This is a genomic window from Shinella zoogloeoides, assembly GCF_003574625.1.
GTDB lineage: Bacteria > Pseudomonadota > Alphaproteobacteria > Rhizobiales > Rhizobiaceae > Shinella > Shinella zoogloeoides_A.
Window position 1 is genome coordinate 337927 of record NZ_QNUJ01000002.1, and the last position, 55094, is coordinate 393020.

Consider the following 55094-nt stretch of genomic DNA (forward strand, 5'->3'; position numbering starts at 1 on the left):
GCAGGGCTTCGCCGTCGGCGGTGAGACGGACGGCATGGGTGTCGCGGTCGATCAGCCGCCGGTCGAGCCCGCGCTCCAGCCGTTGCAGGTGCTGGCTGACCGTCGACTGGCCGAGGCCCAGCCGCTCGGCGGAGAGCGTGAAGCTGCGCGTCTGGGCCACCATGACGAAGCTGCGGAGCTGCACGAGATCAAGCATATCACGAACCTCGATAAGCGTTATCGATTGCATCGCAAAACAGGATAGCTAAACTGGAAGGCCTGTCGAGACCAACATTGCCGAAAGACATGAAGCGCCTTCTTCCCGATACGTTCACCTGGCTCCTGATCGGGGCCGTCGTCCTCGCTTCGCTCCTGCCGATCTCCGGCGTGCCGGCGGAATGGTTCTCCGTCGCCACGAATGTGGCGATCGCGCTCCTGTTCTTCCTGCACGGCGCGCGCCTTTCGACGGATGTGGTGATCGCCGGCTTCCTGCACTGGCGCCTCCAGCTCTTCATCCTCGTCATGACCTTCGCGGTCTTCCCGCTGCTCGGGCTCGGGCTCGGACTGTTCTCGCCCTGGCTGATCGACGAGCCGATCTATCTCGGCATCCTCTTCCTGTGCGTGCTGCCCTCCACGGTGCAGTCCTCCATCGCCTTCACCTCGATTGCCGGCGGCAACGTGCCGGCCGCGATCTGCGCCGCCTCGACCTCCAACATCCTCGGCATCTTCCTGACGCCGGCCCTCGTCGCCCTGCTCTTCTCGGCGGGCGGGCATGTCGGCGTCTCCTTCGACATGGTCTGGAAGATCATGCTGCAGCTCTTCCTGCCCTTCGTCGCCGGCCAGCTTTTGCAGCCCTTCATCGGCAACTGGGTGCGCTCGAAGAAGTCGCTGCTCACCCCCTTTGACCGCGGCTCGATCCTGATGGTCGTCTATCTCGCCTTCTCCGAGGCGGTGACGGAGGGCATCTGGCACCGGCTGGCGGCGCAGGACCTCGCGCTCCTCATCCTCGTCGACTGCCTGCTGCTCGCCGCCGTGCTCGTCATCACCAGCATCGGCGGGAAGCTGCTCGGCTTCCGCCGCGAGGATGGCATCACCGCCGTCTTCTGCGGTTCCAAGAAGAGCCTTGCCAGCGGCGTGCCGATGGCGAGCGTCATCTTCGCCGGCCAGTCCATCGGCGCCATCGTCCTGCCGCTGATGCTGTTCCACCAGATCCAGCTCATGGTCTGCGCCTGGCTCGCTCGCCTCTATGCCGACCGGCGCAAGGCCGCCGAGGCCGGCGCGGCCACCGCCTGACCGAAACGATGCATGACGACCAGCTCCAGATAGACGCCACCGTCGCAGGCGCGATGATCCGGGCGCAGTTCCCGCGCTACCGCGACGCGCCGGTGATCCCGCTCGCCGCCACCGGCACGGTGAACGCCATTTTCCGGGTCGGGGCGCATGCGGCTGCGCGGTTCCCGCTGCGCGCCGCCGAGCCGGTGGCCTGCGAGGCGATGCTGCGCCGCGAGGCGGAAGCCATGGCCGCCTTCGCCGCGCATTCGCCCTTTCCTGCGCCGCGCCCGCTCGGCATCGGCGCGCCGGGGCCGCAATACCCGTTGCCCTGGTCGCTGCAGAGCTGGCTGGAGGGCGATGTTGCGACGCCCGACGGGCTTGCCGCCTCCGCCGCCTTCGCCGGAGACATCGCCACCCTGATCGCACGCCTTCGCCGCGTGGACACGCAAGGCCGGCGCTTTGCCGGTCCGGGACGCGGCGGCCATCTGCCCGACCACGATGGCTGGATGGAAACGTGCTTCAAGAAAAGCGAGGGGCTTCTCGACGTGCCGCGCCTTCGCGCCCTGTGGCACCGGCTGCGCCTCCTGCCCGCCGCAGGCCCTGACTGCATGACGCATGGCGACCTCATTCCCGCCAACCTCCTGGTGCGCGGCGAGGCTCTTGCCGGCGTGCTCGACACCGGCGGCTTCGGGCCGGCCGATCCCGCGCTCGACCTCGTCGCGGCCTGGCATCTCTTCGACCGGGAATGCCGCGGGCTGATCCGCGTCCGCCTCGGCTCCGGTAACGTCGAATGGAAGCGCGGTGCGGCTTGGGCCTTCCAGCAGGCCATGGGGCTCGTGTGGTATTACCGCCTCAGCCATCCGGCGATGGCCGCGCTCGGCCGGAGCACGCTTGCCCGCCTGCTCGACGACGCCGACCTTTGAGGCTTTCTAGGGTCAGGACGATCCGGCTTGCGCGCTGCGGCCGGCACGGCGCTGGCCGATCCACGGATAGGCGCTGACGATCATGATGCCGACGAGCACGCCCGCCGTGCCGATGGAAAATTCCGGCGTCAGCGGCTCGCCGAGCAAAAGGATGCCGAGGACGACGCCGAAGACCGGCGTCATGAAGGAGAAGACGCCGAGCTGCGAGGCGCGGTATTTCGTCAGCAGCCAGAACCAGGTCAGGAAGCTGAGGAAGGACACCGCAAGCGCCTGGAAGGCGATGTTGAGCAGCAGCGGCCGCGTAGGAACGAAGGCCGCCTCGCCGCCGGCCACGGCCGCGCCCGTCAGGATGACGAAAGCGGTCGCGAGCTGGTAGAACAGCACATGGGTCGCGGGGATTGCGCTCAGCCGCGTCGTGCGGATGAGGACGGTCGTCAGGCCCCAGGCCGCGCCGCCCAGAAGCGCCAGACCGTCGCCCCACAGCATGGCGCCGAGGCCGCCGGCCGCTTCCCCGCCGCCCTGCGGCGCGAGGAAGGCGAAGGCGATGCCCGCCGCCGCAACCGCGATGCCGCCCCATTGCACCGCCGCAAGCCGCTCGGACGGCAGCTTCCAGTGCAGGCCGAGGGCCGCGAAGATCGGGGCCGTATAGAGGAAGACGACGACATGGGAGGCGGAGGTATGCTTCAGGGCCTCGCCGACCATGAAGAACTCCATGGCGAAAAGCAGCCCTGCGAGTGCCCCGAGCCCGGCCGTCCCGCCGAAGAACTCCATCCTCTGCCCCTTGAGCTTCACGATGGCGAGGACGCACAGGGCCGCGATGCCGGAGCGAAGGCCGATCTGCAGCACGGGCGCGGCGAAGACGGCGGTCGATTTCAGGCCGATCGGCTGCAGGGCCCAGATGAGACAGATGCCGACCATGAGGCCGACGGCCGTGATGTCGATGGATTTGCGGCTGTCCAAGATCGTCACTCCGATTGTCCGCGCCGCATAGCATCTGGCAGGAATGAATGATATAACGATCTCATGACAGTCGGTATCGGAATCCTGACAGGCGGCAAGACGGACGGCATCGCGCATTTCCGCGACGTGCCCTTCCGCGATGCGCTTCCCCACCCGCTTTACTTCCGCTCGGCGCAGATGCCGGACAATGCGACCTATCCACGGCACAGCCACCCATGGGGCGAGTTCGTCTATTCCTATAGTGGCATGATGGAGGTGAGCCTCAACGACGCGCATTACCTCGCCCCGCCGCAATATGCCGTGTGGCTGCCGCCCGATGTCGAGCATCGCGGCCTCAACCGGCACGCTGCCGTGCATTGCTCGCTCTATGTCGCACCGGCCCTATGCGCCGCTCTGCCGCGGGAAACCACGGCACTGGAGGTCAGCCCCCTGCTGCGCGCGATGCTGGAACACCTGCGCGAAGAGGACGACGCGGACCACGGCTCCCCCGCGCATCTGCGCTTCCTGGAAGTGGTCGTCGATCTGGTGGCCGCCGCGCCGAAGGTCGGCACCTATCTGCCCTGGTCCACCGACCCGGTCCTCGAGCGGGTGCTCGCCCATCTCCAGAAGGACCCGGCCGACAACCGCTCCCTCGCCGAACATGCACGGCTGGCCGGCGCCGCCGAGCGGACGCTGATCCGCCGCTGCCTGCGCGACCTCGGCATGCCGTTTGCCGAATGGAAGCAGCGGCTGCGCGTCGTCAAGGCCATGCCGATGCTGGAGGCGGGCGAGACGGTGGAGCGCATTTCCGCGGCGCTGGGCTACAGCAACGCCTCCTCCTTCATCGCCATGTTCAAGCGGATGACGGGGATGACGCCGGACGATTACCGGGCCTCTGCCCGCTGAACGGCCGCCTGCCTCAAAGCCCGTCACGAACCGCCTGTTTTTTGTGCAAACCGCTTCTTCCATGCGCGTCCTCGCGCCGTTGCGGCTTCGCGTGGGCGGAAAGAAGCGCTTTTTCCGGGCCCTCCATCACCAAATTTCGAACTGGCACGCTTCCTGCTTTCTCATTGGCATCGGCTGCCGGGCCGATCCCAAGGCCCGGCGTCCCGGCAAACCAGCGTGACGTGAGAGAACGAAATGACCAAGTACAAGCTCGAATATATCTGGCTCGATGGCTACAAGCCCACGCCGAACCTGCGCGGCAAGACCCTCGTCAAGGCGTTCGACGCCTTCCCGACGCTGGAAGAGCTTCCGCTCTGGGGCTTCGACGGTTCCTCGACGATGCAGGCCGAAGGCAACAGCTCCGATTGCGTGCTCAAGCCCGTCGCCGTCTATCCCGACCCGGAGCGCAAGAATGGCGTGCTCGTTCTCTGCGAAGTCATGATGCCGGACGGCAAGACGCCGCATCCGTCCAACACCCGCGCGCCGATCCTCGACGACGAAAGCGCCTGGTTCGGTTTCGAGCAGGAATATTTCTTCTTCAAGAACGGCCGCCCGCTCGGCTTCCCGGACGCCGGCTTCCCCGCGCCGCAGGGCCCCTATTATACCGGTGTCGGCTACAGCAATGTCGGCGACATCGCCCGCAAGATCGTCGAGGAGCATCTCGACATCTGCCTTGCCGCCGGCATCAACCATGAAGGCATCAATGCCGAGGTCGCCAAGGGCCAGTGGGAATTCCAGGTCTTCGGCAAGGGCTCCCGCAAGGCCGCCGACGAGATCTGGCTCGCCCGCTACCTGCTCCAGCGCCTGACCGAGAAATACGGCATCGACGTTGAATATCACTGCAAGCCGCTCGGCGACACCGACTGGAACGGCTCGGGCATGCACGCCAACTTCTCCACCAGCTACATGCGCGAGATCGGCGGCAAGGCCTATTTCGAGGACCTGATGGCGGCCTTCGCCGAAGCGCGCGCCGACCACATCGCCGTCTACGGCCCGGACAACCACATGCGCCTGACCGGCAAACACGAGACGGCCTCGATCCACCAGTTCAGCTACGGCATTGCCGACCGCGGCGCCTCGATCCGCGTGCCTCACAGCTTCGTCAACAACGGCTATCGCGGCTATCTGGAAGACCGCCGCCCGAACTCGCAGGGCGACCCCTACCAGATCGCCTCGCAGATCCTGAAGACCATCTCCACCGTCCCGACGGACGTGGAAAGCCGCGAAGCGGCCTGATCCTTCCGGCTTGCGCTTCCCGTGGCCGCCCCGTCTCCGGACGTGGCGGCCTTTTTTCAATCAGGCCTGATCCAGGGCCAGGGTCAGGTCGGCGATCAGGTCGTCGGGATGCTCGATGCCGATGGACAGGCGAATGGTCGATTCGAGCACGCCGATGCGTTCGCGCACGTCGGCGGGAATGCCCGAATGGGTCATCGTCGCGGGATGGGAGGCCAGCGATTCCGTCCCGCCGAGGCTGACGGCGAGCTTGAAGATCTTCAGCGCGTTGAGGAAGCGGAACGAGGCCGGCTGGCCGCCCTTGATGTCGAAGGAAAAGGTCGAGCCAGCGCCGCTGCACTGGGCGGCGAAGACGCGGGCCGTCGCCGAGCCCGGATCGTTGAAGGGCAGGTAATGGATGCCCTCGACCTTTGGATGGCCGCGCAGGAACTCCGCGACGGCGGCCGCATTGCCGTTCGCCCTCTCCATGCGGATCTGCAGCGTTTCCAGCGAGCGCCCGAGCATCCAGCAGGAATGCGGGTCGAGCTGCGTGCCGATGGCCCCGCGCAGTGCCTTGACCGGCTTCATGACCGCCTTGCCCCCGAGCGCCGCGCCGGCGATGAGGTCCGAATGGCCGCCGACATATTTCGTCAGCGAATAGAGCGAGATATCCGCGCCATGCTCGATGGGCCGCTGGTAGACCGGGCCGAGCAGCGTGTTGTCGCAGGCGACGACGGGCCGGTGGCCCTGCCGCTCGCCGATCGTCTCGGCAATGCGCCGGATCATCGGGATGTCGACGAGGCTGTTGGTGGGGTTGGCCGGCGTCTCGACGAGGATGACGGAAACGCGGCCCTTCTGCATGGCCGCCTCGGCGGCGGCCGTCACCGACGCCTCGCTGACGCCGTCGGCAAAGCCCACCGCCGTAACGCCGAGATCGCGGAAGGTCCGGCCGAGCAGCGTCTCACTGCCGCCATAGAGCGGCTGCGAATGCAGCACCGCATCGCCCGGCCGCACGAAGGCGAGCAGCGTCGTCGCGATGGCCGACATGCCCGAGGAGAACAGCGCGCAGCTTTCCGTGCGCTCGTAGACGGCAAGGCGGTCCTCGACGATCTCGCTGTTGGGATGGTTGAAGCGGGAATAGACGAGGCCGGCGCCCCTGCCCTCCGGCGGCTCCTTGCGGCCGGAAACGTAGTCGAAGAAATCGCGGCCGTCCTCGGCCGTGCGGAAGACGAAGGTGGAGGTCAGGAACACCGGCGGCTTGACCGCGCCCTCGGAAAGCTCGGGGTCGTAGCCGTAGTTCAGCATCTGCGTCTCGGGATGCAGGGCGTGGTTGCCGATATGGGTTCGGGGCGGATGCGGCGCGGTCATGGAACTCTCCCTTGGCGGTGAAGGTCTTGACGGCAAATTATATCAAATCCCGTGGCGCATTCTTGCTATTTCCGGCGCCTTGCTGTTTCTGAAAGCAATATCCTGCGGAGATTTCGGGAATATGTCGCAGAAAATTGCCGACGGCATCGACCGCCGCATCCTCAGGGAACTGGCGGCCGACGCCCGCGTCGCCAACAACGAGCTGGCCGAGCGGGTCGGCCTTTCCGCCTCGGCCTGCCTGCGCCGGCTGCGGCGGCTGGAGGAGACCGGCATCATCCGCGGCTATGCCGCCATCGTCGATCCCGCAGTCGAGGGCTGGACGATGACCGCCATCGCCTCGATACGCCTCAGCCGCCAGCACGAGGACGAGATCCGCATGTTCGAGGAGGCCGTGAAGGGCTGGGACGAGGTGATCGAATGCCAACTCGTTACCGGCGCGCGCGACTATGTGCTGACCGTCATGAGCGCCGGCCTCGACCATTACGAGCGCTTCATCAAGGACAAGATTGCCAAGCTGAAATGCGTCGACACCATCGAGACCAGCTTCGTGATGAACACGATCAAGGCGCGACGGTTCCAGGGCGGCTGACAGTAGGCAACAGATTTAAAAAGGGGCGCCTCGGAGCGCCCCTTGCCATTACATCGCCTTCTCAAGCTCCGGGAGGATTTCGAAGAGGTCACCGACGAGGCCGTAGTCTGCGACCTGGAAGATCGGCGCCTCCTCGTCCTTGTTGATGGCGACGATGACCTTGCTGTCCTTCATGCCGGCAAGGTGCTGGATGGCGCCCGAGATGCCGCAGGCGATGTAGAGCTGCGGGGCAACCACCTTGCCCGTCTGCCCGACCTGCCAGTCGTTCGGCGCATAGCCGGCATCGACGGCCGCGCGCGACGCACCGACGGCGGCACCCAGCTTGTCGGCGACAGGCAGGATCACTTCCTGGAATTTTTCAGACGAGCCGAGCGCACGGCCGCCCGAGATGATGATCGGCGCGCCGTGCTCTGCTGCACATAATTGATCATGGTGATGAAGTCGAAGACCGGCCGGCCGGTCGCCGCCTGGACCGCATGGGCATAGGGCGGCAGGTCGCTGCATTCGAGCAGGATCGACCGCACATCGGGATTCTCCTCGACGAGCCGCCGGGCGACCTCCGTCACCTCGCGCTCGATGGCCGCCGAATCCAGCGTGCCGCGCTCTTCGAGGATCGCCTCGCGGAACTCCGTCTGCTCCTCCATGCCGGCAATGGCGAGCGGCACGTGATCACCCACATTGCAGGCGGAAAAGTGTCGGCGGGTCAGCCGGGAGGCATTGGCGGTGATGACGCCGACGCGCCCGCCGCAGAGCGCATGCATGAAGGGGATCTGCATGAGGCTGGAGAGGAAGACGGGAATGTCGACGGCCGCCGCCACTTCCTCCTGGAAATAGGCCATGAAGCCACAGGCCCCGGTGATCGCCTTGACGCCGCGGTTCTGCAGTTCGACCGCCGCCTCCACGAAGACCTCCTTGAGGGCCGGGTCGCGCTGGTTCAGCAGCCGGTCGATCGAGGCGCCGCGCACCTCCTGGAACCGCACCGGATAATCATAGGTGGTCGCATTGCCGACATTTCCCGGCACGCAAGGATAGGCCGCGTCGAGGATGAGGATGCCGATCTGCTCGCCGTACCACGACTGCGTCCGCCGCGTGACCGTGTAGACAGTCATCGTTGGTATCTCCAGATAATCATGTCAGGAAGGACGGGGGAGCCGCGCTCCCCCGCTTTATGGCCTACTCGACGAGGCGCGGCGCGCCGGTCTCGGCGGCGGTGCCGTCAAGGCCGTAGGACTTGAGGATGGTCACGATCGTGCCGTCCGCATGCATGTCGGTGATCGCGGCGTCGAGGGCGACACCGAATTCCTTGGCGCTCAACGCATAGGGGAAGGCCGCCTGCGCGGCTTCCTTGGTCGCCTTCACGCGGTCGTCCGGCGCGGCGACATTGACCTTGACGTCACCCAGCGCGCCCTTCTGCGCCGCGACGACGCCGGTCGAATAGCCGTCCACCGCCACATCGATGCGGCCGGAGGACAGGTCCTGCTGCATGTTGACCGAGTTCGGGTAGAGCTTCAGCGAGCCGCCCAGCATGGCCTTGAGGTCGGCGACCCAGAGATAGCCCTGAACCGTGCCGACCTGCTTGCCTTCGAGGTCGGAGACGTTCTTGAAGCCTTCCTTGGAATAGATGCCCATCTGGTCGGTATAGAGCGGGGCGGAAAGGCTCATGACCTTGGCGCGCTCGGCCGTGCGGTACCAGTCGCCGGTAGTGATGTCGGCCTGACCGGAGAGCACGTACTGGATGGCCGCGGCCGGATCGACCGCGATGGCCTTGACCTTCAGGCATTCGCGCTTGGCGAATTCGGCGGCGATATCGCCATCGATGCCCTTCATGGTGCCGCTGTCATCGACGAAGGAATGGGGAACGAAGGTGGTGACGGCGACCGTCAGCGTGCCGGCCTCGATGGTGGAGAACTGGTGCTTCGGCGTGCAATCCTCGGCAGAGGCGATCCCGGCCGAAAGGGCCAGGCCGGCGATGCCGGCAAGAAGGAACTGCGTGGTGGTCGTGATTTTCGGCATGCAGGTGTCCTTTCAGCTTGGTTTCAACGTTGCGCGTAGAGGCCGGCGCGCCTTTCGACGTGATTGACGAGAAGAGCGGCGGGAATGGAAATGGCGGCATAGAGCACGCCCGCGGCGAGAAGCGCCGGGAAGTAGCGGAAGGTGGTCGAGCCGATCTCATAGGCCCGGCTCACCAGCTCCGGCAAAGCGATGGTGAAGCAGAGCGAGGTGCCTTGGAAGATGAGGATCGAGAAGCCGAGCAGCGCCGGCAGCGCAACCCGAAGTCCCTGCGGCAGCAGCACGTAGCGCAGCTCGTCGAACCGGTTGAGGCCGAGCGCTTCGGCCGCCTCCCGCTGGCCATGTGCGACGGATTGCAGGCTGGCGCGGATGATCTCGCTGGTATAGGCGCCGGTATTCCAGGCAAGCGCGATCACCGCGGCCGAGAAGGAGCCAAGTGTGAGCCCGGTCGTCGGCAGGCCGAAATAGATGAACTGCAGCAGCACCAGCGCGGGCGCGCCGCGGCCGACCTCGACCAGGAAGAGGCTGAGCCCCTTCAGGAAGCGGCTCTTTGCCAGCACCCCGAGCGCCAGCACGAGGCCGAAGGGAATGCCGATAGCGAGGCTGAGCGCCGTCACCTGGAGGCTGATGGAAAGGCCGCCCAGAAGGTCCGGCAGCCAGGCGGCGATTTCGTCTTGGGTCGGAAACATCAGCGTGCCACCTTTGCCCGGAGATAACCATCGGCGACGCGCGAGAGCCAGGCGATGGGCAGGCTCAGCAGCACGTAGAACAGGCCGACCAGCGCGAAGACCTCAAGCCCCCGGAAGGTGAGCTGCGAGAGCTGGTTGCCCTGATAGGCAAGCTCGGCCACGCCGATGGTCGAGGCAACCGCGGTCTCCTTCATGAGGCCGATGAGGTAGCTTGCCGCGGAGGGCAGCGCGACGCGGAAGGCCTGCGGCGCGACGATGTCGCGGAAGGTCGACCAGCGGCCGAGATCGAGCGCGGCGGAGGCTTCCCACTGGCCGTGATGGATGGAGGCGACGGCGCCGCGGTAGATTTCCGCCATGTTCGCGGCCGCGATCAGGCCGAGGCCCATCAGCGCGGCATTGAAGGGATTGATCGGCATGACGCTCATGCCGAGGCCGAAGAAGATGATGAAGAGCCAGAGGATCGGCGGGATGGCGCGCACGATCTGGATGACGGTCATGGCGAGGAAGCGGACCGGCCAGAGCCGGCTCTGCCGCGCGGCGAGCAGGGGAACGCCGAGCACGGCGCCGATGAGGAACGCCCCGCCGGTGAGCGCGACGGTCCAGACGAGGCCCCGCAGCAGCGGGACGAAGTCCGCCGCGTTCATCGGTCGTGCACCGCGCGCAGGAAGCGCTTCGTGCGCTCCTCCCGCGGATTGCGCATGACGTCCTTGGACGGCCCCTTCTCGATGATGTTGCCGTCGGCCATGATCATGACCGTGTCGGAGACATTCTCGGCAAAGCCCATCTCGTGGGTGACGACGATCATCGTCATGCCGCTTTCGGCAAGTTCCCGCATGACGGCGAGCACTTCGAGGCCGAGTTCCGGGTCGAGCGCCGAGGTCGGTTCGTCGAACAGCATGATCTCCGGATCGAGGGCGAGCGCGCGGGCAATCGCGATGCGCTGCTGCTGGCCGCCGGAACACCGCACGGGAAACTGCCCCGCCTTGTCGGCAAGGCCGACGCGCTTGAGGAGCTGCATGGAGCGCTCGTCGGCCTCTGCCCGGCTGCGGCCGAGCGTTCGCTCCTGCGCGAGGCTGACATTGCGCAGCACCGACATGTGCGGGAAGAGGTTGAAGGACTGGAACACCATGCCGACGCGGCGGCGAAGGCCCGACAGCTCCGGCCGCCCCACCGGCCGCGCGGCGTCGATCGTCATGGAGCCGATGGAGATGGTGCCGCCGTCCGGCGGCTCGAGATAGTTGATGCAGCGCAGGAGCGTGCTCTTGCCCGACCCGCTCGGCCCGATGATGGCGAGCACTTCGCCGGAGCGCACCTCGAGATCGATGCCGTCGAGAACCGTATGGCTGCCGTAATGCTTGCTGAGGGATGTGAGGCGAATGAGCACGTTGTCGGAGGCTGGCATCATTTCAGGTTATGCCCCGCTCCGTCCGCAACGCGGCCGACCTTCGCTTCGAAGATAAAGGATGGCTTCAAGCAGACCATCATGTCCCCCCATAAAGCGGCCTCTGCGCGCCAGCCTGACGGGCTGGTCGCCTCCGAACCGCTCTTTCGTGCAAATGGCCGCCGGATGATCCGTTTCGGCCGTGTTCCCTTGTTATTTCAACGGATGTTAACACTCTGACACATGCTGAGCAGGCAGAAAAAATTGCACACTCGCCAAACCTGAAGTTATGCCGCTGGTCATGGGGAATGGCGCCGGCAAAGCACGGCGTCAGGCAGCGGAACGCCGGAAGCCTCCGGCCTCCGGCACCGCGAATGGCAGGTTTCAGTTGATCGAGACGAAATTGCCGCCCTTGTCGAACCAGCAATTGAAGAAAGCCGTGCCCTTGCCGTCGGGATAATTGCCCTGCACGACATAGCCCCGGCCGCTCATGAAGGGCCGGTTCGTCGTGATGCGCGATGGCCTGACGCGGAACTGCGCGGAGACTTCGCCGCGGCAATAGGCCGGCATCATACCGAGCGCGACGCCATCGGAGCGCCGGCGTGGCCGGCTTTCCCCATAACCGCCGCCGTCCTCGTCCTGCATCTGCGCGGCGCGGTCGCCCTTGACGCGGCACACGCCGTTGGCCCCGCCCGGCCCCGTATAGGAGACATCGGGGCTGCCGTCGCGATTGACGGAGACGGAAATGGTCAGCCGGCCGAGGCGGGCCTCGTAGTAATTGTTGTTGAAGCGCTTCAGCCGGGCCTCCCGGCCGTTGATGAAGACCGGCCCGCCTTCATCGGCATGCACGCTCACCCGGCCCGGACACGCGGCGTTGAAGAAAGGAACCTTTGCCTCCGCGGCAGAGGCGAACAACGCTCCCGCGGCCACGAGAACGGCAGTAAGAATCGGCTTGTGCATGGAGAACTCCCTCCGGGTTTCGCCCGGATACTTTGCCGCCTTCAAGACCGATTGCAAGAGGCGGCGCATGGATGACTCTTTCGCGTCAAGAAGGGCTGCGCGCCGCGTGAAATCCACTATTTTGATCCGGTCTGATTCGGCCATGGCGGGAGAAAAGCAATGCGCGCAACACTGAACGACCTTGCGAGGGACCTTGCGGCGGGCAAGGTCACGGCCGCGCAGCTCATCGAGGAGTCGCTGGCGCGCATCGCCGAACCGGCGGGAGAAGGCGCACGCGCCTTCGTGAAGGTCCATGCCGAAAAGGCCCGCGTCGCGGCGAAGGCCGCCGACGAACTGCGCAGGGCCGGCCTCGCCCCCTCGCGCTTCGCCGGCATTCCCATCGCCGTGAAGGACCTTTTCGACCTTGCCGGCGAGCCGACTCCGGCAGGTTCCACGGTGCTGGCCGATGCCGCGCCTGCGACGAGCGATGCGCCCGCCATCGCCCGCCTCAAGGCCGCCGGCTTCATCGTCGTCGGCCGCAACAACATGACCGAATTCGCCTTTTCCGGCGTCGGCATCAACCCGCATTACGGCACGCCCGCCAATCCCTACGACCGGGCAACCGGCCGCATTCCGGGCGGCTCCTCCTCCGGTGCCGCCGTCAGCGTGGCGGACGGCATGGCGGCGGCCGCCATCGGCTCGGATACCGGCGGCTCCTGCCGCATCCCCGCCGCGCTCTGCGGCATCGTCGGCTACAAGCCGACCGCCAGCACAGTGCCGCTTGCCGGTGCGCTTCCGCTCTCCTTCACGCTCGATTCCATCGGCCCGCTGGCAAACAGCGTCGATTGCTGCGCCAGCCTCCACGAGATCCTGAGCGGCACCTCGCTTGATCAGGAAAGCCAGCGCGGCGTCGCGGGCCTGCGCATCGTCGTGCCGCAATCCGTCGTCTTCGACGGCATCGAGCCGCATGTGGCGAGAACCTTCGAGGCAACCCTCAAGCGCCTTGCCGAAGCCGGTGCGGTGGTGAGCGAGATCGCGCTGAAGGAATTCGAGATGGTCGGCCAGATCAACGTCAGGGGTGGCTTCCCGGCCCCGGAGGCGCTCGCCTGGCACCGCGACCTCCTCGAGGAACACGGCGAGGCCTACGACCAGCGCGTGCGGGCCCGCATCCTGCGCGCCCGCGAACAGACGGCTGCGGACTATATCGATATGCTGCACCTGCGCCGCGCCTATATCGAGGCGACGAACCGTGCGATCTCGGCCTATGACGTCCTCGCCATGCCGACCGTGCCGATGGTCGCCCCGGCCATCGGCGCGCTGGAAGCCGACAACGATCTCTTCGTGAAGACCAACCTCACGCTGCTGCGCAACCCGGCGCTGATCAACATGCTGGACGGCTGCGCCATCTCGCTGCCGGCCCATGCCGAGGGGGAGGCCCCCGTCGGCCTCATGCTCGCCGCCGCCGGCGGCAGGGACGCCGCGCTCCTTGCCAATGCGCGGGCGGTGGAGGCGGCATTGCGGCGCTAGAGCCGCGGCCCATCCCCCTGATGCGCGATCTGCTTGAGGCCGCGCAGCGCATCCTCCACGTCCCGCCGCCCCGCCGCCGCTTCCGGATAGACGGCATAGGCGGGATAGGTGAATTCGGGCGCGCCCTCGACGCGTTCGATCTCGCCGGACGCAAGATGGCGCGCCACCGTTCCCTTGCGGAAATAGCCCATGCCGCCGGCGCGCAGGATGTAATGAAGGGCGAGCGGCCCGAAGCCCACCTGCAACGCCGGCTCGGCAAAGCCGGCAAGCCCATAGCCGCCCTGCCCGGCGAACTGCGATCCCCAGTCGACATGCACATAGTCCGGCTCGCCCTCCTCCCCGGCCTTGCGCACGAGGATGAGCTGTTCCTCCTCGATCAGCTCCACCTTGAAGCCCGGCATCAGCTTGGGCGCATAGAGCACGGCGATGTCGAGCACGCCGGTACGCAGCTGTTCCAACAGCTGGTCTGGAACGCCGACCGCCGCGTGAATGGCGATCTCGGGGCAGTTCCCCTTCATCCAGACCAGCCAGTCGAGCAAGAGCGGGTTCCACAGGCTGACCTCGCCGCCGACCGCGACGACGGACGTGCGGCCGGGCGGAACGGTGAGCTGCTGGCGCGCCCGCTCCCACACCTGCACGAAGGACTGCGCGAAGCGCTCGAATTCCCGCCCCGCCGGCGTCAGCGCGGCACCGTTGCGGGTGCGGATGAAGAGCTTGCGCCCGAGCGCCTCCTCCAGCGTGCGGATACGCGCGCTCACCGTAGTCTGGGTGATGTGCAGCCGCTCCGAGGCCTTGAGGAAACTGCCCGTATGGACGATCTCAAGAAAGGTTCGTGCCCGGTCTATATCCATGGAAAGCCCCGCTCGATGCAATTTTCTTGCAGCTATAGCGCACTCGACGCGGCAGGGCTTGCCCTTTAATCCTTCGGCCGCTGCATTTCCCGCCGCAGCTCGGCAAGCGCCCGGCGCATGCCGTGCAGCTGGTCCATCAGATGCAGAATGACGTCGATGCCGGCCTCGTTCGCCCCGATGCCGGATTGCAGTTCACCGATCAGCCGCGCCCGGGCGACATCGATTTCCGAAAAGCTCAGGCCCGACGGCGTCCTTTCCGGCAGAAGCCATTCCTGCTCGATCCACAGTTCCAGCACCGTCACTTTCAGGCCGGAAGTTTTGAGGAACTCGTCCTTGCTCATCGCCATGATCAGGCCTCCTCACGCGGATTGAACGCCTGCCCCTTCGCCCAGCCGGCCACGAAAGCCTCGAGCTCGGCATCGGGCGGGCTCGGCAGCACCACCTTCAGCTTGACGAACTGGTCGCCGAAGCCGCCGCCGCGCTTCGGCGCGCCCTTGCCCTTCAGCCGCAGCGTCGTGCCGGTGTTGGAGCCCTTCGGCACCGTCATCGTCACCGCACCGGTCGCCGTGGGAACATGGACACGCCCGCCGAGCACCGCCTCGTTCAGGGAAACGGGCAGTTCGATGGTAATGTCGTCGCCCTCGCGGGAAAAGCGCGGATCGGGCAGCACCTCCACCTCGATCAAGGCATCGCCCGGCCCGCCCGTGCCGAGACCCGGCGCCCCCTTGCCCTTGAGGCGGATCGTCTGGCCGCTGACGAGGCCCGGCGGGATCTTCACGTCCAGCGTGCCGCCATCCGGCAGGGTGATGCGTCTCGTCGCCCCGGCGATGGAATCGGCAAAGCCGATCTCCAGGTGGTAATGCCGATCCTCGCCGCGACGGTTCGCCCGCGCCTTCTGGCCGCGGCGCAGGAGATCGGCGAAGATGTCGTCGCCGTCCATGAAGTCGGCAAAGCCCGAGGCATCCGCATAGGGATGCTCAGCCTGCCCGCCGGCATAGTTGCGGTAATAGTCCTGGCGCGGCGGGCGCTCGGCGCCGGACGCGTCGATCTCGCCGGCGTCGAAGCGCTTGCGCTTGTCGGCGTCGCCCAGCAGGTCATAGGCGGCGGCGACCTCCTTGAACTTCTCCTCCGCCGCCTTGTCGCCCGGATTGAGGTCCGGGTGCAGCTTCTTGGCGAGCTTGCGATAGGCGCTCTGTATCTCGGCCGCCGTCGCCGTGGACGGCACGCCGAGAACCTCATAGGGATTTCTCACGACGGGCTCCGGAATGGATTGAACTTGCTCTCTATATTAGGCTGCAATGCGCGCTCGGCAACGCATCGCGCCCGCCTCCTGGCCTTTTTCTCGCTACCCCCGGCCGCAACCATTGCCCGAAGGCTTGCCACCCGCCAGGCAAGGTGAAAGAAAAGGCCGGCGAACCGGATCGGTCCGCATCGCCCGCCGCAGCAGAGAAGCCCATGATCCTGCGCTCGAAGCCGAGCTTCAAAGACATTCTCTTCACCATCAACGGCTCGATCCTGCCGCGGATCGCCTGGCATCTCGTTGCCGTCGCGGTGCTGAGCATCATTGCCGTCTTCGCTGCCCAGCACCATCCAGGCATCTTCGTCAAGATCAGCGCCATTCCCTTCACGCTGACGGGCATCGCGCTCTCCGTCTTCATGAGCTTCCGCAACAATGCCTGCTATGCCCGCTGGTGGGAGGGCCGCATGCTCTGGGGCGACCTGATCATCGCCGCCCGTTCCTTCGCCCGGCAGACCGCGCTTCTCAATGAGGACGACCGGCGTTTTCTGCTCACCCATGTCTGCGCCTTCGCCGCCGGCCTTGCCGCCCGGCTGCGCAACGAGGACGAAGCCGCCGCGATCGCCCGCTGGTCCGACACGGCCCCGCGCGAAAACAGCCCCAACCCGACGAACGAGGTGCTCGACCGCATCGGCCGGCACTGCATCACGCTGATGCAGACGCACCGCATCGACGCGATCCACTATTCGGTGCTGGAGACCCAGCTTGCGGCGCTCGCCCGGGTGCAGGGCGGCTGCGAGCGGATCGCGATGACGCCGGTGCCCTTCGCCTATTCGCTGCTGCTGCACCGCACGGCGCTGATCTTCTGCATCACCCTGCCCTTCGCGCTGGCCGGCTCGCTGGACTGGTGGACGCTGCTGCCCGTGCTGCTCGTCGCCTATACCTTCTTCGGCCTCGAAGCGCTCGGCCACCAGCTCGAGGACCCGTTCGGCCTCGAGCCGAACGCCCTGCCGCTCGGTGCAATGCTGCGCACGGTGGAGCGCGACATGCTTTCCCTGCTCGGCGAAGCGGAGCTGCCCGAGCCCGTCCAGCCGCGGAACCATGTGCTGGACTGAGCCGGAAAAGCGTAAAATCCCAATCGCTTAACCCGGAGGGACGGCACTCCTGCAACGAGCCGCCTGACTACGCGCCTGTATTATACATCCGTATAACAATTCTCTTGCCTGTCCCGGCATTCCCGATATGGTGGCCTCATCCGCGTGGCGCGCGGAGCAAATCGCTTCAGGATGGCATGACATGTCGCGAGACCCCCGCTTCGATATTCTCTTCGAACCCGTCAGGATCGGCCCGGTCACGGCGCGCAACCGTTTCTACCAGGTGCCGCACTGTTCCGGCATGGGCTACCGCTATCCCAATGCGGAAGCCGAGTTGCGCGGCATGAAGGCCGAGGGCGGCTGGGCGGTCGTCTCCACGCAGGAGGCGGAGATTCACCCGACTTCCGACCTGACGCCAGCCAACGAGGCGCGGCTGTGGGACGAGGGCGACCTGCCGGCGCTTGCCGCCGTCACCGACAGCATCCACGCCCATGGCAGCCTCGCCGCCATCCAGCTCGTGCACAACGGCCTGCATGTCGCCAACCGCTTCAGCCGGATGATCCCGCTCGCCCCCTCCCATGTCATCAGCGACTGTCTCGATCCCGTGCAGGCGCGCGCCATGGACAAGACCGACATCGCCGACATGCGCCGCTGGTACCGCAACGCGGCGCTGCGCGCGAAACAGGCCGGTTTCGACATCGTCTATCTCTATGCCGGCCACGACATGAGCGTGCTGCAGCATTTCCTGTCGCGCCGCCACAACGACCGCACGGACGAATATGGCGGCTCCTTCGAGAACCGGCTCCGGCTCTTCCGCGAAATCATCGACGACACGCGCGAGGCCGTCGGCGACAGTTGCGCGCTCGCCATCCGCCTTGCCGTCGACGAGCTGCTCGGCCCTTCGGGCATCACCTGCGAAGGCGAGGGCAAGGATATCGTCACGGCGCTCGCCGAGCTTCCCGACCTCTGGGACGTCAACCTCTCCGGATGGTCGAACGACAGCCAGACGGCCCGCTTCTCCGAGGAAGGTTTCCAGGAGCCCTATATCCGCTTCGTCAAGTCCGTCACCACCAAGCCGGTGGTCGGCGTCGGGCGCTATACCTCGCCGGACAGCATGGTACGGGCGATCCGCCAGGGCATCCTCGATTTCATCGGCGCCGCCCGCCCCTCCATCGCCGATCCCTACCTGCCCAGGAAGATCGAGGAGGGGCGTATCGACGACATCCGCGAATGCATCGGCTGCAATATCTGCACCTCGGGCGACAATACCAACGTGCCGATGCGCTGCACGCAGAACCCGACCATCGGCGAGGAATGGCGCAAGGGCTGGCATCCTGAGATCATCCCTACGGCGGCAACGCCCGAGCCCGCCCTCGTCATCGGCGGCGGGCCGGCGGGGCTGGAGGCGGCGCGGGCGCTCGCCCAGCGCGGCGTCGATGTGCTGCTGGCCGAAGGCGGCGGCGAATGGGGCGGCCGGGTGGCGCGCGAATGCCGCCTGCCGGGCCTTGCCACCTGGGGCCGCGTGCGCGACTGGCGCGTCGGCCAGCTCAACGTCCGCCCCAATGCGGAACTCTACCTGCACAGCCCACTTTCCGCCGAGGACGTGCTGCAATACGGCATCCCCCATGTCGCCATCGCCACCGGCGCGCGCTGGCGCACCGACGGCGCGGGCCGCACCCATCGCCGGCCCCCCGCCTTCCTTGCGGAAGGCGCCGTCGTCTCACCCGACGCCATCCTCTCGGCGGGCGCTGAGGCCGTATCCGCCGATGGCCCGGTGGTGGTCTTCGACGACGACTGTTTCTACATGGCCAGCGTGCTGGCGGAACTGCTCGCCAGGGCCGGCCGCACGGTGACGTTCGTCACGCCCGAATCCCAGGTCTCCCCCTGGAGCCAGCACACGCTGGAACAGGGCCGGGTGCAGAAGCGCCTCATCGAGGTGGGCGTCAATATCGTCACGGCAAAGGCGCTCGCCGGCCGCACGAAGGACCGGCTGGACCTTGCCTGCATCTACAGCGACCGGATCGAGACTATCGACTGCGCGACGCTCGTGCCCGTCACCGCCCGCCTGCCGGACGAAACGCTCTGGCTGGAATTGAAGGCCCGCGAGGCCGAATGGGCCGATGCCGGCATCCGCAGCGTCACCCGCCTCGGCGACTGCCTCGCCCCCGGCCTCATCGCCGCCGCCGTCTATTCCGGCCACCAATATGCCCGCAGCTACCAGACGGAGCCCGACCGCGACGCGGTCCCGTTCCGGCGCGAGGACATCGCACGGCTCTAAGAACGCCACGCATCGTAGGCGTTAGGCGAAATCCACGGGTGTGCTGCTTCGACGTCGCCGCTCTTCCCTTTTCCCCTCGGGGAGAAGGGGTTGAGGCAACGGCTTCCCTTCAGATGCCATAGCCCTGCTCCGGAAGGAGCCGCCACGCGCGAACACGAAGACGCGGCGCACCGCCCCCATGCCGGCACCGTGTTGCCACTGCGGTCGCAAACCGTGAACGCACCGTTCTCTCCATCGCTCTTTTCAACCGTGGCACGATCACCCATCTTGCGGGACAACGTTTCCTCCCAACGGACGCTTCGCGTCGAGGCAGATATCCATGAAGAAAATCGGTTTCCTTTCCTTCGGCCACTGGACCCCCTCCCCCCAGTCCGAAACCCGCTCGGCCGGCGATACGCTGCTGCAGTCGATCGACCTTGCCGTGGCGGCCGAGGAGCTCGGCGCGGACGGCGCCTATTTCCGGGTGCATCATTTCGCACGCCAGCTCGCCTCGCCCTTCCCGCTTCTCGCCGCCGTCGGCGCGCGCACGAAGAAGATCGAGATCGGCACGGCCGTCATCGACATGCGCTATGAGAACCCGCTCTATATGGCCGAGGACGCCGGCGCGGCCGATCTCATCGCGCAGGGCCGCCTGCAGCTTGGCATCAGCCGCGGCTCGCCCGAACAGGTCATCGACGGCTGGCGCTACTTCGGCTACGAGCCGCAGGAAGGCATGGGCGACGCCGATATGGGTCGCCGCCATGCGGAAGTCTTCCTCGACGTGCTGAAGGGCGAAGGCTTTGCCCAGCCGAACCCGCGGCCGATGTTTCCCAACCCGCCGGGGCTGCTGCGGCTCGAGCCGCATTCCGAGGGGCTGCGCGAGCGCATCTGGTGGGGCGCCGGCTCCAACGCCACCGCCGCCTGGGCCGCCAAGCTCGGCATGAACCTGCAAAGCTCCACGCTGAAGGACGACGAGACGGGCGAACCCTTCCACGTCCAGCAGGCCGCGCAGATCCGCGCCTATCGCGAGGCCTGGAAGGAAGCCGGCCATACGCGCAGCCCGCGCGTCTCGGTCAGCCGCAGCATCTTCGCCCTCGTCGACGACCGGGACCGGGCCTATTTCGGCCGCGGCGGCAAGGAGCAGGATTCCATCGGCTTCATCGACGACAAGACGCGGGCGATCTTCGGCCGTTCCTATGCCGACGAGCCGGACCGGCTGATCGAGCAGCTTGCCGCCGACGAGGCGATCAGCGAGGCCGACACGCTGCTCCTCACCGTGCCGAACCAGCTCGGCGTCGAATACAACGCGCATGTCATCGAGGCCATCCTGAAGCACGTCGCCCCGGCCCTCGGCTGGCGTTAACCCGCGCAAACGAAATGGCATCGCCCCCTTGAACGGGGCGATGCCTCGGTAATTCAGGATTCAGCGCGTTCTAATTCCAACCGGCCTCAGAACTCTTCCCAGTCGTCCTGCCTGTTGGCCGTCGCCTGTCCGCCGAAGGTGGACATCAGCTTGTTCACCATGCGCCGGGCCGGCGAGGGCGCGGGACGCGCGGAAGCGGCCACCGGTACGGGACGGGCGGCCAACGGCGCAGCGTCCCGTGTGTCGCCGAGCTGAAAGCGGGCGATCAGGTGGCGAAGGCGGTCGGCTTCCGTCGCCAGCGAGCTGCTGGCGGCATTGGCTTCCTCCACCATGGCCGCATTCTGCTGCGTGACCTGGTCCATCTGGTTGACCGCCACATTGACCTGAGAGAGGCCGACCGACTGCTCCCTGGCGGAGGTGGCGATGGCGTCGAGCTGGCTGTTGATAGCGGCGACACGCTCCTCGATACCGGCAAGCGCCTCGCCCGTGGCGCTGACGAGCCGCACGCCGCTCTGCACCTCTTCCTCCGAATGACGGATGAGGTCCTTGATCTCCTTCGCCGCCTTGGCCGAGCGCTGCGCCAGCTCGCGCACCTCCTGCGCGACGACGGCAAAGCCCTTGCCGGCTTCCCCGGCACGCGCCGCCTCGACGCCCGCGTTGAGGGCGAGAAGATTGGTCTGGAAGGCGATATCGTCGATGACGCCGATGATGTTGGAAATCTGCGAGGAGGATTCCTCGATCCGCTGCATGGCGTCGACCGCCTTGGTCATCACCCCTGCCGACTGGCGGGCGGATTCGTTCGCGGCCACCGCCATGGCGCGGGCTTCCTCCGTGCGGCTGGAGGAGCTGGAGACGTTGACGGTGATCTGGTCGAGCGCGGCGGCGGTCTCCTCCAGCGAGGCGGCCTGCTGCTCAGTGCGCTTGGAAAGGTCGTCGGCGCTGCCGGAAAGTTCGCGCGAGCCGGAATCGATGGCGGCGGTCGCGGCGGCAACGGCGCCGAGCGTCTCGCGAAGCTGCGTGACGGCCGCGTTGAAATCGCGGCGCAGACCTTCGAATTCCTCGGCGAAGGGATTGGCGAGCGCCACCGTCAGGTCGCCGGACGAAAGACGTGTCAGGCCGGAGGCAAGACCCGCGGTCGCCGCCGCCATGGCCTCGGCACGCTGGCGGTCGATCTCGGCGGTGCGCAGGCGGTCGGCCTCGCGCGCCTCGCGGGCGGCATCCGCATCGCGGGAAAGCTGGCGCGCCCGCAGCCCCTCGTCCTTGAAGACCTGGACGGCCTTGGCCATGGCGCCGACCTCGTCCCCGCGGTCGCTGCCTTCGATGGCAACCGTGAGATCGCCGCCGGCCAGAACCGTCATCGTGGCTTCCAACTTGCGGATCGGCAGCACCAGCCAGCCGCGGATCGCGACATAGCCGAGGCCGATGACGGCGAAGAGGCCGATGAAGACCGAGGCGAGCATGGTCTTCACCGTCGAGGCGGTCATGATTTCGAGGTCGAGGCTCTTGCGGTCCGCCTCGTCGACGACGAGGTTGGTTTCCTCCGTGAAGCGATCCGCCAGGGCCCCGAACTGCGGCTGGCAATCCGCCGTGAAGACGTCCTGCGACTTGACTATATCCGCGCTGACGGTCGCCGCGCCGGCAAGCGCGATGGCGGGGCCGCAGATATCGTTGAGGAGGCGTGTGCCTTCGTCCCTGAGGCGGCCCAGCGCGGCATTTCCGGGCATGGCGGCCATCGCCTTGCCCATGAATTCCTCGAATTTGGCCTTGTCGCCCTGCAATTCGGCGAGGGCGGCGGCGTTGCGTTCCGGATTGCGGGCGATCATCAGGTCGCCAATGGAGCCGCGTGCAGCCTGCAACGCGCGGTTGGCGCGCGCCATCATCAGCGCCGCCTTGGATTCATTGTCGAGCAGAGCGGTATTCGCGTCGTCGATATGCTTGACCTGGAGACTGCCATAAATGGCGACGGCGAGCGAAAAGGCGCCGAAAATCGCCATGATGACGATGAATTTGCCAATGATCGGGATATTTTTCATGGAACTGCTCGTAGTAGAGTGGCACGTACCACTCTTTTTCCGGGTAGTTCCTAAAAAAGTAATTAAATCGGCGATTGTTTTTCAGCAAACTTTCAATCAACCGCCAATGCAGCCTCCCCGCCTTGGCAGGGCAAGCCGCAGGTTGTGCTGCGCGCCCGCCTTGGAGCGCGCAGCACGGCCGCTCAAAACAGGCCGGCGGCGGTCATCAGTTCGACGACCTTCTTGTTGTCGAGCGTCGAGGCCTCGACCTTGGGGGCGTCGAGGTCCTTCAGCGGCACCAGCTTGGGATTGGACTCGCCGGCGATCGCATATTCATAGGATGTGCCGTCACGCAGGATGGCCTGGCCGCCCTTGCCGGTAATCCACTTGAGGAAGGCCTGTGCTTCCTTCTGGTGCTTGCCGGACTTCAGCACGCCGCCGCCCGAAATGCTGACGAAGGCGCCCGGATCCTGGTTCTTGAAGTAATGCAGCGCGACATTGTTGCTGTTCTCGCCGGTCTTCGCCTGATCGCCGAACCAGTAATAGTGATAGATGACCGCGCCCTCGATCTCGCCGGCATTGACAGCCTTCATGGCGACACTGTTGCCCTTGTAGGGCGTGGCGTTTTCCTTCATGGCCTTGAGCCAGCCGGCCGTCGCCTCCTCGCCCTTCAATTGCAGGAGCGCGCCGACGATCGCCTGGAAGTCCGCGCCGGCCGGAGAAGCGCCCCAGCGGCCCTTCCAGGCGGGATCGGCAAGGTCCATCATGGATTTCGGCAGCTTGTCCTCGGTCAGCTTGGTCTTGTCATAGGCGAAGACCGTCGAGCGGGCGGCGATACCCGTCCACATGCCGTCCGCTGGGCGGTATTCCGTCGGCACCTGGTCGAGCGTTTCCTTGTCGACCGGCGCGAAGCGGCCGGATTCGTCAAGCAGCACCATCGCCGGAGAATTCTCCGTCAGGAAGATGTCGGCCGGCGACAGGTCGCCCTCTTCCAGGATCAGGTTGGCGAGCTGCATGTCGCTGCCCTTGCGCACGACGACCTTGATGCCGGTCTCCTTGGTGAACGCCTCGATCCAGGCATTGCCGAGCGCTTCGTGCTGGGCATTGTAGACGACAAGTTCATCGGCTTCCTGCGCGCGGGCGCCCGACGCCAGCATCGCCGTTGCAAGCGATAGCGCCGCGAATGTTACCCGGATCGATTGGTTCATGACAGTCTCCTTCGTGGATCGTGGCTGCGCGGGCGGCGGATGCGGGTCTGCAACTCCGGCGCCGGCAATTGCGCCCTTCCAATAGCCGAATGCGGCCTGCGGCACCAGAAACCATTGCGTTTTACTCAAGAAATCCTTAGGGCAAGGGCAGGCCGCCATTGCCGCGCAATGGGGACCGGCTCCTCGTGATGGCATGAAGGCACGGCCTTGTTGCAGCAGAATATGGCAGAAACCCTCGATAGCGCCTGGCCGGTGCCCACAAGGCGGCGGACGGCCCGCATTCCCTATGCTCCTGTCGTGGTGCTCGCCATGCTGGTCGCGCTGGTCAGCCTCGTGCCGCTCGGCTTCATCGCGCTCGTCACCTACGATGTCGGCTGGGAAACGGTGAAGACGCTGGTCTTCCGACCGCGCGTCGGCGAGCTGGTGCTCAGCACGGTCTATCTGGAGCTTCTCACCATTCCGCTATCGATCTCGGTTGCCGTCGGCATGGCCTGGCTTACGGAGCGCACCGATATTCCCTTCCCGCGCCTGTGGGCCTGGCTCGCCGTGACGCCGCTCGCGGTGCCGGCCTTCGTGCACAGCTACGCCTGGGTCAGCCTCGTGCCGGGCATGCGGGGGCTGGCAAGCGGCGTCTTCGTCGCCGTCATTGCCTATTTCCCCTTTCTCTACCTGCCGGTCGCCGCCGCGCTGCGGCGGCTCGACCCGGCCGTGGAAGATGCCGCGGCCTCTTTGGGGCTCGCCCCGACCGCCGTCTTCTTCCGCGTGGTGCTGCCGCAGCTTCGCATCCCCATCTGCGGCGGCTCGCTGCTGATCGCGCTGCATCTGCTGTCGGAATACGGCCTCTTCGCCATGATCCGCTTCGATACGCTCGCCACGGCCATCGTCGACCAGTTCCAGTCCTCCTATAACAGCCCCGCCGCCAACATGATCGGCGGCGTTCTGGTGACGTGCTGCCTGCTGCTGCTCGGCCTCGAAGTGCTGCTGCGCGGCAACGAGCGCTATGCGCGCGTCGGCTCCGGTACGGCGCGGCCGAACGATCGGCGCCGCCTCGGCCGGCTGCGGCTGCCCGTCATGCTCCTGCCGCTGGGCCTTGCCGTGCTCACGCTCGGCGTGCCGCTCGCAACGCTCTGCCGCTGGCTCTGGGTCGGCGGGCTCGGCATCTGGACCGGCGGCGTGGCGCAGGCCGTGCTCCAGACCATCGTGCTGGCCCTTGCCGGCGGTGTCCTCGCCACCGTCGCCGCCTTTCCCATGGCCTGGCTTTCGGTGCGCGCGCCCGGCCGGCTGCAACGGGTGCTGGAGGCCTGCCACTACTATGTCGGCTCGCTGCCCGGCGTCGTCGTGGCGCTGGCGCTCGCCTCCCTCACCGTGCGCTACCTGCTGCCGCTCTACCAGACCTTCGCCATGCTGCTCGCCGGCTATATCCTGCTCTTCCTGCCGCGTGCCATGGTGGGCCTTAGGGCCAGCATCGCGCAGGCCCCGGTGGAGCTGGAACGCGCGGCCATGGCGCTCGGGCGCACGCCGGGACAGGCGGTGCGACAGATCACGCTGCGGCTTGCCGCGCCGGGAGCTGCGGCCGGCATTGCGCTCGTCGCGCTCGGCATCGTCAACGAGCTGACAGCGACGCTCATGCTTTCGCCCATCGGCGTCGAGACACTCGCCACCCGCTTCTGGTCGCTGACGAGCGAGATCGATTATGTCGCGGCCGCGCCCTATGCCGTCATGATGGTCGTGCTTTCCCTGCCGCTCACCCTTCTCCTTCATGCCCAGTCGAAAAGGACGGCCGGCCAATGACGCTGCTCGATCTGGAAAACATCAGCCGGCGCTACGGACCGGTGCGGGCGCTGGACGGGGTGAACCTTTCGGTGGCCACCGGCAGCCGTACGGCGGTGGTCGGCCCCTCCGGCTCGGGCAAGACGACGCTGCTGCGCATCATCGCCGGCTTCGAGCTTCCCGATACCGGCCGGGTGCGCTTCGACGGCGCGCTGCTGGCCGACGGGCCGGCGGGCGTGCCGGCGCACAAGCGCGGCATCGGCATCGTCTCGCAGGACGGCGCGCTGTTTCCCCATCTCAGCGTCGCCGACAACATCGCCTTCGGCTTCGAGCGCGGCGCGCCCGACCGGGAGAAGCGGGTGGAAAGCCTGCTGGAGATGGTGGAACTTGAAGCCGCGATGGCGACCCGCCGTCCGCACCAGCTTTCCGGCGGGCAGCAGCAGCGCGTGGCGCTCGCCCGTGCGCTCGGCCGCCGGCCGAAGCTGATGCTGCTGGATGAGCCCTTCTCCGCCCTCGACACCAGCCTGCGCGAGAACATGCGCAAGGCCGTGGCGCGCGTGCTGCAGGCCGCCGGCATCACCGCCATCCTCGTCACCCACGACCAGACCGAGGCGCTTTCCTTCGCCGACCAGGTAGCGGTGCTGCGCGAAGGGCGGCTGGTTCAGGCCGGCCCCCCGCAGGCGATCTATCACCAGCCGCGCGACCGCGAGACGGCGCTCTTCCTCGGCGACGCCGTGCTGTTGCCGGCCATCATCAAGAACGGATTTGCCGATTGCGCGCTCGGACGCGTGGCGGTCGACGGCGACCATGCCGGCAAGGCGGAAATCATGCTGCGGCCGGAGCAGATCCGCGTCGCCGTCGACGGCGCAACGCCGCAGAACGGCGGACGCGTGGTGGACGTGCAATTCGGCGGCGCGGTCTGCACCATATCGGTGGCGCTCGCCGACACCGCCCTGCCGCCCATCGTGCTGAAAACCTCCAGCGTCGCCCTGCCCTCGCCCGGAAACCTCGTGCGCCTCGACGTCGCCGGCAAGGCGCACGTCTTCGCCTGACGGGCACTGCCGCGCAGGCAACCGGGCCATCCGGCTACCGCTATCGCCGCCCTATTGCATTTCCCGCCGCCGGCTTTGCGGGCACCGGCAGGCCGTGGCCTTCGCGAAAGGCGCTGGGAGCGATGCCGACGGTGCGGGAGAAGTCACGGCTGAAATGGTATGGATCGGCATAGCCGCAGGCGAGCGCGACGGCGGCGACCTTCTCCGCCGTGCGGGTCAGCAGCCCCTTGGCGTGGTTCATCCGCTCGTGCCGCAGCCAGTCCATCGGCGTCGTGCCGGTCAGGCGGCGGAAGCGGCGGTGAAGCTGCGACGGGCTGAGGTCCGTGATGGAAGCGAGCGCCTCGACGCTCCAGCCGCGGGCAAGGTCCGCCCGCATGGCCTGGATGGCAAGGCCGATACGGTCGCCGTCGTCCTCCCCCTCCTCCCCGCGTTGCGCCGCCAGCAGCGCGACGATCTGCGCCACGAACGCGTTCGACACCGCTTCCGCCGCCGCAGGCCGGGTGCGTAGCGCCTCGACCGCCGCCTCGAAGAGCGGGCGGGCACCGGCGGTCCCACCCGGCTCGAAAAGCGGCGCCCGGCCGACCTGCAGCAGATGGAAGACGCGCTCCAGGGCCGCACCCTCGCAGCCGAGCCAGACATAGTGCCAGTGCCGCGCCTGCGGGTGGCAGCCGTGGCGGTAGGCGAGAGCCGTATCCAGCCAGGCGACGCTACCGGGCGCTGCCGTGCTCACCGCGCCGCCGACCCGGATCTCCCCGAGACCGGAAAGCGTGCAGATCAGGGTCTGGTGATGGAAGCGGCGGGCGACCGGCGGGTCGGCCGGCGTGAAATAGGTGTGGCCGCCGACGAGGATCCGATAGGGATAGGCGGCCGCATGCCGCCCCGGCGTCTGGAAGAAGATGGCATTGTCCCTGTTGTCGGGGTCCTTGTCGGGCATCTCTGTCGCCTTCGCATGTCGCTCGGAAAAGGGACTATCACGCCGCGACCGTCCATGCGAGTTTTATCCATCATCCTGCGCCTGCGATGCATTCCCTCGCCGGCGGAATCCTCTAGTTTGGCGTGCTTCCGCCGGCAGGCGATGTTTTCGGAGACTTGATGGACATGACCGCGCCGCTCCAGGCTGAGATGGATTTTCAGCCGCTTTCCACCGCCTTCGCCCAGAATCCCTACCCGGCCTATGCGGCGCTGCGCGCCCGCGGCGAACCGGTCTACTTCGCCGATTTCGACATCTGGCTGGTTACCCGCTTCGACGACGTCGCGGCCATCGCCCGCGACAACGCCATGGTGCGCTCGGCGGAGTTTTTCATGTCGCCGGAGGAGATCGAGGCACAGCAGCGGGCGCAGAACTGGCATGACATGCCGCACCATTCCCGCTTCGTGCAGTTCTCCATGCTCGACAGCGACGGCGCGGTGCACGACCGCCTGCGCAAGCAGGTCTTCCGCGAGTTCACGCCCGCCTTCATCGCCCGCCAGCGCGGCATGATCCAGGACTTCGTCGATCGGCTCGTCGACGGCCTGATCGACCGCGGCGAGATCGATTTCGTCGAGGACCTCGCCGCGCATGTGCCCGGCCATATCATCGGCCGCGTGCTCGGCGTACCGGACGAGGACTGTCCGCAGCTGCGCGTCTGGTCGGAAAACGTCGTGCGCTTCTTCGACATCGACCGTTCCGACGCGCGCAAGGCCGCCGCCGAAAAGGCGACCACCGAATTCTACCACTATCTCCTGAAGCTGATGGCCGCCCGCAGGGCCGTCCCTGAGGACGACATGATCACCCGCCTGATGGCGGCGCAGGATGCCGGGCACCTCAACGAGGACGAGCTGGTCTCCACCTGCATGCTGATCCTCATGGCCGGCCACGGCTCGACCATCGATGTGCTGGGCTCGGGCATGCATGCATTGCTGCGCTATCCCGACCAGATGCAGCGCCTTCGCCAGGAGCCGGGCGTCATCCAGACCGCGATTCAGGAAATGTTCCGCTTCGAATCGCCGCTGCCCTTCTTCCATCGCTATGCGACGGCGGACTGTCAGATCGGCGGCCGGTCGTTTGCCCGCGGCACGAAGTTCGGCCTGCTCTACGGCGCGGCGAACCGCGATCCGGACGCCTTCGGCGCGGATGCCGATACGTTCAACATCGCCCGCAATCCCAACCGGCACCTTGCCTTCGGCGGCGGCGCGCATTTCTGTCTCGGCAACCATCTGGCGCGGCTCGACATGGAGGTGATCTTCACCACCCTGCTCAAGCGCATGGAGACGATCTCGCTCGCCGAAGCCGAGCCGCAATACAAGACCGGCCTTTCGGTCCGCGGCCCCAGGGCGCTGAAGATCGCCTTCAAGCCGGCCTGACCCATTCCCAAAATCACGGAAATCCCATGCTCAAGATCAGTTTCATCGGCAATGACGGCAGCACCATCGAGGCGAGCGTCGAGGATGGCCAGAGCGTCATGTCGGCGGCTGTCAGCAACGGCGTCGATGCCATCGCCGCCGAATGCGGCGGAGCCTGCGCCTGCGGCACCTGTCATTGCTACATCGACGAGGATTGGCTGGACCGGCTTTCGCCGCCCGACGACTTCGAGGAGGCGATGCTGGAATGCGTCTCCAACCCGACGCCGCAGAGCCGCCTGAGCTGTCAGGTCAAGATGTCCGCGGCGCTGGACGGCCTCGTCGTACGTCTGCCGCCCTCGCAGTACTGACCCGGTTGGGCATGCCCGCCCTGCCAGTCTTTCATCCCTTCCCACCGCCGAATAGGCGATATTCGGCGGGTTGCGACCAAATTTGCCTTTGACAGACGGGCAGGCGGGATTAAATCCCCTTACCGATCATCCCGCACCACGGGAACAAGGACCGTCGCACGCTCGGCCGGAAGGACGATGAAACAGCATACGATTCGCCATTTCGGCCTGCGCAAGCGGCTGCGGCAGTTGCGCCCCTCGGTGCTCTACCGGTTCCTCAGCCTGGAACTGATGCGCACGCTGCCGCGGCGAAGCGAATTCGGCCTCGTCATCGCCGGTGTGCTGGTCGGCATCGCCGCCGGTCTTTCCGTCGCCGCCATGACCCTCATCGCGCGAACGATGCATTCGACGATCTTCGGCCTGGCCCCTGACCAGCGCCTCAGCGGCGCTGCCGTCGAAAATCCCATCCTGCTGCTCGTCGCGCCCATTGCAGGCGGGATCCTGCTCGGCATTCTCCTGCTGCTGCTCGCCCGCTGGCGCAAGCGGCCGCTGGTCGACCCGATCGAGGCCAATGCCCTGCATGGCGGCCGGCTGTCGCTGACCGACAGTCTCGTCGTCGCGGTGCAGAACCTCATTTCCAACGGCTTCGGGGCTTCGGTGGGGCTGGAGGCGGGCTATACGCAGGTCGCCGCCGGCTTCGCCTCGAAATTCGGCAGCAAGCTGAAACTGCGCCGATCGGACATGCGCATCCTCGTCGGGTGCGGCGCGGCGGGCGCCATCGCCGCCGCCTTCAATGCGCCGCTGACCGGCGCCTTCTATGCCTTCGAGCTGATCATCGGCGCCTATACCATCCTCTCGCTGACGCCGGTGGTCGTTTCCGCGCTCGTCGCCAATCTCGTCGCCCGCCTGCTCTCGCCGAGCGATGCCGGCATCGATGTCGGCAGCGTCGGCTCGGTGCTGCCGGCGGACTATGTGCCGGCCCTCCTGCTCGGCGCCATCTGCGGCGGCGTCGGCATCCTGCTCATGCAGGGCGTCGCGCTGGTCGAGGAGACCGCCCGCAAGAGCGCCATTCCCGGCTATGTGCGCCCGGCGATCGGCGGGATCATCGTCGGCCTGCTGGCCATGGTCAGCCCGCAGGTGCTTTCGGGCGGCCATGGCGCGCTCCATCTCAATCTCGAGGCGAACGTGACGATCCTCGGCCTGCTCGGCCTGTTCCTCCTCAAGGCGGTGGCATCGGCCGTCTCGATCGGCTCGGGCTTTCGCGGCGGCCTGTTCTTCGCCTCGCTCTTCATGGGCGCGCTGATCGGCAAGCTCTTCGCCTTCGCCGCGCCCTATCTCGGCCATGCCTCGCTGGCGCCGGCAAGCTATGCCGTGGTCGGCATGAGCGCGCTCGCCGTCGCCGTCATCGGCGGCCCACTGACCATGACCTTCCTGGCGCTGGAGGTGACGGGCGACTTTCCGATGACCGCGCTGGTGCTGGCCGCCGTTATCACCTCGTCCTTCATCGTGCGCACGCTGTTCGGCTACTCCTTCGCCACCTGGCGCTTCCACCTGCGCGGCGAGACCATCCGCAGCGCGCACGATGTCGGCTGGATCCGCAATCTCACGGTCGACAAGCTGATGCGCGCTGACGTGCGCACGGCGGACGCCGCCATGCCGCTCGCCGAATTCCGCGCGCGCTTTCCCATCGGCTCGACGCAGCGCGTCGTCCTCGTCGACGAAGCCGGGAAATATGCGGGGCTGGTGCTGGTGCCGGAGGTTCACGCCGATCTGGTGGAGGCCAAAGATGGCAGCGTGCTGGTGCGCGACGTCGCGCGCCACCGCAGCGACGTGCTCCTTCCCACCATGAACGCACGGCAGGCCGTCGCCCTCTTCGACCAGACCGAGAGCGAAGCGCTCGCGGTGGTCAGCGACATGATCGGCCAGCGCGTGATCGGCCTTCTCACGGAAAGCCATACGCTGCGTCGCTACAGCGAGGAACTCGACCGCAACCGCCGCGAAATCTCCGGCGAGCTTTGAGGGAAAAGAAAGCGCCTCGGCCTAGCGATCGGCAAGCGCATGCTCGGGCCGCGCCGCGTCTCTCGCTTCCAGCGCCGCCTCGATCTGTCGGATCACCTTGACGGCTTCCAGCAGGATCGCCTGCATCTCGTCGTCGTAAAGATGCAGCGGCATCCTTCCCGCCTGGATGAGATCGACGGCCTCGGCCGATTCCTGGAGGTGGTCGGACTGGCCGAGCGCCTCCCAGCCCTCATGGATCGTGATATAGGCGCGTCCCAGGAGGCGGAGCTTTTCTCCCTCCGAGAGCGTGGGAACTTCAGCCGCAGCGCGGCTCAGTTCGGCAATGACGTCCGGAATGCTTTTCATGGGGCACCTCGGATGCGCGAAAATACGCGGCGCAACCGGTTCATCGTTTATAAAAGTTAGCGCTTATATGAACAAAAACAAGCTGCTTTTACTCGCTTGCCGCGAATTTTTCATGAAGCCCGGAGAAGGGCGCCCGGATGCCGCAACGTTCGCGCAAGGACGCTGGCGCATCTTCCGCGGCCAATGAAATGGCAGGAGAAATGCGTGTACGACAAATCGGGCATCTTCACATCGAGCACCGAGCGCGCGGCCTGGAGCATCGCGGCGCGCCATCTTGCCCGCGGGCAGAAGGACCCGGTGCAGATGATCGTCGAAGGCATCGAGGAGGAGCGCCGGCGCTGCATCGAACTGCTCTATGCCGCGGCGGGCGAGGATGCGAAAATCCCCTCCTTCCTCGCCGATCCCGACAGCGAATGGTAGCCGCTCCCTCTCCCGATTTTTTGAAGGGACCGGCGGTGCCCGCACCTTGAACACCGGCGGCCCGATGCCCAGATCAGCGGACACGACGACGGGTGGACGTTATGGGCGATATCTTTTCCAAGGGCACGTTTGAACCGGAAGAACTGGGCGCGTTGCAGCAGATCTTCACCGAAGTGACCTCGCAGCCGTGGTTCGACCAGGCGGACGAGGCCAAGGTGGAGTTCGCGAAATATCTCTTCGAGACCTTCCCGGCCGTCTCCTTCGATGCGCGCAAGCACCGCTCCATCATCGAGGCGTCCGCGCGGATGTTCTATTCCCGCGAGGCCTCCTGAGGCGGCAAGGCGGGCCGTTCCCCCTACTGCAGATGCATGAGGATATGCGCTTCTTCCGCCGCCTCCACGAAGGCGCGGCGGACGTCTTCGTCCTGCGCTTCCTCTTCCAGGGCGTCCGCACAGACTTCCAGCGCATGAATGAAGGCGCGGCCATGATCGACGGGCCAGCAGTCCGTCAGGAGGATAGCGGCTTCCCGCGTCGACCCCACCATGAAGGGCCCACCCAGGGCTTCCAGGTTGATCGCGACGCCGGCCGGCCAGTCTATGAGCAAGGACGTATCCATGGTCTTGCCTCCTGCGCTATCAATGCAGGAATGCTACTTTAGGTTCCAGAAAATTCCGCACTATCGGGCATATGACGGGCCGGGATCAAGGCCCGCTCAGGGTATCAGCATCACGCCGAGATAGAGGATCACGCCGACGAGCACGGTCGCAAAGAGGCTGCGCGTCAGGAAGGCCACCACCGTGCAGCCCACGGCAGCCGCCACGGTCGCGGCCGTTCCGCCATCCTCGCCGGCATATTTCACCAGTTCCAGCGTCACGATCGCGATCATGATGCTGGAGGGGATGAAGCCGAGCCAGGCCATGGCGAAGGCCGGCAGTCTTGCGCCGGCCAGGAAGACGATGGGCAGGGCGCGGATGCAGATGGTGATCGCCGCACAGATCGCGACGGTCAGCAGGAAGGAACCTGTCATGACAGCCTCCCCCGGCGTTCGCGGATTTGCAGCACGGTCGCGCAGATCGTCGCGGCAAGGGCCGTCGCGACCAGGACGGAGACATTGACGTCGAGGACGCGCATCGTCGCCAGCACGGCGGCGGCCGACGTGACCATCGCCACGATCTCCAGCCGCTTCCGGGCGCTGCCGAAATAGTTGAGCGCCAGCAGCCCGATGAACATGGCCGTCAGGCTGAAACCGAGGCCATGCGAGATGCCGGCGGGGATGACCGCCGCGAAGAGGGCGCCCATGAAATTGGCGACGATCCAGTTTACATAGGCCGCCACGTTGAGCCCGAGCATCCAGCGATAGGGCAACGCCCCGCGTCCCGTTGCGAACTGCGTGGCGACGCCGAAGGTCTCGTCGGTCAGCAGCACGCCGCTGACGAATTTCTGCATGGTCGAGGCGCCCGAGAAGAAGCGCGCGAGATAGGAACTCATCAGCAGGTAGCGGATATTGACGAGCAGCACCGCCAGCACGACCGCCGACGGCCCCGCCCCCGCCGTCCAGAGGGAATAGAAGAGGAACTGCGCGGAGCCCGCATAGAGCAGGGCGGAAAGCAGCAGGATCTCGCTGATGCTGAAACCCGAGATCGCGCCGATGGCGCCGGAGGCGAAGCCGATGCTCCAATAGCCGAGGATCGTCGGCCCGCAGGCGATGACGCCCTCGATGAATGCGGAGCGCGCACCGGCTGCCGTGATGTTCTGTTCTGGCATGTCACTCAAGTGTCTGTTCGTTGACCCGCCTGTTGCGGCGGGGCGGGAATTTCGGCCTGCACGACCGGAGCGCAGATATAGCGATCCGAAGGAAGGGTGTCACGGGCTGACGACCCGTTCCACCAACCGCCGGCTCTTCACATGAAAGCTACTCCCGGCATTCCGCCGGCACGGCCTCGTCGAGGCTGCCCGCGGCGGCCGGCTTCAGGCTGCCCTTCTCGATCTGGAGGGGGCGAAAGGGCGGCTCCTGGATCGCGGGGTTCACCTGTCGCACCACGTAGCAACCCGCGAAGATCTCTTCCTTGCCGTCCGCGCGATGGGCGCGGATGGCGAGGGGAACCTGAAAATAGACGCTGCCGGCAGCGCCCTCCTCGCTGACAGCGCCGAGCGCCACGCCGACGGCCTCGGTGCCGGCATAGCCTTCAGCAAAGGCCGCAAAGTCCGCCGCCGGCTTGCGGTCGCCGAAATAGTCCCAGGCCCGGGCATATTCCTTCCGGTCGATGGCGTTGTAGAGCGACCTGACGAGCGAAGCCGCATCGGAGCGGTCGTCACGGTAGGCGGGGTCGGCGGCTGCGGCATGGGCAGCGGCAAGAACGACGGCGGCAACCGAAAGATATCTGATCATGGCGATCCTCCTCTTTCGCGACCGGGCATGGCGGGCCGGCGAACCGGGCCCTAAGACGGACGCCGGGCGGGAACCGGCACATCCTTGAGATTGTCGTTGGCCCAGGTCCTGATCGCACGGACCTCGCCGGGAATCTCGTCCTTCAGATAGCTCTCGTGGCCCGGCAGGCCCATGGGGTAAAGCGCATCCCGGCTTGCCTCATAGGCCGCGCTCTTGTCGGTGCACAGGCGGATGCGCATGTCCTCCGGCTGCAGATCGCCCCGGTTCTTCAGGTCCTCAAGGCGCCCCGCGCCGCTCGCAAGGCGCCCGTCGAAGGCCTGCGTCAGATATTGCGCCGAACGTTCGTTGCGCTCGCGCTCGGTCGTCGCCCCCATCATGACGACCATGACGCGCTTTCCGTTGCGCGTGGCGAGCCCGACATAATTCCGGCCGGAGGCACAGAGAAAGCCGGTCTTCATGCCGATCGTGCCGCTGAAACGCGTCAGCAGCAGGTTGTTCGACTTGATCTCCTTGCCGTCGATCGTCACCGCGGCCGCCTGGAAGAAGCGGCTATATTCGGGAAAGGCCCGGTCCACTTCCAGTCCCAGCAGCGCGAGGTCGCGCGCGGTCGTATAGTTGGTCTTGTCGAAAAGCCCGTTCGGATTGGAAAAATGCGTGCCGGTCATGCCGAGGCGCGCGGCCGCATCGTTCATCCGCTGGACGAAGGCCTTCTCGTCGGGCACCACCGCTTCGGCAAGCGCCACGGCGACGTCGTTGGCCGAGGCGGTCAGCATGGCGAAGAGCGCGTCTTCCAGCGTCATGGTCCGCCCGAGGGTGAGGCCGGATTCCAGGAACGCCTGCTTCGTCGCATTGCGGGTCATGGTGACGGGGGTGGCAAGATTCACCTCGCCGGCCCGGATGGCCTCGAACACCACGAAGGCGGTCATGAGCTTGGTCGTCGAGGCGGGATACCAGGGCGCGCCCGCCTCTTCCTGATAGAGCACCTGATGGTTCCCGGCATCCACCACGAGCACGGGCGTGGCATGCGCCGGGGCTGCGAGCAGAAGGGATGCGATGAACGCCAGTCGTGTCCATGGCCGTCCGGCCGTCGGGGTCTTGATCATGCGCCAGTCTCCGGAGGAAGGCCCCTAATGCCATGAGGCGCGGCCGGAAGACAAGCATTTAGGTCGGTAAAGATGTCGCGGCTACCCGCTCACGTTCGCCTCTGCATTCTCCACAGCCTTTTCCTCCGGGCGGCATGATGCCGCCACGATCCGGGCCCAAGGCGCGGAGTGACATGCATCTGACAGGCCCTTCATGCTCGATTTCGATACCGATCTGTTTCTGCTCCTGAATGCCGGCACAACGCCGAATACGGTTGTCGCGTGGCTCGCGATCTTCATCGCGAAGTTCGTCATTCTGGTCATTCCGCTTTATCTCGCCTGGCTGTGGATCGCGGGCGGCCGGCGCAACCGGCTGACGGCCGTCGCCCTCGTTCTCGCCTTCCTGCTGGCAATCTTGCTGAGCTATCTCATCGGGCTCGTCGCCTTCCGGCCGCGTCCCTTCATGGCCGGCGTCGGGCATGCGCTGGTCGAGCACCGGCCGAACGGCTCCTTCCCGAGCAATCACGGCCTTGCCTTCGCGGTCTCCGCGGCGCTGCTGTTCATGATACGGCGGCGCAGCGCGGCCTGGTGGGCGGCGGGGCTCGGCCTCCTGGTGGCGTGGTCGCGCATCTATATCGGGGTGCACTATCCGCTCGACATGCTCGGCGCGGCGATCCTAGCCGTTCCCCTCGCCATGGCCTCGCTCTGGATCATGGACCGGCACGGCAAGGCGATCCTTTCCGTGCTGGAGCACCTGCAGGCGCTTGCGCTCCGCCCCCTTGCCAGAAGGATGCGGCCCTGAGGCCGGCACTCTTCGCGGAACAAATCCGCCCGTGTGGAATTTCGCGATAGTCCGGTTCGCTCGGTCGCCGTGCAAGGGAGGAAAGAATGAAGTGGATTGTCGGTGCTGCTCTCGTCTTCGCCTCGCCAGCCTATGCCCAGAGCCCGGAGCTTCAGGCGACATGCACCGACATCGCCAAGAACTTCTTCATGACGGACACGCTCAATATCGGCGTGGTGCAGTCCTTCCCTGAACTGAAGCCGCCCGGCGTGCGCTTCACCTATTCCCAGCGGGCCGACCAGCAGAAATCGGAAATGACCGACGAGTTCGAATGCGAATTCGACAAGGCGGAACACCCCTATACGTTGCGCCGCTTCTGCGTCTCGCGGACCTGCTACTCCGCTCAGGAGGACGACGGCGACCGCAAGCGGCGCTTCGATGAATTGCAGATCCTCCTGAAACGCGCGCAAAAATCACCGTGAACCCGGCCCGTTGCATTGCAATCCTTGCATAGGTGAAATGCACAACCAATGCTTGTCATGTCACCGGAATTCAAACATATTCGGGACAGCTGATGCATATGGCGGCCTTTTCTCCTCCCAGTACCGCCGCAGCAGCTGTTCCCCTCTGGAGGTTCAGATCTCCACATCTCATGGGCCGCGGTTTCCGACGGCCCATTTTTTTGCGCCGTCGCCCGAACCCACGAGACATATCCTCCGCCTGTCCTATCGATCAGCTGGAACCGCACGCATTTTTCTGAAATATAGCGCGCGCATGCCTGCCGCGGCTCCACGGCCGTCGGGCGCGGAAGGAAACAAACGATCGTGAATGCCATGAAATCCACGCTCCCGCTATGCGCCGCCCTTGCCATCCTGTGCCAGATGGCGGGGCAAGTACCCGCCTACGCCGAGGAGGCGCAGCCGGATACCGCCGCATTCGAGCTGACGCCCGAGACATTGTCGGCCCTTGCCGAATGCAGGGCGCCGCGCGAGGCGCTGGGCGAAACCGGAATGGTGCTCTTCATGAGCGGGAACCTGCCGGCATGGCTGAAGCCGGTCGCCGACAACGGCCATGAGGGAATGCTGGGTCTGGAAACCTTCGAGCTCGCCGAGCCCGTCACGGTGTTCGGCAAGCCCGTCACCCGCATCTCTTTCCTGCAGGAATGGGTGGTGATCGAGGACACCTATGACGCGGCGCGGACGCTGATCGAGGCAAAGGGCATGAAGCGCGCGCCGATAAAAATGACCGAGCAATATTACCGCTTCGCCGACCCCGAAAGCGGCCCGATGCTCGGCGCCTTCGCCCCGACGGACAACGCGCTCGCCATGATGCTGGGGGCACCCGCGGAAACGGGGACCCCGAAGACGATGTTCGTCGGCTGCAACTATACGGTCGCCTCGCAGCAGGAATTCCTCGATGCCGCCGGCAAGGCCGACGCGACGGCGGCCGGCGCCGGGGCGGACATCATGGAGATGCTGGAAGGCGAGCCTTGAACGTACAGGCTAGCGCAGGGCATCGATCACGTCGGCCGACCGGGTGACAGCCGATACGTTCTGGAGGGCATAGTTGATCGCGGCGTTGTGCCAGTCGGCATTCATCGTCGAGCAGCAATCCTCCGGCACGATCATGATATAGCCCTTATCCGCACCGGTGCGGGCGGTGTGCTCGATGGACATGTTCGTCCATGCCCCGGTGACGATGACCATGTCGCGCTGCTGCGCCTTCAGGATCGTCTCGAGGCGCGTGCCCTCCCAGGCGCTCATCCGCATCTTCTCCACGACATGATCGCCCGGTTTCGCCTCGAGCCCGTCGACCGGCGCCACGCCCCAGCTGCCGCGCACCAGCGCATTGCTCTCCACGACCCCTTCGAAGAGCGGCGCATTGAGCGTCAGGCCCGCCGCCCCCGGTTCCACGACGAACCAGACATGGATGACCGGCACGCCGAGCGCGCGGCAATGGTCCGCCAGCCGCGCGATGTTGCCGATGGCGTTCTGCTCGCGGCAATGCTGCGGCGCGCCGGAACCTGCAAAGGCCCCACCCTCGATCACCACGTCGTTCTGCATATCCTGGATGATCAGCGCGCAGCGCGCCGGATCGAGCACCGCGCCGGAAGAGGCCGCTCCTGATCCCGCATCGGTGCGCATGCTTGTTGCTGTTGCGGCCATGAACGGCTCCCTGCGCGGCCCGACCCGCGTTTCAATCGTGTAGACGGAGGTGGTGGCGCAGACATGGAGCGTGCGCCAGTCCGGCCCGCCCCAGTGCATGTTGGCGGCCTCCTCCGGGATCGCGACCTTGCCGACAAGCCTGCCGCCCGGGTTATAGACCCAGAGCCCGCCGGGCGCCGTCACCCAGACATTCCCCTCGGCATCGCACTTCATCCCATCCGGGAGACCCGGCCTGCCGGGATCGCGAATGCCGGTCGCGAACATCCGCCCTTCCGAAAGCGAGCCGTCCGGCCGCACGTCGAAGACACGGATATTCGCCTGCTCGGTGTCGTTGATATAGAGAAGGCACTCATCCGGCGAGAAGCAGAGGCCGTTGGGCTGGGAGAAAAGATAGCGGCTGGTGACGAGCTGCGGCTCGCGGCCTGTCGAGCCCGGCGGAATGCGGAACACGCCCTGCCAGCCGAGCTCGCGCGGGCGCTCGACGCCGAAGCCTGCCATGCGGCCGTACCACGGATCGGTGAAGTAGATCGAACCGTCCGAGCGGATGCAGAGATCGTTGGGCGAATTCAGCTCCCGCCCCTCGAAATGCGAGGCCAGCACCTCCCGACGCCCGTCCGGGCCGATCCGCGCGACGCTGGAGGTCGCGTGTTCGCAGACGACGAGATTGAGTGCGGCATCGTAGGTCATGCCGTTGCCCTTGTTGGAGGGCCGCGCCACCTCGCGCACGCCGGAGCGGTCGAGCCGACGCCGGACGTCGCCGGGCATGTCGGAAAAGAGCAGGTAATGATCCAGCGGATGCCAGACCGGACCTTCGGTGAAGATGAAGCCGGTACCGGCGCGCGTGACCGCCGCCTGCGGATCGATCAGCCGCTCGAAGGCGGGGTCGAGTGCTTCATGAACCATCGCGCGCCCTCCCCGAGGCTCGATCAGAGTTTGTAGACACGGCTTGCCGTGTCGTGGAAAACCGCCTGCCGCGCGGTCTCGTCGAGGCTAGATGCCGCGATCTGGAAAGCGCCGAGCAGCGCACCGTAATCCGTCCAGAGCTTCTCGACGGGGAAGTTGGAGCCGAAGAGGCAGCGACTGGCGCCGAAAATGCCGACCGTGTCGGCGAGGATGCGGGCGATGTGCCCCGTGTCGTTGCGGTGGATGAACGTGCCATAGGCGGAAAGCTTGCTGACGACGTTCTGCTCGCGGGCAAGCGCCTGCAATTCGGCTTTCCAGGCGGCATAGCCTTCCGCGCTCATATCCTCCGGCATGCCGGAATGCTGCAGCACGAAGGTTACGTTCGGGCAGGCGCGGGCAAGCTCCGCCGCTCCCTTCATCTGCGGGGCGAAGACCTGCAGGTCGAAACTCCAGCCGTAATCGGCAAGCCGCGCGACATTGCGCCGGACATTGGCATCGCGGCAGAGATCCGGGCCGGAAGCGAAGCGGTAGAGCGGATTGCGATGCCAGTGGAACTGCTGGCGGATGCCGCGCATGCGGGAATATTTCGCCAGCCGGTCGAGCGCGGGGCGGGCGTCCTCCACCGTCATGTCGCAATAGCCGACGATGGCGTGCGGCCAGCCGGTGCGCTCCCCCTCGCCCTGCACCCAGGCGACTTCGTCCTCGAAGCGGTCCCTCGCCCAGTTGGCCTGCACATAGACGGATTTCACGATGCCCCGGCCCTCGATATCGGCGAGGAATTCCTCGATGGGATAGTCGCGCCGGATCGCCTCGTAGGGCCCGAAAATGCGCGGCTGCATCGGACCCATCAGCCAGGGCAGGTCGCGCTGGCGCCAGATATGGTGATGTGCGTCGACGATCTTCATCATGCTGCCCTCGCTATCGTCAGGATTTCCTCGCAGATCGCGGCGGTACCGGAGCCGTTACCCAGCCGGTCGAGGGTCGGCGCGATGGCCGAGATCGCGGCGGTCTGCGGAACATATCCGCTGTCGCCGGCAAGCGGCGTCAGCCATGCGAGCTTCCAGGCACGGCGGGAAAGCGCCCGTACCGCCTCCACCAGCCGCTCCGGATCGCCGCGCTCGAGCCCGTCGGAAAGAACGATGACCAGCGCGCCGCGCGAAAAGCCCGCAAAGCGCGGCACCGAAAGAAAGGCGGCGAGCGCATCGCCGAGCCGCGTGCCGCCGTCCCAGTCGGCAACGAGCGTCGCAGCGCTCGCGAGCGCCTGCTCCTGCCGCCTGAGCCTCAGCGCACGGGTCACGCGGGTGAGCCGCGTGCCGAGGGTGAAGATTTCCACATGATCCGAGACGGCGGCGAGCGCATGGGCGAAGCGCATGTGGGTTTCCGTCTGCTGCTTCATCGAGCCGGAAACGTCGATGAGGAGCAGGATGCGGCGCTGGCGCGTCTTGCGCGCCATCTGTGGAAGGCGCATCACCTCGCCGTCGCGCTTGACGGCGTCGCGCATGAGCTTGCGCATGTTCCAGCGATCGCCCGATCTTGCCGGCGCGCGGCGCTGCGTCAGGCGCCGCGGCAGGCGGCTTGCCGCCTGCTTGCGAAAGCGCCGCAACGCTTCGTTCTCCGCAAGGTCGGCGAACTGCCGGAGCGTCAGCACCTCGCTGCCCGTCGCCTGCTCGCCGGCCTCGTTGATCTCGTCGGCCTCCGGCGGCTCCATCTCGCCCTCGCGCTCGTCGAAGGCCTGCAGCTCCTCGTCGTCCTCCGCCTTCTCGCCGGCCGCGATCGACTGGCCGAGGAAATGCAGACGGAAGAGCGCGTCGAAATCCTCCCGTCGCTCCGGTGGCGGGGCGAGCGTGGCAAGCCCCGCCTTGTGGATGTCGCCCATCTGCCGGGGGCCGAGCAGGCCGACGGCGGCGATGAACATTTCCGTCTGCTCCGGCGCCACCATGAAGGCATTCTCGCGCAGGAGCGTCGAGAACTCGACGAAGGGACGCGCGGCGCGCGGCAGGTCCCCGCCGCTCATGCCGCCGCTCCCGAAATCAGCGTGTCGAGCCGCGGCGCGGTGAAGGCGAGATCGTCCTGGTCCTTGAGGGCGACGCCGATCGCCCGCCTGAAGGCGGCGGGCCAGGGCGCGCCCTGCGAATGGAGCAGCGTAGCGGCTTCCGCCCATTCCACGGTCTCGGCGACGCCCGGAGGCTTGGCGAGTGGCTCCTGCCGCAGCCGCCCGACCGCGGCGACGACCGCCTCGGCCGTGCTGCGCGCGACGGCGCTGGCCCGCATCATCACGATCTCCGCCTCGCGGACCGCATCCGGATAGCCGATCCAGTGATAGACGCAGCGGCGGCGCAGCGCTTCGTGCAAGTCCCGCGTGCGGTTGGAGGTAAGGATGACGACCGGACGGTGTTCGGCGCGCACCGTGCCGCGCTCGGGAATGGAGATGGAGAAATCGGAGAGAAATTCCAGCAGGAAAGCCTCGAATTCATGGTCCGAGCGGTCGATTTCATCGATGAGCAGCACGGCGTCGCGCGGGCTCGTCAGCGCCTCCAGCATGGGCCGGTTGATGAGGAACTCATCCGAATAGATGTTGACATAGGTGTCGCCGGCCTGACGGATCGCCAGCATCTGGCGGGGATAGTTCCATTCGTAGAGCGCCGCGGCGGAATCGATGCCCTCGTAGCATTGCAGGCGAATCAGGTTGCGGCCGAGCACCGAGGCGATGGCCTTGGCCGCCTCCGTCTTGCCGACGCCGGGCGCACCTTCGAGCAGCAGGGGCTTGCCGAGCGCCAGCGCCAGATACCCCGCCGTCGAAAGACCGTCGTCGGCTAGATACTGCGCCGCCGTCAGGGCGGAGGCGAGCTTTTCCGGGCTGTCGATGCCGACGATGGAGCGGGTGACGGGCACGGCCTACCTCACCATTTCGGCTGCGGGCGCGCGCCGCCCTGCGCGGCGAGCGCCCGCAGGATCTTTTCCGGCGTGATCGGAAGATCGTCGATGCGCACGCCGACGGCGTTGAAGACGGCGTTGGTGACGGCCGGAAGCACGGGATTGGCGCACATTTCCCCCGGCCCCTTGCCGCCGAACGGGCCATCGGGCGCCGGCCGCTCCAGCACGGATATGTGGTGCGGCGCGATATCGCCGGGGCCGGGCATGACATAGTCGTTGAAGTCCACCGGGCCATGGCTGCGGTCGGGATAATAGGGCTCCGTGGTCTCCCAGAGCGTGTGGCTCATGCCCATCCAGGCGCCACCGACGAGCTGCTGCTCCACCAGCCGTGGATTGAGCGCCCGGCCGACCTCGTAGCAACTGTTCATCTCGACGACATTCACCTCGCCCGTCTCGTCGTCGACATCGATATCGACGATCATCGCGGCATGGGCAAAGCAGGTGACCGGCGTCATCTCGCCGGTTTCCGGATCGACATCCGACAGCGGCACAAGGAAGATGCCGCGGCCGGACACGGTCTTGCCCTGCTTGAACTGGGCAGCATTGCAGGCGGCCGCCGTGGTGATCGACTTCGACGGGGCACCCTTCACATGAATGTTCCCCTTGCCGTCGGTCACGAGATCCTCGGCATTGACCTCCAGCTCCTCGGCCGCCGCCTCCATCATCACGGCGCGCGCCTCGGTGGCCGCAGCGATCACCGCATTGCCGACGCGGTGCGTGCCGCGCGAGGCGAAAGATCCCATGCAGTGCGGGCCGGTATCGGAATCGGCCGTATCGACATAGACGTCCTCCACGGGAATACCGAGCGTTTCGGCGGCGATCTGGCGCGTCACCGACTTCATGCCCTGCCCGAGATCGATGGAGGAGAGCGCGACCATGAATTTTCCGTCCGGGTTGGAATGGACGAGCGCCTGCGACGGGTCGCCGCCGAGATTCATGCCGATCGGGTAATTGATGGCGGCAAAGCCGCGTCCGCGATGGATCGTCATGTCAGCGCCTCCTGAGGCCGGAAATGGACGAGAAGCGGTTGCCGGCCGGCCGGGGCGTCGTTGGCGACGGAGCAGCCGGCGGCGGGGCGGCCTGTGCCGGCTCGTAGGGCCGGACGGGCTGCGGCTCCGGGCTGTAGGACGGCGGCGTATAGGCTGGCGTGGGTGTGTAGCCCGGTGCCGGCGGCGGCTGGTAGCTGCCGAGGCCGGAGGCCGGCCTGGCAAGGCCGCGATTGTCGATGATCGTGTGCGGGATCGCTGCCCGCTCGCCGCCACCGCCCTTCAGCGAGGACATGGCGCGATATTCCGGGCCGATCGACCATTTCGCCTTTTCCGCCACGACCTGGCAGCATTCGACGAGGGCGGTGTTCTTGGCGAGCCGCCGGTGGGCCTTCATGTCCCCGTCGAGATAGGCGTTCTTCAGTCGCAGCTCGATCGGGTTCATCTTCACCCGGTGGGCGACTTTGTCCATGTGGGTCTCGATGGCGAAATCCACGCCCGTGATGCCGAAGCCGCGCATGGCGGTGGCCGGCGTGCGGTTGGTGAAGACGCAGTAGACATCCGCCGAGACATTCGGGATCGTATAGGGCCCCGGCAGGTGGCCGACGCTCTTGATGATCGCGTAGCTCGAAAGGCGCGTATAGGCGCCGCTGTCGAAATAGCCGGTGAACTTGCGGGCGACGATGCGGCCGTCGTTCATCACCCCGTCGGTGATGTACCAGCGCTCCGCCCCGCGCGGGGCACCGACCTGCATCTCCTCCTCGCGATTCCAGATGAACTTGACCGGCCGCCCCGTCAGCATGCAGCCGAGGATGGCCATCGGCTCATGGATGGAATCCACCTTGCCGCCGAAACCGCCGCCCACGGTGCCGCCGATGAAATGCATGCGGTTTGACGAGAGCTTCAGGATCTTCGCCGCCGTGCCGAGCGAGAAGAACAGCGCCTGCGTCGAGGTATAGACGACATAGCGGTTGTTGGTCTCGGGCGCGGCGATGGCGCCGCAGGTCTCCGTCGGCGCCTGCTCGATGGGCGACATCTGGTAGCGGCCTTCGACGACATGGTCCGCCTGCCGGAGCGCGGCCTCCACGTCGCCGAAGCGCAGCTTCTGGTGATCGTATTTCTCGTGATAGGTGAAAGTATTGGTGGGATAGGTCGGATTGACCGAGGGGGCACCGGGTTTCAGCGCCTCCTCGACATCGAGCACATGGGGCAGCACGTCGTAGTCGACGCGGATTTTCGCGATGGCGTCATAGGCCTGCCGCTCGCTTTCCGCCACCACGGCGACGACCGGCTCGCCGACATAGGCGACCTTCTTGTCAGCCAGCATCGGCTCGTCGTCGAGGCCGAAGCCCATGAGGCTAAGCAGGGTGTTGAGGTTGTGCGGCACGTCCCGGGCGCGGATAATGCGCCTGACGCCCGGCATGCGTTCGGCCTCGGACGTGTCGACCGAGCGGATGCGCGCATGATGGTGCGGCGAGCGCAGGCATTTCAGGTGCAGCAGCCCGTCGAACAGGTGATCGTCGAAGAACGGGGAGCGGCCGGTCACGTGGCCGAGCATGTCCTGGCGCTGCGTCGGCTTGCCGATCTCGTTGAGCGTATCGTCGCGCTCGTCGGCGAAATATTCCTTGCGAAATTCGATCATGGCCGGCCCCTCACGCGTAGCGCCGCCCGCCGCCGGATGCGGCGGCGGCCAGGATGGCCGCGATGATCGGCTCGTAGCCGGTGCAGCGGCAGATGTTTCCCGAGATAGCCTCGACGACCTCCTCCCGCGTGGGAGACGGATTGCGGTCGAGCAGCGCCTTGGCGGCCATCAGCATGCCGGGCGTGCAATAGCCGCACTGGGCGGCGAAGCCATCCATGAAGGCCTGTTGCAGCGGATGAAGCTGCGGCCCCATGGCAAGCCCCGCGGTCGTCTCGATCGCGCGGTTCTCGACGGTTTCGGCGAGCGTCAGACAGGAAAGGTGCGGCTCGCCGTCGATGAGCACCGTGCAGGTGCCGCAGGTGCCCTGCCCGCAGCCATATTTCGGCGACAGGTCGCCGACGCCGCGCCGCAGCGCCTCGAGCAGGTTCTGGCCCTCCTCGACGAAGATCGCCTTGCCGGAACCGTTGAGCTGGAACTGGAGGGGTTTCCTGGTCATGACTTACCTCCTCTGGTCGAGCAGAAGCCGCTTCAGATGAACCGGCGTCACCTGGCGGCGGTACCATTCCGAGGCGAGCGCATCGGTCTGCGGATTGATGCCGTCGGTGGCGGCGGAAAGGGCAGGCGCGATGCCCTGCTCGTCGAGCGTACGGCCTTCGAGCGCCTGCTCGACGGCCAGCGCCCGCACCGGGTGGCCGCCCATGGCGCCATAGGCGACGCGCGCGCCGGAAACCCGCCCGCCATTCGTCGGAAGCAGCGCGGCGATGGACAGGACCGCGACACCCTTCGGCTTCACGCGGCTCACCTTGACGAAGCGGAAAGCGCGCGAATCGCGCGGGCGCGGCACGATCACCGAGAGGACGAGGCGGCGCGGCTCGCGGTCGCGCGCATCGAGGAAATCGCCCATCGGCACGGGCGTGCCGCCCACCGGCACCACCTTGGCGTCGAGCGCCAGCAGCGCGGCGGCGAAGTCACCATAGGGGGAGGCGGCAAAGAGATTGCCGCCGACCGTCGCGACGGTACGAATGGCCGGCCCGCCAATGACCTTCGCGACGGGCGCGAGGAAGGCCGCGTCGCGGCTGGCGATGATCTGGCTCATCGTCACGCCGGCGCCGATCACCACGCTGTCGCCCTGCAGCTGGATCTGCCTGAGGCGCGGATCGGTGGCGCGCACGATCGTATCGAAGGCCTGGTCGCCGGCATTGACCGCCCGCATGACGAGCGTGCCGCCGCCGAAATAGCGCGCCGTCCGGCTGGCGGCGAGCGCGCGCTCGGCCTCCTCGGCGCCCTGGAATGTCCTCACACTGACCGGCATCTGTCCGCTCCTCCCGTCATGCATCCGCCGCGCGGGCGGCGAGGCCCATGTGCCGGCGCACCGCTGCGAAACCCGTTTCGTAAATGCCTTCGCCGACCATCGCGGCAAGCGCTGCCTCCTCGCCCACCGGCGTGTCGAAGCGCGATTGCCATTCCCAGAAGGTCAGGTCGCCATCCGTCACCGGCGTCAGCCGCACATGGGCGACGTAGTTGAGCAGCGGCACCGGCGTATCCAGCAGGCAATAGCTGAAGGCCATGTCCATGTCGGAGAGCGTCAGGAGCTGTTCACGCAGCTCGGAACCGTCCGCCAGATGGAAGCGGCGGACGCAGCCGACACGGTCGAACGGCTGCCCACGCTCGATCTGGCTGTCGGCGACGGCCGGGTGCCAGCGGTCATGGCCGTTGAAATCGCGCAGGATCTCCCAGACCGCCTCGACGGGCGCCTCCAGAACGGTGCTCTTGACGATCTTCACCATCGCTCAGCGGCTCCCGAAATGACGCTTCAGCGCATCGAAGCCGCCCTGAAAGACATTGGTGCCGATGCCGTTGACGAGGTCTTCCGCCACCTCCGGCTCACAGTCGAATTCGGCGGTCCATTCGGCGAATGTCCGCTCGCCGTCCGTCACCGGCGTCAGCCGGAGATTGGCGACATAGTTCGTCAGCGGCATCGGGCTTTCGAGGATCGCGTAGGTGCAGAACATGTCGTAGTCGGAAAGCCCGAGCAGCTTCTCGCGGATGCGGTCGCCGTTCTGCAGATGAAAGTCGCGCACGCAGCCGATCCTGTCGGAAGGCTCACCGTTCTCGATGCGGCTGTCGCGGATGCGCGGGTGCCAGCGCGGCAGGCCGTTGAAGTCGCGCACACGCTCCCAGACCTTGGCGGCCGGGGCGTCGATGACGCTGGAAACGAACACTCTTGCCATGTCGGGCGCCCCTTACTTCTTGCCGTCGGAGGCCGGGCCGGCCGGCTTGCCGCCGCCCGCCTTGGGCGCCGTATCCTTGGCGATGCGCTGCATATCGGAGGCCTCGCGGATGAGCCCGCCCATCTTGGCGAGCGAGCCGCCCTCGATGCCGATGTCGGAGAGGAGATTGTCGATCAGCGGTGCCTGCACGCGGTAGCGCAGCGCCGACTCGATCACCTCGTCGGTGGGGCTGCGCAGCGTGCCGGCATCGCCGTTCGCCCCGCCCATGCCGCCGAGCGACATGATGCGGATGTCGTTGATCTTCTCCAGCGGCTTGACGGAGGCCGCCACGATGCCCTCGGCATGTTCCAGCAGCTTCTGCCGGAAGATCGAGTAGCGGGCCTCGTCGGAGAGCACGTTCTCCGCCTCGTTGAGCAGCTTCTGCGCTTCGGCCTCGACGGCGCGGCGCACCTTTTCGGCCTCGGCGGCGATGCGCTTCTCCTGCGCCAGCTTCTCGGCCATGACGAGGTCGACATTCTTGCGGCGCTTGGCCTCTTCGGTCTCGCGGGTGGTGCGGATCTGCTCCTCCGCCTCAGCGGCGCGGGCACGGGCAAGGTCTGCTTCCGCGCGGGCGGCGGATTCGTCGAGCGACTTCTTGTAGATCGCGATGGCCTTTTCCATCAGGGCGTTCTCGATCTCGCGCTCGCGCTCGACCTCCAGCTTGCGGCGATCGCGCTCCTGGCCGATGCGGGCCTCGTCGAGGCCGCGCTCGGAGGCGATGCGGCTGCGCTCGACCTCTTCGCGCGACGCGATCTCCGCCTCCTGCAGGGCCTGCGTGCGGGCGATTTCCAGCTGTTCTATGGCACGGCGGCGCTCGAGACGGGCCGCTTCGACGGCCCGGTCGCGGGCGATCTCGGCGGTCTCGACCTCCAGCTTGGCGCTGATCTCGGCCTGACGGACCCTGGCGTCGGCATCGGCGCGCTCGGACTTGCGCACGGCGAGCTTAATGACACGGGTCTCCTCCGCCTCCTCGATCTCGCGCTTGCGCACGATATCGGAGACTTCGCGGGCGGCGGCCGAAGCGATGCGCTCCTTCTCCAGCGCCAGTTCCGTCACGATCCGCTCGCGCTCGATGGCCTCGCGGCGCTTGATCTCGGCCTCTTCCAGCGCCTTGTCGCGCTCGATCTGGCGGTTGCGCACGTCCTGGTCGGACGCGATGCGCCCGGCCTCCAGCCGCGCCTGCTGCTCGATGCGGGCCTTCTCGACCTCTTCGTTCGCGACGATCTCGGCGGCAGACACCGTCCTGGTGCGCAGGATTTCCCGCTGGCGGACATCCTCGTCGGAGGCGATGCGCTCGCTGGCGATCTGCTTTTCCTGTGCGATACGGGCGGCTTCCGTCGCCTGGGCGGCGGCGATCTCCGCCTCCTCGATGGCGCGCTGGCTGGAAATCTCCTGCGCCTTGGTCTCCTCGTCCTTGCGGATGCGGGCCTCGGCGACCTTGCGCTCCTGCTCGATGCGGGCTCGCTCGGTCGCTTCGCGCGCGGCGATCTCGGCGCGCTGGATGGCGGCCTGCCGCTCGATTTCCCGCGCCTGCGTGTCGCCCTCGTTGGCGATGCGCGCCTCGGCGACGGAGCGCTCCTGAAGGATACGCGCCTTCTCGATTTCCTCGCGCAGCACGATCTCCGCCGTCTCGACACTGCGCTGGCGCTCGATCTCGCGCTGGCGGATTTCGCGCTCGGCGGCGATGCGCGCCTCGGCGATGGAATGCTCATTGGCGATGCGGTTCTTCTCGATGGCCTCGCGGGCCTGAATCTGGGCGCTCTCGGCCTCCGTCTCACGCTCGGCGCGCTCGCGGGTGAGCTGCGCGCGCTGCTGGGCGCGGCGGAACTCGACGTCGCGCTCCTGCTCCAGCCGGGCCTCCTCGCTCGCCCGTTCGATCTCCAGCGACTGCTTCTCGGCTTCCAGGTTGCGGGCCCGAATCTGGATGATCGAATCCTGCTCGATATCGTTGCGCAGCTTGCGACGCGTCTCGATGACCTGGATGAGCGAGGTGAGACCCTCTGCATCGAAGCGGTTGGACGGGTTGAAATATTGCAGCTCCGTCTGGTCAATATCCTTGATGGCGACGGATTCGAGCTCGAGGCCGTTCTTGGAAAGCCCCTCCTGCGCCAGCTCGTTCACGCGGCGCACGAATTCGGCGCGCTGCTCGTGGATCTCGTCCATCGCCATCTCGGCCGAGACGGCGCGAAGGGCGGATTCGAACTTGCCCGAGAGGAGCGAATGCAGGTTCTCCGCTTCCAGCGTGCGGCGGCCGAGCGTCGAGGCCGCGATCGACACGGCGTCCCTGGAGGGCCGGACGCGGACATAGAATTCCGCCTCCACATCGACCCGCATCCGATCCTTGGTGATCAGCGCGCTGTCCCTGTTGCGGGCGATCTCCAGCGGCAGCGTGTTCATGTTGACCGGCGTGATGTCGTGGATGATCGGCCAGACGAAAGCGCCGCCGTCGATCACCACCTTCTCGCCGAGAAAACCCGTCCTGACGAAGGCGATTTCCTTGGTGGAGCGGCGGTAGAGCCAGTTCATCACCACATAGACGATGGCGATGACGATGACCGCCAGAATGAGCCAAAGGATGAGCTGGCCGATCATTTGCCCAGTCATGACTGTCCTCCCATGAAACGCAGCGCCGAAACCATGCTCAGCATCCCCTTATCTTCTTGAATGCGCGGGTCTGTTCGGTAAGCGCCACCTCGACCGGCAGCCGCTCCATGGAGGAGGCGCCGTAGAAGCCGTGGCAATTGTCCGTGTTCTTCAGGATGAATTCGGCGTCCTCGGGCGTTGCCACCGGCCCGCCATGGACGAGGATCATCACGTCGCTGTTGACCTTCAATGCCGCCTCGGCCCAGCGGTTGACCAGGGCCGGACATTCGGAAAGCCTGAGCGCCGTCTCCGCGCCGATGGAGCCGCCCGTCGTCAGCCCCATATGGCAGACGACGATGTCGGCCCCCGCCGCCGCCATGGCTGCCGCCTCGTCCTCGTTGAAGACATAGGGCGTCGTCAGCATGTCGAGCCCGCGGGCCTTGGCGATCATGTCGACCTCCAGCCCGTAGGACATGCCCGTTTCTTCCAGATTGGCGCGGAAGGTACCGTCGATCAGCCCGACCGTCGGAAAGTTCTGCACGCCGGAAAAGCCGATGCGTTTCAGCTCCGGCAGGAAGACGTCCATCAGTCGGAACGGATCCGTGCCATTGACGCCGGCAAGGACGGGCGTGTGGCTCACCACCGGCAGGACTTCGGAGGCCATGTCCATAACGATGCCGTTGGCGTCGCCATAGGCGAGAAGCCCGGCGAGCGAACCGCGGCCGGCCATGCGGTAGCGGCCGGAATTGTAGATGACGATGAGGTCGATGCCGCCGGCCTCCTCGCATTTCGCCGAAAGGCCGGTGCCCGCGCCGCCGCCGATGATCGGCTCGCCCCGGTCGATCATGCCGCGGAACTTCTCAAGGATGGCGCTGCGCGCGATGGCCATGGTCATCTCCTCGTCTTGCTGGCACGCGGGCGGCTCGTGCCGTGAAGGGCGCGGAAGGCGCGCACGATCTCGTCGGCGAAGGCCGCGTCGTTGATGTTGTGGGGCATGCGGATGAGCTGGCGGTTCGCCGTCTGCCGCACCGTCTCCTCCAGCGTGCGGAACAGCGCCTCGTCCGCCGCCTTGTCGTGGAAGGGCTGGCCCAGCCTGTCGAGCGCGGAAACGCCGCCCTCCGGCAGGTAGAAGCGCACCGGCGCTTCCATCTCGTTGAGCCGCGCACCGATGAAGCGCGCCATCTCGACATTCTCGGCGACGCTGGTGCGCATGAGCGTGACCTGCGGATTGTGCTTGTAGAAAAGCCGCCCGCGGTACTTTTCCGGCACCGTCTCGGGCGGGCCGAAATTGACCATGTCGAGCGCGCCGACCGAGCCGATATAGGGCATGCGCCTGTGGATCATCGCGCCGAAGCGGTCCGGGCCCGCCGGGAAGATGCCGCCGGCGACCATGTCGCAGATCTCCGTCGTCGTGATGTCGAGGACGCCGGCGATCAGCCCGCTGTCGACGAGGCTTTCCATCGATTGCCCGCCGATGCCCGTGGCATGGAAGACGAGGCAGTCGTAGTCGTCCTTCAACTGCGCCGTGATCTGCTGGACGGCGGGCGTGGTGACGCCGAACATGGTGAGCCCGATCGCGGGCAGTACATCGGCCGGCGCCGGCTTGCGGGTCGCGGCAAGACGCGGCTTCACCATTCCGGCCAGCGCATGGGCGCCGTTGGCGAGGATCATCCGCGTGATCGAGTTCAGGCCCTGCACATCCGCCACCGAATGCATCATGACGATATCGGATGCGCCGACATATTTGCGCACGTCGCTCGAGGCGACCGTCGAGATCATCACCTTGGGAATGCCGACCGGCAGCGCGCGCATGGCGGGCGTCGCCATCGCCGTTCCGCCGGAGCCGGCGGCGCTGATGACGCCGACGATCTCGCCCCGGCTCTTCACCCAGCGCTCGAAGGCGAGCGTCATGCCGGCGACGGAGGTACCGCGATCCTCGGTGAAGACGCCGCTGGCGCCGCGCGGATGGAAGGCCGCGATCTGGTGGGCGGGAATATCCGCGCCGGAATGACGGCCGGAGGTGGAAAGATCGGCAAGGCGCACCGCCAGCCCCTCGGCCTTCAGGAGATCGCGGATGAAACGCAGCTCCTCGCCCTTGGTATCGAGCGTGCCGGCCACCAGCACCACCGGCTCACCGGCCGGGCTCAGCGGCCGCAGTTCCGCCGCGTCCGCCGGCGCGAGCGGCCCGTCGCTGACGAGCCGGGCGGACTGTTCGAGAACCCGCACCGGCACCGGCTGCGACCAGCGCGTCGGCGTCACCGGATTGGACATGTAGAGCTTGCGCTGCTTCGCGGGCGCGCGCGGCGCCGCTTCCTCCGACACCGCGCCCTTCTGGTCGGGCTCGGCCTCATGGCCGTGGCGGCCGACGCCGAGCAGGCGCTGCTGGAGATCCCGGTCGCCGGCAAGCTGCGCCGCATCCGCCACGCGGTTGATGCGGCCGTTGACCATGATCGCCACCTTTTCCGCGACGCGGGTGGCAACGCCGATATTCTGCTCGATGACGAGCACGTCGATGTCGCCCTCCTCGCCGAGGCGCACCAGCATTTCGGCGACCTGCGCGACGATCACCGGCGCAAGGCCCTCCGTCGGCTCGTCCATGACGAGCAGCTTCGGATTGAGAAGCAGGGCGCGGGCGATGGCGAGCATCTGCTGCTCGCCGCCGGAAAGCTGGCCGCCACCATTGCCCTTGCGTTCGGCAAGGCGCGGGAAGGTCGAATAGATGCGCTCGACGGTCCAGGCGCCCTTGTTCGAGCCGACCAGCTTCAGGTGCTCGTCGACCGTCAGCGAGCGCCAGAGCCGCCGGCCCTGCGGCACGTAGCCGATCCCGAGGCGGGCGATGTCGGCGGGGTTGCGGCCGCGCAGCTCCTGTCCGTTGAAGCGGATGGACCCGCCGGAGGACGGCACGAGGCCCATGATCGCCTTGCAGAGCGTCGTCTTGCCCATGCCGTTGCGGCCGACGACCGAGAGCACGCCGCCCGGCAGCGTCAGGTCGACGCCCTGCAGGGCGTGGGAAGAACCGTAATAGACGTTGAGCCCCCGGATATCGAGCGTCGGGGCGGCGGTGCGGTTGCGGTCAGCCATGGCCGAGGCCCCCGCCGAGATAGAGGGCCTGCACTTCCGGATCGCTCTCGATCTCGCTCGGCCGCCCCTCCTTGAAGATGCGGCCGTTGTGCATCATCGTCACGCTCTCGCTGACGCGGAGCGCCACGTCCATGTCGTGCTCGATGACAATATAGCCGATATGGGACGGCAGGCCGGTCAGGATCTCGACCAGCTCCTGCCGCTCGGTCGGCGAGAGGCCGGCGGCCGGCTCGTCGAAGAGGATGAAGCGCGGCGCGCCGGCAAGCGCCAGTGCGATTTCAAGCTGGCGCTGCTGGCCGTAGGAGAGCTCGGCGACCTTCGTTTCCCGGACGTCGAAGAGGTGGACGGCGGCGGCGAGCTGCTCGGCCGATTGCACCAGCGCATCGCTGCGGCGCGGGCGGACCATCGAGAAGCGGCCGCGCGAGACGCCGGCACAGGCGAGATAGATGTTGTCGATCACGCTGAGGCCGGTGAAGAGCAGAGAGATCTGGTAGGTGCGGCGTAGGCCCCGGCGGATACGCTCATAGGCGGGAAAGCCCGTCACGTCCTCGCCGAAGAGCCGGATCGTGCCGGACGTCGGCAGGAAATCGCCGGTGATGCAGTTGAAGAGCGTCGTCTTGCCCGCGCCGTTGGAGCCGAGCACGGCGCGCCGCTCGCCCGGCCGCACCGTCAGGGATATGTCGGTGAGCGCGGCAAGCGCGCCGAACATGCGGGTGACGCCGCGCAGTTCCAGCGCATTGGCCGTACCGGCCGCGGAGAGACGTTCTGCGACGCTGGCGGCCATCAGGGCTTGCCTCCCCTGTCGCCCGTCAGCGATGACGCCGAGGTCAGCCATTGGCGGAAGCGCGGCCAGAGGCCGAGAATACCATCCGGCGACCAGAAGACGATGGCGAGGAAAGTCAGCCCGACGAGGAGCTGGAAGCGCTCGCCGGGAATGCCCAGGGAAACGAGGATGTCCAGCGCGAAGGTGCGGATCGTCACGAAGATGAGCGCGCCGATGAACGGCCCGACCGGATGGCGCATGCCGCCGATGACCGCGATGACGAGGATATCGATCGCCGGGCCGATCGCCACCGTTCCGGGCGAGACCTGGGCGTTCAGCCAGACGAGCAGGATGCCGGCGACGGCGGCGATGAAGCTGGCGAAGGCATAGGCCGCGATGCGGTGGGCGGTGACATTGTAGCCGAGGGCCGCCATGCGGCGCGGATTGTCCCGCACGCCCTGCAGGGCAAGGCCGAACGGCGCGCGCGACACATAGACGACGAGGAAATAGGCAAGTGTCGCAAAGCCGAGCGTCAGGTAGTAGATCGGCACCGGCTGGCGCCAGTCGACGCCGAAGAGCTTCGGCGGCAGAACCTGGTTGAAGCCGTTGAAGCCGTTGAAGATCGTGTAGTTCTGGCGGACGAAGTAGAAGAAGGCGGTGGCGATCGCCAGCGTGATCATGATCGTGTAGATGCCCTCCGTCCGCACGGCGAGCGCACCGACGATACTGCCGAAGGCGACGGCGATCACGAGGGCGGCAGGCACGGCCAGCCACCAGGGCCAGCCGAGGCTCACCTGCGGCACGCCCGACGTGCCGAACACGGCCACCATATAGGCGGCGAGCCCCGCGACGGCCATCTGCGACAGGCTGACCATGCCGCCATAGCCGCCGAGGAACATCAGTGACAGCCCGACCATGCCGAGGATGAAGGCCCAGCCGAAGATCTGGAACAGCACGAAGCTGTTGGCGACGACCGGCATCAGGACGAGGATGAAGCCGACGCACCAGTAGCGCCAGGGAATGTTGGCGGGCCCCGACAAAGCCGGCTGCCGGTGGGGGCGGCCTGCCGCATCGGTGCGGCTGACGAACTGGTCGATGGGCGCCATCAGCGGGTCCTCCCGAAAAGGCCTTGCGGCCGGAAGGCCAGCACGACGACCATGATCAGGAAGGTCAGCACCACCGAATAGGTGGGGAAGTAGACGGAGCCGACCTGCTCGGCGAGGCCGATGATCAGCGCACCGAGCGCAGCGCCCGGAATGGAGCCCATGCCGCCGACGATGACGACCACGAGGGACGCGAGCAGAAAGCGCGTATCCTCCCCCGGCGCGACCGACTGGAACGTGCCGCCGACGACGCCCGCCATGCCCGCAAGGCCCGCGCCGAAGGCGAAGACCAGCACGAAGACGCGCTGGATGCGCACCCCGGTCGCCGACAGCATGTCGCGG

At 66.7% G+C, this 55094-nt stretch carries 56 protein-coding genes and 1 pseudogene (2 of these 57 only partly in view); 19 read left to right on the forward strand and 38 right to left on the reverse strand.

Annotation, left to right across the window (positions count from 1 at the left end):
- Positions 1-196 carry the 5' portion of a LysR family transcriptional regulator gene (locus DSD28_RS05050; protein WP_119255255.1) on the reverse strand. It extends 698 nt beyond the left edge of the window, so the window shows 196 of its 894 coding nt (coding positions 1-196); it begins with the start codon at positions 194-196; its stop codon lies beyond the left edge, outside the window.
- An 89-nt stretch (positions 197-285) separates the two neighbouring features.
- Between DSD28_RS05050 and DSD28_RS05055 the strand changes: the two genes are divergently transcribed.
- A complete protein-coding gene (locus DSD28_RS05055) occupies positions 286-1272 on the forward strand; it encodes a bile acid:sodium symporter family protein (protein WP_119255256.1) in 987 nt (328 codons plus the stop codon).
- A gap of 8 nt (positions 1273-1280) precedes the next feature.
- The gene (locus DSD28_RS05060) at positions 1281-2174 is read left to right on the forward strand and encodes a phosphotransferase (protein ID WP_119255257.1); all 894 of its coding nucleotides are present in this window, start codon (positions 1281-1283) and stop codon (positions 2172-2174) included.
- Positions 2175-2186: 12 nt separating this feature from the next.
- On the opposite strand, the gene DSD28_RS05065 is transcribed toward DSD28_RS05060, so the two are convergent.
- Entirely contained in the window at positions 2187-3143 is a 957-nt protein-coding gene (locus DSD28_RS05065) for a DMT family transporter (RefSeq protein ID WP_245424751.1), read from the reverse strand.
- Positions 3144-3197: 54 nt separating this feature from the next.
- Here DSD28_RS05065 and DSD28_RS05070 point away from each other — a divergent pair, with 54 nt between their 5' ends.
- A complete protein-coding gene (locus DSD28_RS05070) occupies positions 3198-4019 on the forward strand; it encodes an AraC family transcriptional regulator (RefSeq protein ID WP_119255258.1) in 822 nt (273 codons plus the stop codon).
- Between the two features lie 234 nt (positions 4020-4253).
- On the forward strand, positions 4254-5294 hold the full coding sequence (locus tag DSD28_RS05075) for a glutamine synthetase beta-grasp domain-containing protein (RefSeq protein ID WP_119255259.1): 1041 nt from the start codon (positions 4254-4256) through the stop codon (positions 5292-5294).
- Positions 5295-5354: 60 nt separating this feature from the next.
- Here DSD28_RS05075 and DSD28_RS05080 read toward each other — a convergent pair whose 3' ends face one another.
- Positions 5355-6638 (reverse strand): cystathionine gamma-synthase family protein, encoded by a 1284-nt coding sequence (locus DSD28_RS05080; RefSeq protein ID WP_119255260.1) that lies wholly within the window; start codon positions 6636-6638, stop codon positions 5355-5357.
- Positions 6639-6759: 121 nt separating this feature from the next.
- Between DSD28_RS05080 and DSD28_RS05085 the strand changes: the two genes are divergently transcribed.
- Positions 6760-7227: an Lrp/AsnC family transcriptional regulator gene (locus DSD28_RS05085; protein ID WP_119255261.1), complete on the forward strand. Its 468-nt coding sequence runs from the start codon at positions 6760-6762 to the stop codon at positions 7225-7227.
- A 48-nt stretch (positions 7228-7275) separates the two neighbouring features.
- Here DSD28_RS05085 and DSD28_RS05090 read toward each other — a convergent pair.
- The 7 genes and pseudogenes from DSD28_RS05090 to DSD28_RS26155 form a co-directional block, all read right to left on the reverse strand.
- A pseudogene (locus DSD28_RS05090) lies at positions 7276-7632 on the reverse strand (electron transfer flavoprotein subunit alpha/FixB family protein); the annotation flags it as partial.
- Complete coding sequence (locus tag DSD28_RS05095) at positions 7569-8336, reverse strand: aspartate/glutamate racemase family protein (RefSeq protein WP_119255262.1); 768 nt, start codon at positions 8334-8336, stop codon at positions 7569-7571. The pseudogene DSD28_RS05090 and the gene DSD28_RS05095, both read right to left, overlap by 64 nt.
- Before the next feature lie 64 nt (positions 8337-8400).
- Positions 8401-9240: a substrate-binding periplasmic protein gene (locus tag DSD28_RS05100; protein ID WP_119255263.1), complete on the reverse strand. Its 840-nt coding sequence runs from the start codon at positions 9238-9240 to the stop codon at positions 8401-8403.
- 23 nt (positions 9241-9263) lie between these two features.
- Positions 9264-9926, reverse strand: a complete 663-nt coding sequence (locus DSD28_RS05105; protein WP_119255264.1) for an amino acid ABC transporter permease — start codon at positions 9924-9926, stop codon at positions 9264-9266.
- The gene (locus tag DSD28_RS05110) at positions 9926-10570 is read right to left on the reverse strand and encodes an amino acid ABC transporter permease (protein WP_119255265.1); all 645 of its coding nucleotides are present in this window, start codon (positions 10568-10570) and stop codon (positions 9926-9928) included. The genes DSD28_RS05105 and DSD28_RS05110 overlap by 1 nt, the downstream gene beginning before the upstream one ends.
- Positions 10567-11328, reverse strand: a complete 762-nt coding sequence (locus tag DSD28_RS05115; protein WP_205536174.1) for an amino acid ABC transporter ATP-binding protein — start codon at positions 11326-11328, stop codon at positions 10567-10569. The genes DSD28_RS05110 and DSD28_RS05115 overlap by 4 nt, the downstream gene beginning before the upstream one ends.
- A gap of 363 nt (positions 11329-11691) precedes the next feature.
- Entirely contained in the window at positions 11692-12267 is a 576-nt protein-coding gene (locus DSD28_RS26155) for a hypothetical protein (RefSeq protein ID WP_205536165.1), read from the reverse strand.
- A 159-nt stretch (positions 12268-12426) separates the two neighbouring features.
- Here DSD28_RS26155 and DSD28_RS05125 point away from each other — a divergent pair, with 159 nt between their 5' ends.
- The gene (locus tag DSD28_RS05125) at positions 12427-13773 is read left to right on the forward strand and encodes an amidase (RefSeq protein WP_119255267.1); all 1347 of its coding nucleotides are present in this window, start codon (positions 12427-12429) and stop codon (positions 13771-13773) included.
- Here DSD28_RS05125 and DSD28_RS05130 read toward each other — a convergent pair.
- The 3 genes from DSD28_RS05130 to DSD28_RS05140 form a co-directional block, all read right to left on the reverse strand.
- The gene (locus tag DSD28_RS05130) at positions 13770-14624 is read right to left on the reverse strand and encodes a LysR family transcriptional regulator (RefSeq protein WP_119255268.1); all 855 of its coding nucleotides are present in this window, start codon (positions 14622-14624) and stop codon (positions 13770-13772) included. The genes DSD28_RS05125 and DSD28_RS05130 overlap by 4 nt on opposite strands.
- Positions 14625-14689: 65 nt before the next feature.
- Entirely contained in the window at positions 14690-14971 is a 282-nt protein-coding gene (locus DSD28_RS05135; protein WP_245424752.1) for a chaperone modulator CbpM, read from the reverse strand.
- Positions 14972-14973: 2 nt separating this feature from the next.
- Entirely contained in the window at positions 14974-15876 is a 903-nt protein-coding gene (locus DSD28_RS05140) for a DnaJ C-terminal domain-containing protein (RefSeq protein WP_119255269.1), read from the reverse strand.
- A gap of 203 nt (positions 15877-16079) precedes the next feature.
- Between DSD28_RS05140 and DSD28_RS05145 the strand changes: the two genes are divergently transcribed.
- The 3 genes from DSD28_RS05145 to DSD28_RS05155 all read left to right on the forward strand — a co-directional run bounded on the left by DSD28_RS05145 (position 16080) and on the right by DSD28_RS05155 (position 20575).
- Complete coding sequence (locus tag DSD28_RS05145; protein ID WP_119255270.1) at positions 16080-16976, forward strand: bestrophin family protein; 897 nt, start codon at positions 16080-16082, stop codon at positions 16974-16976.
- A 181-nt stretch (positions 16977-17157) separates the two neighbouring features.
- Positions 17158-19233 (forward strand): NAD(P)-binding protein, encoded by a 2076-nt coding sequence (locus tag DSD28_RS05150; RefSeq protein WP_119255271.1) that lies wholly within the window; start codon positions 17158-17160, stop codon positions 19231-19233.
- 319 nt (positions 19234-19552) lie between these two features.
- Positions 19553-20575 carry an LLM class flavin-dependent oxidoreductase gene (locus DSD28_RS05155; RefSeq protein WP_119255272.1) on the forward strand — a complete coding sequence of 341 codons (1023 nt, stop codon included), beginning with the start codon at positions 19553-19555 and terminating at the stop codon, positions 20573-20575.
- 86 nt (positions 20576-20661) lie between these two features.
- Here DSD28_RS05155 and DSD28_RS05160 read toward each other — a convergent pair whose 3' ends face one another.
- Positions 20662-22608: a HAMP domain-containing methyl-accepting chemotaxis protein gene (locus DSD28_RS05160; RefSeq protein WP_119255273.1), complete on the reverse strand. Its 1947-nt coding sequence runs from the start codon at positions 22606-22608 to the stop codon at positions 20662-20664.
- Positions 22609-22790: 182 nt separating this feature from the next.
- Positions 22791-23795, reverse strand: coding sequence for an iron ABC transporter substrate-binding protein (locus tag DSD28_RS05165; RefSeq protein ID WP_119255274.1), 1005 nt, complete (start codon positions 23793-23795; stop codon positions 22791-22793).
- A 222-nt stretch (positions 23796-24017) separates the two neighbouring features.
- Here DSD28_RS05165 and DSD28_RS05170 point away from each other — a divergent pair, with 222 nt between their 5' ends.
- Positions 24018-25586, forward strand: coding sequence for an ABC transporter permease (locus DSD28_RS05170; protein ID WP_119255275.1), 1569 nt, complete (start codon positions 24018-24020; stop codon positions 25584-25586).
- Complete coding sequence (locus DSD28_RS05175; RefSeq protein ID WP_119255276.1) at positions 25583-26617, forward strand: ABC transporter ATP-binding protein; 1035 nt, start codon at positions 25583-25585, stop codon at positions 26615-26617. The genes DSD28_RS05170 and DSD28_RS05175 overlap by 4 nt, the downstream gene beginning before the upstream one ends.
- 40 nt (positions 26618-26657) lie before the next feature.
- Here the strand turns inward: DSD28_RS05175 and DSD28_RS05180 are convergent, their stop codons facing one another.
- Positions 26658-27551, reverse strand: coding sequence for a helix-turn-helix domain-containing protein (locus tag DSD28_RS05180; RefSeq protein WP_119255277.1), 894 nt, complete (start codon positions 27549-27551; stop codon positions 26658-26660).
- Between the two features lie 164 nt (positions 27552-27715).
- Here DSD28_RS05180 and DSD28_RS05185 point away from each other — a divergent pair, with 164 nt between their 5' ends.
- The 3 genes from DSD28_RS05185 to DSD28_RS05195 all read left to right on the forward strand — a co-directional run bounded on the left by DSD28_RS05185 (position 27716) and on the right by DSD28_RS05195 (position 31305).
- Positions 27716-28960 (forward strand): cytochrome P450, encoded by a 1245-nt coding sequence (locus DSD28_RS05185; protein ID WP_162911257.1) that lies wholly within the window; start codon positions 27716-27718, stop codon positions 28958-28960.
- Positions 28961-28986: 26 nt separating this feature from the next.
- Positions 28987-29307 carry a 2Fe-2S iron-sulfur cluster-binding protein gene (locus DSD28_RS05190; RefSeq protein ID WP_119255279.1) on the forward strand — a complete coding sequence of 107 codons (321 nt, stop codon included), beginning with the start codon at positions 28987-28989 and terminating at the stop codon, positions 29305-29307.
- 270 nt (positions 29308-29577) lie between these two features.
- Positions 29578-31305, forward strand: a complete 1728-nt coding sequence (locus DSD28_RS05195) for a chloride channel protein (protein WP_119255473.1) — start codon at positions 29578-29580, stop codon at positions 31303-31305.
- A gap of 21 nt (positions 31306-31326) precedes the next feature.
- On the opposite strand, the gene DSD28_RS05200 is transcribed toward DSD28_RS05195, so the two are convergent.
- Positions 31327-31650, reverse strand: a complete 324-nt coding sequence (locus DSD28_RS05200) for a hypothetical protein (RefSeq protein ID WP_119255280.1) — start codon at positions 31648-31650, stop codon at positions 31327-31329.
- Between the two features lie 204 nt (positions 31651-31854).
- Between DSD28_RS05200 and DSD28_RS05205 the strand changes: the two genes are divergently transcribed.
- On the forward strand, positions 31855-32070 hold the full coding sequence (locus DSD28_RS05205; protein WP_119255281.1) for a hypothetical protein: 216 nt from the start codon (positions 31855-31857) through the stop codon (positions 32068-32070).
- Positions 32071-32171: 101 nt separating this feature from the next.
- Positions 32172-32402 (forward strand): hypothetical protein, encoded by a 231-nt coding sequence (locus DSD28_RS05210; RefSeq protein ID WP_119255282.1) that lies wholly within the window; start codon positions 32172-32174, stop codon positions 32400-32402.
- A 23-nt stretch (positions 32403-32425) separates the two neighbouring features.
- Here the strand turns inward: DSD28_RS05210 and DSD28_RS05215 are convergent, their stop codons facing one another.
- From DSD28_RS05215 to DSD28_RS05235, 5 genes are all read right to left on the reverse strand, one after another.
- On the reverse strand, positions 32426-32686 hold the full coding sequence (locus tag DSD28_RS05215; protein ID WP_119255283.1) for a DUF982 domain-containing protein: 261 nt from the start codon (positions 32684-32686) through the stop codon (positions 32426-32428).
- Between the two features lie 96 nt (positions 32687-32782).
- Entirely contained in the window at positions 32783-33097 is a 315-nt protein-coding gene (locus DSD28_RS05220) for an AzlD domain-containing protein (protein WP_119255284.1), read from the reverse strand.
- Positions 33094-33834 (reverse strand): AzlC family ABC transporter permease, encoded by a 741-nt coding sequence (locus DSD28_RS05225; protein WP_119255285.1) that lies wholly within the window; start codon positions 33832-33834, stop codon positions 33094-33096. The genes DSD28_RS05220 and DSD28_RS05225 overlap by 4 nt, the downstream gene beginning before the upstream one ends.
- 148 nt (positions 33835-33982) lie before the next feature.
- Entirely contained in the window at positions 33983-34459 is a 477-nt protein-coding gene (locus DSD28_RS05230) for a hypothetical protein (protein WP_119255286.1), read from the reverse strand.
- A gap of 50 nt (positions 34460-34509) precedes the next feature.
- Complete coding sequence (locus DSD28_RS05235; protein WP_119255287.1) at positions 34510-35562, reverse strand: D-alanyl-D-alanine carboxypeptidase family protein; 1053 nt, start codon at positions 35560-35562, stop codon at positions 34510-34512.
- Positions 35563-35755: 193 nt separating this feature from the next.
- Here DSD28_RS05235 and DSD28_RS05240 point away from each other — a divergent pair, with 193 nt between their 5' ends.
- The 3 genes from DSD28_RS05240 (at position 35756) to DSD28_RS05250 (ending at position 37815) form a co-directional block, all read left to right on the forward strand.
- The gene (locus DSD28_RS05240) at positions 35756-36343 is read left to right on the forward strand and encodes an undecaprenyl-diphosphatase (protein ID WP_119255288.1); all 588 of its coding nucleotides are present in this window, start codon (positions 35756-35758) and stop codon (positions 36341-36343) included.
- Positions 36344-36429: 86 nt separating this feature from the next.
- Positions 36430-36804 carry a hypothetical protein gene (locus tag DSD28_RS05245; protein ID WP_119255289.1) on the forward strand — a complete coding sequence of 125 codons (375 nt, stop codon included), beginning with the start codon at positions 36430-36432 and terminating at the stop codon, positions 36802-36804.
- 351 nt (positions 36805-37155) lie between these two features.
- Entirely contained in the window at positions 37156-37815 is a 660-nt protein-coding gene (locus DSD28_RS05250; RefSeq protein ID WP_119255290.1) for a hypothetical protein, read from the forward strand.
- A 9-nt stretch (positions 37816-37824) separates the two neighbouring features.
- Here DSD28_RS05250 and DSD28_RS05255 read toward each other — a convergent pair whose 3' ends face one another.
- The 16 genes in view from DSD28_RS05255 to DSD28_RS05330 are tightly spaced (at most 37 nt apart) and all read right to left on the reverse strand, a layout consistent with a single transcriptional unit that may run on beyond the window.
- Positions 37825-39390 (reverse strand): isochorismatase family protein, encoded by a 1566-nt coding sequence (locus tag DSD28_RS05255; protein WP_119255291.1) that lies wholly within the window; start codon positions 39388-39390, stop codon positions 37825-37827.
- 23 nt (positions 39391-39413) lie between these two features.
- Positions 39414-40298, reverse strand: a complete 885-nt coding sequence (locus DSD28_RS05260; protein WP_119255292.1) for an amidohydrolase family protein — start codon at positions 40296-40298, stop codon at positions 39414-39416.
- Positions 40295-41404: a vWA domain-containing protein gene (locus DSD28_RS05265; protein WP_119255293.1), complete on the reverse strand. Its 1110-nt coding sequence runs from the start codon at positions 41402-41404 to the stop codon at positions 40295-40297. Before DSD28_RS05265 ends, DSD28_RS05260 begins: the two co-directional genes overlap by 4 nt.
- Entirely contained in the window at positions 41401-42282 is an 882-nt protein-coding gene (locus DSD28_RS05270) for an AAA family ATPase (RefSeq protein ID WP_119255294.1), read from the reverse strand. The genes DSD28_RS05265 and DSD28_RS05270 overlap by 4 nt, the downstream gene beginning before the upstream one ends.
- 8 nt (positions 42283-42290) lie before the next feature.
- A complete protein-coding gene (locus DSD28_RS05275; protein ID WP_119255295.1) occupies positions 42291-43313 on the reverse strand; it encodes a xanthine dehydrogenase family protein molybdopterin-binding subunit in 1023 nt (340 codons plus the stop codon).
- Position 43314: 1 nt separating this feature from the next.
- A complete protein-coding gene (locus DSD28_RS05280; RefSeq protein ID WP_119255296.1) occupies positions 43315-44952 on the reverse strand; it encodes a xanthine dehydrogenase family protein molybdopterin-binding subunit in 1638 nt (545 codons plus the stop codon).
- A 10-nt stretch (positions 44953-44962) separates the two neighbouring features.
- A complete protein-coding gene (locus DSD28_RS05285; protein WP_119255297.1) occupies positions 44963-45448 on the reverse strand; it encodes a (2Fe-2S)-binding protein in 486 nt (161 codons plus the stop codon).
- Positions 45449-45451: 3 nt separating this feature from the next.
- Positions 45452-46264 carry an FAD binding domain-containing protein gene (locus DSD28_RS05290; RefSeq protein ID WP_119255298.1) on the reverse strand — a complete coding sequence of 271 codons (813 nt, stop codon included), beginning with the start codon at positions 46262-46264 and terminating at the stop codon, positions 45452-45454.
- 16 nt (positions 46265-46280) lie between these two features.
- The gene (locus DSD28_RS05295) at positions 46281-46739 is read right to left on the reverse strand and encodes an SRPBCC family protein (protein ID WP_119255299.1); all 459 of its coding nucleotides are present in this window, start codon (positions 46737-46739) and stop codon (positions 46281-46283) included.
- A 3-nt stretch (positions 46740-46742) separates the two neighbouring features.
- The gene (locus DSD28_RS05300) at positions 46743-47183 is read right to left on the reverse strand and encodes an SRPBCC family protein (RefSeq protein WP_119255300.1); all 441 of its coding nucleotides are present in this window, start codon (positions 47181-47183) and stop codon (positions 46743-46745) included.
- 12 nt (positions 47184-47195) lie between these two features.
- A complete protein-coding gene (locus DSD28_RS05305; protein ID WP_119255301.1) occupies positions 47196-49826 on the reverse strand; it encodes a flotillin family protein in 2631 nt (876 codons plus the stop codon).
- A 37-nt stretch (positions 49827-49863) separates the two neighbouring features.
- Complete coding sequence (locus DSD28_RS05310) at positions 49864-50694, reverse strand: phosphoenolpyruvate hydrolase family protein (protein WP_119255302.1); 831 nt, start codon at positions 50692-50694, stop codon at positions 49864-49866.
- Between the two features lie 2 nt (positions 50695-50696).
- Positions 50697-52886, reverse strand: coding sequence for an ABC transporter permease (locus tag DSD28_RS05315; RefSeq protein WP_119255303.1), 2190 nt, complete (start codon positions 52884-52886; stop codon positions 50697-50699).
- Positions 52879-53670, reverse strand: a complete 792-nt coding sequence (locus DSD28_RS05320; RefSeq protein WP_119255304.1) for an ABC transporter ATP-binding protein — start codon at positions 53668-53670, stop codon at positions 52879-52881. The genes DSD28_RS05315 and DSD28_RS05320 overlap by 8 nt, the downstream gene beginning before the upstream one ends.
- Entirely contained in the window at positions 53670-54755 is a 1086-nt protein-coding gene (locus DSD28_RS05325; protein WP_119255305.1) for a branched-chain amino acid ABC transporter permease, read from the reverse strand. Before DSD28_RS05325 ends, DSD28_RS05320 begins: the two co-directional genes overlap by 1 nt.
- Positions 54755-55094, reverse strand: the final stretch of a protein-coding gene (locus DSD28_RS05330; RefSeq protein ID WP_119255306.1) for a branched-chain amino acid ABC transporter permease. Its footprint extends 674 nt past the window's final position; the window shows 340 of its 1014 coding nt (coding positions 675-1014); the start codon falls outside the window, past its right edge; the stop codon is at positions 54755-54757. The genes DSD28_RS05325 and DSD28_RS05330 overlap by 1 nt, the downstream gene beginning before the upstream one ends.

Excerpts from the sequence above, each read along its gene's own strand:
- DSD28_RS05055 (WP_119255256.1), top strand. The coding sequence starts at position 286 with ATGAAGCGCCTTCTTCCCGATACGTTCACCTGGCTCCTGATCGGGGCC.
- DSD28_RS05060 (WP_119255257.1), top strand. The coding sequence starts at position 1,281 with ATGCATGACGACCAGCTCCAGATAGACGCCACCGTCGCAGGCGCGATG.
- DSD28_RS05070 (WP_119255258.1), top strand. The coding sequence starts at position 3,198 with ATGACAGTCGGTATCGGAATCCTGACAGGCGGCAAGACGGACGGCATC.
- DSD28_RS05075 (WP_119255259.1), top strand. The coding sequence starts at position 4,254 with ATGACCAAGTACAAGCTCGAATATATCTGGCTCGATGGCTACAAGCCC.
- DSD28_RS05080 (WP_119255260.1), bottom strand. The coding sequence starts at position 6,638 with ATGACCGCGCCGCATCCGCCCCGAACCCATATCGGCAACCACGCCCTG.
- DSD28_RS05085 (WP_119255261.1), top strand. The coding sequence starts at position 6,760 with ATGTCGCAGAAAATTGCCGACGGCATCGACCGCCGCATCCTCAGGGAA.
- DSD28_RS05095 (WP_119255262.1), bottom strand. The coding sequence starts at position 8,336 with ATGACTGTCTACACGGTCACGCGGCGGACGCAGTCGTGGTACGGCGAG.
- DSD28_RS05100 (WP_119255263.1), bottom strand. The coding sequence starts at position 9,240 with ATGCCGAAAATCACGACCACCACGCAGTTCCTTCTTGCCGGCATCGCC.
- DSD28_RS05105 (WP_119255264.1), bottom strand. The coding sequence starts at position 9,926 with ATGTTTCCGACCCAAGACGAAATCGCCGCCTGGCTGCCGGACCTTCTG.
- DSD28_RS05110 (WP_119255265.1), bottom strand. The coding sequence starts at position 10,570 with ATGAACGCGGCGGACTTCGTCCCGCTGCTGCGGGGCCTCGTCTGGACC.
- DSD28_RS05115 (WP_205536174.1), bottom strand. The coding sequence starts at position 11,328 with ATGCCAGCCTCCGACAACGTGCTCATTCGCCTCACATCCCTCAGCAAG.
- DSD28_RS26155 (WP_205536165.1), bottom strand. The coding sequence starts at position 12,267 with ATGCACAAGCCGATTCTTACTGCCGTTCTCGTGGCCGCGGGAGCGTTG.
- DSD28_RS05125 (WP_119255267.1), top strand. The coding sequence starts at position 12,427 with ATGCGCGCAACACTGAACGACCTTGCGAGGGACCTTGCGGCGGGCAAG.
- DSD28_RS05130 (WP_119255268.1), bottom strand. The coding sequence starts at position 14,624 with ATGGATATAGACCGGGCACGAACCTTTCTTGAGATCGTCCATACGGGC.
- DSD28_RS05135 (WP_245424752.1), bottom strand. The coding sequence starts at position 14,971 with ATGGCGATGAGCAAGGACGAGTTCCTCAAAACTTCCGGCCTGAAAGTG.
- DSD28_RS05145 (WP_119255270.1), top strand. The coding sequence starts at position 16,080 with ATGATCCTGCGCTCGAAGCCGAGCTTCAAAGACATTCTCTTCACCATC.
- DSD28_RS05150 (WP_119255271.1), top strand. The coding sequence starts at position 17,158 with ATGTCGCGAGACCCCCGCTTCGATATTCTCTTCGAACCCGTCAGGATC.
- DSD28_RS05155 (WP_119255272.1), top strand. The coding sequence starts at position 19,553 with ATGAAGAAAATCGGTTTCCTTTCCTTCGGCCACTGGACCCCCTCCCCC.
- DSD28_RS05160 (WP_119255273.1), bottom strand. The coding sequence starts at position 22,608 with ATGAAAAATATCCCGATCATTGGCAAATTCATCGTCATCATGGCGATT.
- DSD28_RS05165 (WP_119255274.1), bottom strand. The coding sequence starts at position 23,795 with ATGAACCAATCGATCCGGGTAACATTCGCGGCGCTATCGCTTGCAACG.
- DSD28_RS05170 (WP_119255275.1), top strand. The coding sequence starts at position 24,018 with ATGGCAGAAACCCTCGATAGCGCCTGGCCGGTGCCCACAAGGCGGCGG.
- DSD28_RS05175 (WP_119255276.1), top strand. The coding sequence starts at position 25,583 with ATGACGCTGCTCGATCTGGAAAACATCAGCCGGCGCTACGGACCGGTG.
- DSD28_RS05180 (WP_119255277.1), bottom strand. The coding sequence starts at position 27,551 with ATGCCCGACAAGGACCCCGACAACAGGGACAATGCCATCTTCTTCCAG.
- DSD28_RS05185 (WP_162911257.1), top strand. The coding sequence starts at position 27,716 with ATGACCGCGCCGCTCCAGGCTGAGATGGATTTTCAGCCGCTTTCCACC.
- DSD28_RS05190 (WP_119255279.1), top strand. The coding sequence starts at position 28,987 with ATGCTCAAGATCAGTTTCATCGGCAATGACGGCAGCACCATCGAGGCG.
- DSD28_RS05195 (WP_119255473.1), top strand. The coding sequence starts at position 29,578 with ATGCGCACGCTGCCGCGGCGAAGCGAATTCGGCCTCGTCATCGCCGGT.
- DSD28_RS05200 (WP_119255280.1), bottom strand. The coding sequence starts at position 31,650 with ATGAAAAGCATTCCGGACGTCATTGCCGAACTGAGCCGCGCTGCGGCT.
- DSD28_RS05210 (WP_119255282.1), top strand. The coding sequence starts at position 32,172 with ATGGGCGATATCTTTTCCAAGGGCACGTTTGAACCGGAAGAACTGGGC.
- DSD28_RS05215 (WP_119255283.1), bottom strand. The coding sequence starts at position 32,686 with ATGGATACGTCCTTGCTCATAGACTGGCCGGCCGGCGTCGCGATCAAC.
- DSD28_RS05220 (WP_119255284.1), bottom strand. The coding sequence starts at position 33,097 with ATGACAGGTTCCTTCCTGCTGACCGTCGCGATCTGTGCGGCGATCACC.
- DSD28_RS05225 (WP_119255285.1), bottom strand. The coding sequence starts at position 33,834 with ATGCCAGAACAGAACATCACGGCAGCCGGTGCGCGCTCCGCATTCATC.
- DSD28_RS05230 (WP_119255286.1), bottom strand. The coding sequence starts at position 34,459 with ATGATCAGATATCTTTCGGTTGCCGCCGTCGTTCTTGCCGCTGCCCAT.
- DSD28_RS05235 (WP_119255287.1), bottom strand. The coding sequence starts at position 35,562 with ATGATCAAGACCCCGACGGCCGGACGGCCATGGACACGACTGGCGTTC.
- DSD28_RS05240 (WP_119255288.1), top strand. The coding sequence starts at position 35,756 with ATGCTCGATTTCGATACCGATCTGTTTCTGCTCCTGAATGCCGGCACA.
- DSD28_RS05245 (WP_119255289.1), top strand. The coding sequence starts at position 36,430 with ATGAAGTGGATTGTCGGTGCTGCTCTCGTCTTCGCCTCGCCAGCCTAT.
- DSD28_RS05250 (WP_119255290.1), top strand. The coding sequence starts at position 37,156 with ATGAAATCCACGCTCCCGCTATGCGCCGCCCTTGCCATCCTGTGCCAG.
- DSD28_RS05255 (WP_119255291.1), bottom strand. The coding sequence starts at position 39,390 with ATGGTTCATGAAGCACTCGACCCCGCCTTCGAGCGGCTGATCGATCCG.
- DSD28_RS05260 (WP_119255292.1), bottom strand. The coding sequence starts at position 40,298 with ATGATGAAGATCGTCGACGCACATCACCATATCTGGCGCCAGCGCGAC.
- DSD28_RS05265 (WP_119255293.1), bottom strand. The coding sequence starts at position 41,404 with ATGAGCGGCGGGGACCTGCCGCGCGCCGCGCGTCCCTTCGTCGAGTTC.
- DSD28_RS05275 (WP_119255295.1), bottom strand. The coding sequence starts at position 43,313 with ATGACGATCCATCGCGGACGCGGCTTTGCCGCCATCAATTACCCGATC.
- DSD28_RS05280 (WP_119255296.1), bottom strand. The coding sequence starts at position 44,952 with ATGATCGAATTTCGCAAGGAATATTTCGCCGACGAGCGCGACGATACG.
- DSD28_RS05285 (WP_119255297.1), bottom strand. The coding sequence starts at position 45,448 with ATGACCAGGAAACCCCTCCAGTTCCAGCTCAACGGTTCCGGCAAGGCG.
- DSD28_RS05290 (WP_119255298.1), bottom strand. The coding sequence starts at position 46,264 with ATGCCGGTCAGTGTGAGGACATTCCAGGGCGCCGAGGAGGCCGAGCGC.
- DSD28_RS05295 (WP_119255299.1), bottom strand. The coding sequence starts at position 46,739 with ATGGTGAAGATCGTCAAGAGCACCGTTCTGGAGGCGCCCGTCGAGGCG.
- DSD28_RS05300 (WP_119255300.1), bottom strand. The coding sequence starts at position 47,183 with ATGGCAAGAGTGTTCGTTTCCAGCGTCATCGACGCCCCGGCCGCCAAG.
- DSD28_RS05305 (WP_119255301.1), bottom strand. The coding sequence starts at position 49,826 with ATGACTGGGCAAATGATCGGCCAGCTCATCCTTTGGCTCATTCTGGCG.
- DSD28_RS05310 (WP_119255302.1), bottom strand. The coding sequence starts at position 50,694 with ATGGCCATCGCGCGCAGCGCCATCCTTGAGAAGTTCCGCGGCATGATC.
- DSD28_RS05315 (WP_119255303.1), bottom strand. The coding sequence starts at position 52,886 with ATGGCTGACCGCAACCGCACCGCCGCCCCGACGCTCGATATCCGGGGG.
- DSD28_RS05320 (WP_119255304.1), bottom strand. The coding sequence starts at position 53,670 with ATGGCCGCCAGCGTCGCAGAACGTCTCTCCGCGGCCGGTACGGCCAAT.
- DSD28_RS05325 (WP_119255305.1), bottom strand. The coding sequence starts at position 54,755 with ATGGCGCCCATCGACCAGTTCGTCAGCCGCACCGATGCGGCAGGCCGC.